Below are 57,671 nucleotides of genomic sequence, written 5' to 3'. Positions count from 1 at the left end.
CTACGACACCACATCTCGCGCATTTTATCCCACAAAACCAGCACCTGACGGTTGTCTGCTATTCGCTGAATGTCGCGGAGATTCTTTCACGCCGGAACGATGTTCGGTTGATTGTTCTCGGTGGCATCTACCATCCGGAAGCAGCGTCTTTTTCGAGTGATGAAGGCATTGAGGTGCTTAAGCGCTTGAATATAAACAAAGCATTTTTGTCCGCAGGCGGCGTTGATGAACAGCACGGCGTAACCTGTTCCCATTTTCATGAAGTGCCGGTCAAGCAGATGGCGATGCAACGCGCTTTACAGAAATATCTGGTTATTGATGAGAGTAAGCTTGGCAAAGTGCGTGCCGCACGCTTTGCTGGCGTGGCTGACTTTAACAAAATTATGCACAAATAGAGGCAGCTCTTGCTGGCAATCAATGTTGTTAGCGCAATGCATAGCTTCCACTCGAATTGGTATAAACGTCATAGAGCACCATTAGAATTGACGATAACGTTCGAGCGGTAGCCATTTGCTTTGGCGTAAACATTAGAACTTTGCAGCGCTGGCCGATTATCTTCTTTCCAAACTGCTGACTTGGCAGCAGCTAGCTCCTGCACAATCACCCTCTCGGGTGCACGCGAAACATATATATTATTGTATTATGTCGGCGCCGTTTAAAAAGAAGATCTTTATCGATTGAGTGATTGGTTGCGCGCTTAACTGTCGCCAAGTTCCAGTTGTGGCGTAAAAGATACTTTTTCGATCCAATATTTCTATGGGCATAGTTATCAGCATTCAGCCGAGATCTGTATGCAACTCGCAGGCAGGAAGGGGCACGTCTATTGCAAACTCGGAAAGGGTCGATAAGCACCGGTCTATGATCGACTGCAGCTTCGAAACGGCAAAGAATGACTTCGATCTCGAACATCCCGCAGCCCGTTCCGAGCTTGGGTGGCGTAGCCATGTCTTGATCATTATGCTCGCCTTCGCAATGATAGCAACGATCCGGCATCACACCAACGTCGAGCTACCCCCAAAAGCAGTGCGAAAAGCTCGGTACTCATCGGCTGGCCATTTGAGGAAGTGGGGCGGACTGCAAGTCGGTTCGCTAAGGGGCGATTTGCAAAAGTTATTCTATAGTCACTATGGCGAAGTGTCGATCAGGTCAGCTCAATTGTCTGATCTGCAAAAATGTCAACGTAACGATATTCACTCATGTACGACGAGCTGAAACCATGTATCAAGAAAGCGGCTGCGTTTCAACGCGTCGAGATAAACCAGAAGCTCCGGCCCAAGTTCGACAGCTTGCAGAGGCCTACCGCCAGATTGGCTGGCTTTTGCTACCAACCCCGTCTGTCGAGCTATGGTTTGTCCATCAGTCGACAAGAGAAACGTGATCGCTTGTTCGGCGATATTTGCGTGTTTGCTTTTGTTTGGGATGAGGGAAGTCCAAGGTAAAGCGACGACGTAATCTTGCAGTACGATCACTGAAAAATCCTCGACGTCATATTTCCATTTGCTGACTTCAGACAAAGGTACGTTATAGGCAAGATCGATATTGCGAGCCGATAAGGCCCCTAATAGCTCTTCACTTGTATCAAAGATACGTGCTTGTGAAGCACCGAAGGCGCGGACAATTCGCCAGAACAACGGCGACCGGATAGAGTCCTGCGCAGCTAGTGTATAGCTGACATTATCGATGCCAATATTAACAATGCCAACGCGCTTTTGAAAGCGCACGGCGTCCTGCTCAAGCAGTCGCGCAAGTTCAATGCGGGTTGTGGGTAAATTTTTATCAATGGCGTTACGTCTGACAACACTAACCGCTGGATCAAAACCGAAGCTGAATAATTCACTGCGCCAGTGTGCCTGTGGCGCAAGTCCAGCATTACGGGCAATCCGGCTTCTTTTCTGCGCACTCCCCTCATTCGCGATCAGGACTGCAAGATCTGGTGTTGAAAGGATAACAAGATCGGCAGCATTTGCCTCAGCTGCACCAGCGAGAAGTCGGGATGTCCATTCACCTGGCCGGATCTGCTGATATGTTATATCAACTCCGGATAAGTGTTCGGCTAGCCCCTTTTTGATAGGTGCTAACGTTTCAGCTGCAATATCGCCAACAATTCTGAACTGAGGTTTTGGAGGAGAGTTGTTCTGCGCTTGTGCATTATATGACGAAAATAACATGACAATCAGAACGGAAAAAAAATGAGAGAACAGATGTTTCATGGATTTTGATCCGGGGTTGCCGCCAGCAAAGCTACCAGAACACTCGTCCCGCCGCCTTGCCTATCTTTCAATTCAATATGCCCGCCGAGTGCTTCCGCAACCATTTTTGCAATCGATAAACCAAGCCCCGAACCTGGTCTGCTCTGGTCTGCGCGTACAAAGCGTTCGAAGGCTATATCTTTCATTTCAGGCGTAAGTCCCGCGCCTCGGTCGTGAATACCAAGCGTTATGATGCCATCTTTTTGATAGAGATTGATGGTAATCGGGCTGGGAGCGTGAATGAGCGCGTTTTCGATGATGTTTCGGATCATTTCGCGCAGGCTGATGGTTTCGCCATTCACATAAACCGGCTCATTGGCATTATCGAAACTGAGCGTTTGTAATAAGTCCTGATAGCTTCCCTCAGCACGCAATCGTCTGATGGCGTCTTGGGTCACCTGACGCAGATCAAGAATTTCGAGTTTTCGCGACTGGATGCTGTGTAGCGTTGTTGCTTCTGATAAAAGCTGATTTGCGAGCAAGCTTGCACTGATGGAATTCGCATGAATGCGGGAAAGTATTTCCTGTTTTCTGCGCGGGTCTGTTTCTTCGAGCGACAATTCCGTCAATGCACGTAAAGCAGTAAGCGGCGTGCGCATCTGATGCGCGGCGTCCGCCGTTACGAGCTTTAATCCGGCAAGAACATTATTCAGCCGATCCATGAAATCGTTAAGCGCTGCAACGAGTGCGCTGACTTCCTTAGGAATGGGGCCTGAAACAGGGTTAAGGTCGGATGATGATCGCCGGCGAAGATCAGATTCAACGGTACGCAATGGACGGAATGCAAACCGGATCGCCAACAAGATAAGAACCAAAGCCAGTATAGCAACTCCAAGTGCTGGCAATATTGTGTTGAGGCTTAGCTGTAACCTAAGTTGTTGTCGCGCCTCACGGGTTTCACCCACCAAAACATCAACCCAGCCACCGCCTTTCCCGTCGCTGTGATAACGGGCAACAGCAGCTACGCGGACTTTTTCACCGCGATAATACTGTCGCTCAGGCGAACATGATTGTTGCTGCCATGTGGAATTTCCAGCCCCAGAATAGGCGAGCCGGTCAACAGACTGCCATCAGGGGCGACAACACGATAGAAAATCCGGTTAAGCCGTGAGGTGCCAAGAATTGAAAATGCAGAGTGGGGAAGATCGACGCTGAGTGCTCCATCCTGCAAAGTTATTGTGTCAGCTATCGAGAGTGCGGCGGCACCTAAAACACGATCAAACGCCTCGTCGGCTGCCCGATGGGCATACCAGCGCCCAAGAAAAAACAATAGGATAGTCACTGCAAGCAGCGTTAATCCACTGCCCACCAGAATGCGGCGTTGGATCGAGTATTCTTTGTGTTCAGATGTGCGAACCATCACGGATGCTGTAATTTCGGGCGTAGCAAATAGCCAACGCCACGCTGCGTTACGATTTCCAAATTGCTGCTCTCCAGCTTTTTTCTGACGCGGGAAATCAGCAATTCTATCGCATTGGGGGTTCCGGTGTCATCATGACCAAAAAGCTTGAGAACAAGCATATCTTTGGGCACAGCGACATTGATACGGGTTGCCAGCATTTCAAGAACGTCGAATTCACGTCGCCCGAAATCCAACGGCTCATCACCCTGCATCACCGATCTTTGAGTAAGGTTGATCGATAAATCGCCGATGTGCAGGAGTGGCTGCGATACACCCATATGGCGCCGTGCAACGGCTCTAATGCGCGCCACAAGCTCTCGCAGGTCAAAAGGTTTCACCAGATAATCGTCTGCACCAAGTTCCAGCACATCGAGTTTGTCGGCAATCTGGTTGCGCGCTGTAATGACCAGCACAGGACAGGACAAGGACCGCTCGCGCATGCTGCGTAAAATTGCAAACCCATCGCGGCCGGGAAGATTTATATCAAGTACGACGACATCGAAAGAACCATTCACGGCCAAGTCTTCGCCCTGCACGCCATCATAAGCGGTTGTGACTGCATAGCCTTCCTTCTCAAGCTTCGATGCGATAGCGAACGCAATGTCGATAGTGTCTTCTACGAGAAGGATGCGCATGTTGTTTTCAATGTTTCGATTTAGCGTTTTGGCGATGACAGGATTCTGACAGCTAGAATTGATAGTCTTCAAAATAATAGAAGAGGCTGCAGCACTTGTATCATAGCAAGAGTGCAGGGGAGAGAAAATGTTTTGGCGCGAGTTGGTATGCCGCTTAGGCATAGCTTTGTTTGGGCTACTGTTGAGCATCGCTTGCGCGAATGCCGCTGGAGCTGCTTGCGCTTATCATGGTGCGCTGGATGAGCGCTATTGCGACGAGAACCGCGACCTTGTCGCTGACGCTCCCCTTGATCCATCGCAACTGCGCAACCCACAAACGCTTGTCTGGGCTTATACGCCTATAGAAGATCCGGCGGTTTATGCGCGGCTCTTCAAACCGTTCACCCAGCATCTTGAAGCCTGCCTCGGACGGCAGATCGTTTATTATCCGATCCAGTCCAGTGCCGATGAGGTTGAGGCAATGCGTTCAGGACGCCTGCATTTTGCGGGCTTCTCGACTGGGCCGACTATTAACGCGGTCAATCGCGCAGGTGCCGTTCCTTTTGCCGCCAAAGGCACTGGTGATCAGATGCGCGGTTATCGGCTGGTCGCTGTCGTGCGCGCGGACTCACCCTATGAAAAGCTGGATGATCTTAAAGGGCGTCGCATCGCCCATGCTTCACTATTCTCAAATTCTGGCAATGTCGCACCACGCGCGCTCTTTCCAAAAGAAGGTCTTACGCCGGGGCAGGAATATGTGCCCATCATGTCGGGCGGGCACGATAAATCGATCCTCGGTGTTGTTGCTGGTGATTACGATATGGCGGCTGTTGCCTCCGATGTGCTTGAACGCATGATCGAGCGAGGGCTTGTGAAGCGTGATGGTGTTCGTCTGATCTATCAGAGCGATTTGTTTCCAACTTCCTCATTTGCCTATGCTCATAATCTCGCGCCGTCCCTCGTGGCGGAGATGAAGCGCTGCTTCTTCAATTTCTCATTCACGCCTGAAATGAGGGCCGAGTTTCAGGGTGACGATCACTTCATTCCCATAGATTACGCAGCCGCGTGGTCCGTGGTGCGCGAGGTAAGCGAGAAGGCTGGCGCGCCGCCTCCATAATTCGCTTCACATCAGCGGATAATTCGCACGGTATTTTCGGATGCCAGATCCCGCAGCAAGCCAGCTCATAGTCAACTGCAATCCATATGGGTTTCAGTAAGGATCACTTCGGCTCAAAGTGGATAAAATAATGAGTTTTTACAAGCAACTATCCTATAAATATAAGGTCTATAATGCAGACCCCACGACACTGATCGGGGTTATGCTGGCAATCGTCTTTGCCTATCTGATTGCGGCGCCAATCGTGCTGCTCTTGTCAGATGCAGTGATTGTCCAATTTGCTGATCGGGCACGCTCGGGCCAGCAGATTGGTGAATTGACCTTTTATTATCTTAACCGTGCGTTCTTCTCGGCGATTTCGACCGATGTGTTCTGGCGTCCACTTTGGAACACAGCAATTATCGCACTTGGTTCGATTGCCTTTGCGCTTGTCACGGGCATTCCACTGGCATGGCTTTTGAGCCGCACAAATTTACCGGGCAAGAAGTGGTTCTCGACAGCATTGATCGTTCCTTACATGCTGCCTTCGTGGACCTTCGCACTGGCTTGGCTGACCCTGTTTAAAAACCGCACCACAGGTGGTCAGCCAAGCTGGATGGAAGCCTTGGGCTTCTCGCCACCTGATTGGCTTGCGTATGGCATGTTGCCAATTACGCTCATTCTGGCCATGCACTATACGCCGTTTGTGATCCTACTTTTCGGCAATGCGTTGCGGCAGTTTGATTCAACGCTTGAAGATTCAGCCCGTGTGATGGGCGCTGGCAAATTGCTAATCGCGCGTCGCATAATCTTGCCACTAATGCTGCCCTCGCTTGTGTCGGCTTCGACGCTGATTTTCGCCAAATGTCTCGGTGACTTCGGTGTCGCCTATATTCTTGGTGTGCCGGTTGGTTTTGATGTTCTCGCGACGTCTCTGTTTCGTGCAATCTCGACGAGTCAGGCTGGCATGAGCGCAGTCCTCGCGGCAACCATTGTCGTGCTTGGGAGCATTTCAATCTTTCTCGATATGTATCTGCTCAAAGAAGCACGCCGCTTTGTGACCATTGGCAACAAGGGTTCGATGAACCGCGAGACTGACCTCGGACGTTTCCGTGTGCCTGCATTCAGCTTTGCTGCACTCATGTTTGTTGTCAGCGCGTTTATTCCGCTGATGGCCCTTCTGCTGACAACTGTTATGCGTGTGCCGGGCGTTTTCGCGCTGGATAATTTTACCCTGGATTTCTGGATCGGGACTAATCTCAACACCACCGCGATGAGCAATGGGATTCTGCTGACAGGCGAATTTTGGAAAGCGACCTGGAATACGCTCTGGATCGTCGGCTCGGCTGCATTGGGTGCCGGTATTCTTGGTCTGCTGGTCGGTTATGTTGTGGCGCGCACGCCGGTGGCAATTGTTGGAACATTCCTGCGTCAGGTGACATTTCTGCCATATCTGGTTCCCGGCATTGCCTTTGCTGCCGCCTATCTCACAATGTTTGCCGTGCAACGCGGACCACTTCCGGCTCTTTACGGAACCCCGATCTTGTTGGTTCTTGCCATCCTTGCTGATCAGATGCCTTTTGCATCACGTGCAGGTATTTCGGCGATGATGCAGCTTGGCAAAGCGCCGGAGGAAGCTGCTCAGGTTGTGGGTGCTGGTTTCTGGCGTCGGCTCGTTTTGATTGTCGCCCCCATTCAGAAAGGCTCGCTGGTTTCAGGAATTCTGCTGCCATTTATCTCTGGCATCAAAGGTCTGAGCCTTGTCGTCGTGCTGGCTGTTCCCGGCACAGACGTTCTCACCACCTATGCATTGCGCCTTGTTGATTACAGCTACAGTCAGGCCGCAAATGCAGTCGTTTTGATGATCTGCGTTATCGCCTTCGGCGGCACGGTCATCGTTCAAAAACTCACCAACAGCAAATTGTCTGACGGATTGGGAGGCAAATAATGTCGAGCATTACTATTCGCGATGTCAGAAAGAGCTACGGCAAAGCCACCCGTGCTGCCGTTGAAAAACTCTCACTTGAAATCCCAAAGTCGGAATTTCTCTGCCTGCTCGGGCCATCAGGTTGCGGCAAGACCACCACGCTGCGCATGATTGCTGGCCTTGAATATCCAACCGAAGGCCAGATACTCGTTGATGGCAAGAAGATCGTCTCGGTCGATGACGGTATCTACGTGCCGCCAGAAAAGCGTGGCATGGGTCTGGTTTTTCAGAACTATGCACTCTGGCCGCATATGACAGTTGAGCAGAATGTCGAGTTCGGTTTGAAGTTGCACAAGGTGGCAAAAGTCGAACGTGACCAGATCATTGATGATGTGCTGCAAAAGCTTGGAATCGAGCGCTACCGTGATCGCTTACCCGCACAAATGTCGGGTGGACAGCAGCAGCGTGTAGCACTGGCGCGTATGTTGGCGCTTAAGCCCGATATTATTCTGCTCGACGAACCGCTTTCCAATCTCGATGCGAAACTGCGTTTGGAAATGCGTGCGGAACTCAAGCGTATTCATCAGGAAATAGGTTCGACGGTTGTCTTCGTGACCCATGATCAGTGGGAGGCCATGACATTGGCAACTACGATTGCGGTGATGAGCGAAGGTGAGTTGCAGCAGCTTGGCACGCCTGACGATATTTATGAGCGTCCCGCTAATCGCTTTGTGGCGGAGTTCATTGGCAATCTGCCAATCAACATCACCGAGCTTAACGACAATAATAACGGCGCGCTGGCCACATGGGCACGCGATTATCTGAAAGTAAAAGACTTCACCACAAACGGTGTTGGCTCTGTCGGTATCCGGCCGGAATCGGTGCGTCTCAGCGATACGCCTGTCGAGCAGGGGTGTGTGGCCAAAGTGATCGACATCGTGCCCACTGGCGGTAGCTGGATTGTAGAACTGTCAGTTCATGGCGAGCAGTTTTTTGCGATCGCTGCAGATGCTCCAGTCCGTAAGGCCGGTGATGAAATCTGGTTTCATGTCGAACGCAGCCACGTCCATGTGTTCGACAAAGAAGGCATGCGCATCAGTGGCTAATCGCTGAGCAACATATTCTCAAAAATATCAACTAGGAGGAAACGATGACTGTATATTTGCGCACCTGTGCGGCTCTTTCATTGAGCGCCGCACTTCTGGCAAGCACGGCTGCCTTCGGAGAGCCTGTGGCTGAAATCGGCATCAAGGATGCGGATTACTCGCTCGAAGCTCTTATTGAAGCCGCAAAAAAAGAGCCGGGCATTACCGTTGTGGACGCCACTGGCAAGATCGTGACAATGGCCGAAGCCTTCACCGCAAAATACGGTGTGAAGGCTACGGGCGTGAAGATGAACGGCCAAAATCAGGAACAGGTCATTCTGCGTGAAGCTACTGCGAACAATGTTCGCACGGACGTCTTCAACATGAGCAATTTGCCATCGGTTACGTCGGAAATCATCGTTCAGGGCGCAGGTCTCAGCTGGCTTCCTGTCGATCTCAAAGATCAGGTGCCCGCGGAATATCAGAGCCCAGCTATCACGAGCCTTAACCCATGGGTCTGGGCATATAACTCGGATGTCCATGGCGATAAGTGCCCAATCGACAATATTTGGGCATTGACCACGGAAGAATGGAAGGGCCGCATTGCTATTCCAGATCCGCTTCTGCGCAACGAAACCATGTTCTGGTTCAATCAGATTGCCGAGCATGATGATGAAGCCATGCGCAAGGCATATGAAGAGTTCTTCGGTGAGCCATTGAAAACCGATGAAGCAAGCGCGACCGCGGAATGGGTCAAGCGTTTCGCTAAGAACCGTCCAAGCGTTACCCGCAGTGATACCGAAGTTGGTCCGATCATTGGTGCAAAAGGACAAGAAAAGCCCTTTATGGGCTTCCTCAGCACTTCGATCTTCCGCGATGCCAAGAAAAATGGCTATACGATGGGTATCTGTGCGGGCATGAAGCCTTGGGCAGGGCAGCTTACGCCACGCGTTGCCGTCATCGCATCCGGCACAAAAAGCCCGAATGCCTCAAAACTTTTCGTGCATTATATGATGACCGGAGAAGGCATGGCACCACAATTGGCTGATGGTAAAATCTCGTCGAATAAGGGCGCGAAAATTCCTGAAGGTGAAGTGTCCGGAATCGTCAATGTCATTGACCAGCTTTACGTCCCGCATTCCGAAACAGCCGAAAGCGATTACTCAAAGCTTCAGGATTGGCAGGATTTCTGGACGATCAACTCCCGTTAACTATTTCGCAGGTCACGAATGGAGGGCGGAAAGCCGCCCTCTCCTACAATCTTTGTTATTCCACGGCACAAAAACTGGGTCAACAACACTGGTACACATTGGATCAGACATGAAAATCTTATGACGCAACCTTGAAAGGGTGACGTTTTGGATTGGATTTTCGAAAGGCGCTTGATTAAAATTATCAATCAATCAATGTTTAGCACGTGATAATAAGAGCCGGTAAGGCTCGCCGGCATGCTGAGGAGAACCTGAAGTGTCAAAACTTTTGACTGAAGTTGGAGGGATTTTAACGCGACTTGCTGAATCTTCGCCACGCGATATTCAGCTTGTTGCTGAGCGCCTTCATGATCATGCTGTAGAAGAGCGTATGTCTGCGACCGATCTAGGCGTGGTGCTGAATGAGCTTGGGTACAGCGATATATCGAATTTTTGTGAGGCCGCCGATATTCCTGTGCATGTCGCCAAACGCTGGGAGCGCTTCGGCGTTTCTGCAGAAATGCGTGCCGTCTTGTTGATGATGCAAGCTCAGAAACGACATTTTGAGCAAGTCACCAATGAGTTCGAGGCAATTACACATGTAGGCCTGTTAGATTTCTTGCGCAGCCGTAAAGCCTGACATTTGAATTAAGAGCTACAGAATTTCCCCTCGAGGACCGTCAGTCATCAAGGAGGGCTATTGCCGTTTGACTATCGGTAATGAGGACGCTTGCCGGAACAATTTTAAGTGCGGCGCGGATTGCCGTAACTTTAGAGGTGCCGCCGGCTGCTAATACGACGCGGCTGATTGCTGCTACCGTGTGCAGGTCGATCGACATCACACGTTGATTGATCTCGTGATCAACCAGTTTTCCGTGCTTGTCGACGAAATAGCAGAGTATGTTGGCGACCGCTCCGCAATCATGTAACGGCTTTATGAGATCAGACGAAACGATCCCATGCCGAAAGATCGTGGCGTCTTCCGAAACTGCACCTACTGTCAGTAATGCAATATCTGCCTGAGCTGCACGTTGCTGGAGATTACGTAGTTCCGATTGGCGCCATAAAGTCTCACGTAACCCTTGTTCATCGAGAACGACCGGCGCTGTAATCTGATAGCTGTCCACTTCGTAGACCTCCGCTACTCGCGCAGCAACGACAGAAGGGTTGATCCAGCGTGAGTGTGGAAGGCTTCCTACAAGGGCGACAACGGATGCATCTTGAAGCTTACGATGCTCCAAGAACTGGACGCTGGCATAGAGTGTTGCACCTCCTCCGATCGCAAGCGTCATTCCATCTTGCATTTCCTGATCCAGATATGCGGCAATGGCATTACCGAGCGCTTTCTCAAGGTTCTCGCTGTTTTCGGGAGTAGGGACGACAATTGCAGATGCCAGCCCCCATTTTTCTTCAAGACGGCGCTCAAGCTCGATCTGGGCGGTCGTGGCTGCATTAATACGTGTAACGACAATTCCTTCGGCAGTTGCGGCGGCGAGTGTACGCATTATCTTGACGCGACTGACACCCAGCTGTTCGGCGATCTGCTCCTGCGTCATGCCCTCTACATAGTACAGCCAGACTGTCTTCACCTTGAGGTCTGATGATCTCAACGGCCAGCTTTTGCTCGTCATCTTTGTCTCGCTCCCCCACAAATTTCTAAACCTGCATAAGTTATAGCAAAAAAAGTGCCCCTTGCGTCAACTGTTCAAATGTATTTGACAAAGAACAAATGAACATTATTATACCATTTAAGGGCATCAAACTGTCCGACTACTGGGAGGAACAGGAACAGCCCGCGATGGCGTTCCTATGGGAGGAATAAATGAAGGATTTAACCCGGAGGATAGGTGTCCTCACGGCCTGCTTCGCGAGCATTATGTTTGCCGGGACAGCTCTGGCTGGAACACTTACGCTTTACACTTCGCAGCCCGACGCTGATGCGGCCAAGACCGTTGAAGAGTTCCGCAAACTCAATCCGGACGTCGACGTTCAGGTATACCGTTCGGGCACGAGCGATATCATGAGCAAACTAGCGGCAGAATTTTCAGCTGGCGCACCACAGGCTGATGTGCTGCTCATTGCTGATGCTGTCAGCATGGAGAGCTTAAAAGCCGATAACCGACTGATGCAGTATTCTGGCGCAAACGTCGACGGTTTTGAGGCCGGAACAATTGATCCGGAAAAATACTATTTTGGCAGCAAGCTGATTACGACTGGTATCGCTTACAATTCTGCGGCTGAACAAAAGCCACAGCACTGGTCGGACCTTGAAAAATCAGACTATAAAGGCATGATTGTTATGCCTAGTCCCCTTTATTCGGGTGCCGCAGCATATCTCCTGAGTGGATTTGTGGCTAATGATAGTCTCGGCTGGAAGTTTTTTGAGGCTCTCAAAGAAAATGAGGTCGTAAGCGTCAGAGGCAATGGTGCGGTTCTTAAGTCTATTGCCAGCGGCGAGAAACCCTATGGTGTCCTTGTCGACTTTATGGCGCTAAACGCTAAAGCAAAAGGCTCACCTGTAGAGTTCGTCTTTCCTGAAGAAGGCGTACCAGCTGTGACTGAGCCGGTCGCTATCATGTCAACGACCAAAAACGCTGATGACGCGAAGAAGTTCATTGACTTCATCATTTCGGATGAAGGCCAAAATCTTGCTCTGAAGCAGGGCTATCTGCCCGCCAAGTCATCTGTAGGGAAGCCTGCTTGGATGCCTGAGGGGCTGTCCGTTAAAATTATGCCGATAGATACGCAAAAGGTTCTGGAAAAAACTGACGAAGACAAGTCGCGTTTCACAGAAATGTTTGGCGGTTAGGGCCTAGAAACCTATGCAAAAAATATCCGAGACAAACAATCAGAGCCGGGATAAGGCTCTGATTGCAGGGACGATTATTATCGTTTCTCTGCTGTCGCTTCTCCCAATGGGACGGCTTCTCCTTGAAGTCGCCATGCCCGCTAAAGGTACGGCGGTTGAGGCAATTGGGCGCGTCTTTTCCTCTTCAGCGACTTGGACCGCGACTTGGCATTCACTGTATGTCGGGGTTTTCGGGACAATTTTCGCTGTTGTTCTGGGAACAGGTGTGGCCTTGCTGGTTAGCCTCACGGATATTCGCGGGCGGTCCGTTTTTATATTTCTCTACGTAACACCATTGCTGATTGCGCCGCAGGTTACAGCGCTCGCATGGCTACAGTTGTTTGGCCCTGCGAGCCCGTTCCTCAAGATGATCGGAATGGCGCCGCCATTGGGATCGCGTAACCCGCTTTATTCAAGCACAGGGATTATTCTGCTGCTTGGAGTGCAATACGGGCCACTTGTGTTTCTCATTGTGCGTGCGGGACTGCGCAAGTTGCCACGCGAACTCATAGAGGCCGCGTTGAGCAGCGGAGCGAAAAAAATGACAGTTTTGCGCACCATCATCGTTCCCCTGATGGCGCCCTCAATAATTGGAGCGACCGCACTCACATTTGTCTCTTGTGTTGGTAATTTCGGTATCCCAGCCTTCCTGGGGATCCCGGCCAACTATCTTGTTTTACCGACATTGATTTACCAGCGTCTGAGCGGTGGCGGGCCAGCTGTTCTTACAGATGTGGCAACCTTGTCTACTTTGATCGGCGTGATAGCAATCGTTGGTATAGTCGCTCAAGAATATGTCTCACGCTGGCGCGATTATAGAATTGCCTCAACGTCGCTCCCCGCAAGCCCGTTTGAGCTCAGACGTTGGCGTATTTGGATCGAAGCCGTCATGTTGCTCATTGTTGTTGCAGTATTGGGGCTACCTGTTCTGGGTCTTGCTTTGACGTCTTTGGTTAGCGCCTATGGCACGCCACTGACATGGGAAACTGCGACGCTTGCCAATTACAGTTTCATTCTCTTTGAACACGCAGCCACCGAACGCGCATTCCTGAACAGCTTTGGGTTGTCGCTGGCGGCCTCCTTCTTCGCTGTCGTGATTGCTGTGCCTTTGGCTTATATCACAACATGGCGTAAACGTTGGTGGACGAGGCTGTTCAATGTCACTGCCGAACTCCCTTACGCCCTGCCGGGTGTGGTCATGGCCATTGCCTCTTTGCTGCTATTTCTAAAGCCGATGCCGATATTTGGCTTTCACATCTACAATACGATTTGGATTATCTTGTATGCCTATCTGGCTCGGTTCTTTGTTCTCGCTTTACGGCCGACCGTTAGTGGACTTCACCAGATTGATCGCTCGCTTGAAGAAGCTGCACAGGTGGCTGGTGCCAGCCTGTTCATGCGCTTGCGAACTATAATATTTCCATTGGTCGCGCCAGCGACACTTGCTGGCGGAGTTCTGATCTTCCTGACGGCATTTAGCGAGCTGACCGTCTCGGCTCTTCTTTGGGCGTCAGGATCTGAAACCATTGGTGTCGTTATTTTCTCCTTCGAGCAGGGAGGGGATTCCACATATGCCGCTGCTACATCGATTGTAACGATATTGGTAACGATTTTTCTCATGCTGTCGACGAACCTTTTCGCGCGGCGTCTGCCTGATGGAGTGCTCCCATGGCGGGATTAAACATTAAAAATGTCACTAAAAACTTCGGCAATTTCGACGCCCTTTCTGATGTCACGCTTGATATCAAGAATGGAGAGTTTGTAGCTGTCCTTGGGCCATCAGGCTGCGGAAAAACAACTCTGCTTCGGGCAATTGCTGGCTTTGAGAAAATCACCAACGGCACAATTTGTGTTGGTGATAAGGTAATGTCAGCTATCGATAGTCACGTCGAACCTGAAAACCGCCGTGTTGGTATTGTCTTTCAGAACTATGCGCTTTGGCCCCATATGACTGTTGCTGAAAACGTCGGTTACAGTCTTCGTGTGGCGAAGGTCGCAAAACCTGAACTGGAGCGACGGGTAAAAGAGGCACTTGCGCTTGTTGATCTCACCGGACTTGGAGACCGCAGACCCGCTAATTTATCGGGCGGTCAGCGTCAGCGTGTGGCGCTTGCACGATGTCTGGTTGCTACGCCATCACTGGTTTTGTTTGATGAACCTCTTGCCAATCTGGACGTGCACTTGCGCGCTTCGATGGAGGATGAGTTTGCCTCTTTTCATAAACGTACGGGCACCACGATTGTCTATATTACGCATGATCAGGCGGAAGCGATGGCTCTGGCTGATCGCATAGCGGTGATGGATAAAGGAAAGCTGATCCAGTTTGCCACTCCGCGGGAGCTCTATGAGCGACCTCAGAGCGAGATGGTGGCGTCGTTTATCGCCAATGGAATGGTTCTGCCTGCACGCGTCTTGAGCGCTGAAAATAACGGGCACTGTGAAGTTGAAGTGTTCGGGCAAAAAGCAGCGTTGCGCTGCGCTCCGGGGCAGAGGTCAAATGCTGATGCAAAGATATGCATACGATCTCAGAACATAGAGTTGCGGGACAGTGATGGCATAGCACTCACAGTCAAGCGTCGCATCTATCGTGGCGGTGGGGCTCGTATTGAAGCGCACCCGGTAAATCATCCTTCCGTCGAACTTACTTTTGATTTGCCGGATATGGCCGGTGGACAGGAAGGCGATACGATTAACATAGCCATTAACTCCGGTTGGGTCATTCCAGAAGGAGCAGTAGAGAAATGTTGATTGATCTCTACGGTGGCTTTGGAGAAAAAGGGCGAACCAGTGTTGGCATAAGCACTGATAGCAAACTCTTATTCGATGCGGGCATTAAAGTAGGTGCGAAAGGACGCGAATATTATCCAGCCATTGCGGAACAGGATGTCTCAGCACTTGATGCTGCCTTTATTTCCCACGCACATGAAGACCACATTGGTGCGCTGTATTGGCTGAATTCCAATGGGTTCAGGGGCACATTTTATATGACGCAGGAAACCCTTGACGATGCAGGGGCAATGCTTAGTCAATATGCTGACCCATTGCATAAGCAAACCAATTCGTTGGCCGACATTTCAATCAAAGTGTTCGCCCCGGGCGAAACCATTCGTGTCGGTCAGACAGAGGTTGCGTCAGGGCGATCAGGGCATGTCGCTGGAGGTGTTTGGTTTTCGGTAACACAACAGTCGAAACGCGTTGTTTATTGTGCGGATGTCGTCCCTAAAAGCGATGTTTTTCTGATGGACCCGCTACCGCATTGTGATCTTGTCATCCTTGATGCCTCGTATGGTGGTGATCCGGTTTCTGCGAAGGACCGTGTTCGCCAGATCGAGAGCTTTATCGACGACCATAATGGTAAACTCGTGATCCCAGTGCCTGTTTCCGGGAAGCCACTTGAATTGATGGCAATTTTGCCAGACCATTTTGCGATCCATCATGCGATGCGTCGTTCACTGGAAGCACAGCTTGATGTTCCAGATGCGTTTTCTTCGCAAGTTGCCCGATCATTGCGATCAAAACTCAAAGGGGCGATTGATTGGCGCGAGGACACTAATTTGCCTGATTGTCCATTATTGACTTTTGACGGCATGGGTAGTGCGGGACCTTCAATACAAGCATTGCAACAAGCGGCAGAGCAAAATGTGCCTGTGCTGTTGACAGGGCACGTTCCTGAAAACACACCAGCGCAATTTCTATTGGAACAAGGTCGGGCGAATTGGATACGACTTCCTACCCATCCCACCCGGTCGGAGAATTTAGAACTCTGGCAAGATGCGGGAAAGCCCGCCGCACTTGGTCATTCCTGCGCACTCGATAAGCTTGAAGAACTCAAACCTTATCTGACAACTCTCAATACAACAGCCTTAACTGGTTTGCAGTTTTCAATCTGAATGGAGATGAAATGAGAATACTCGTAGCAAACGATGATGGCATTGATGCCCCTGGACTTGCGCGGCTAACGCAAGTTGCGGAAAGGCTTAGCGATGATGTGTGGGTTGTTGCACCTGATGGCAAGCGCACAGCTGCGAGTGGCTCCATCACGATTGCCCGATCGCTTACTTTGGTGGAAAAGGGACGCCGTCGCTATTCATGTTCAGGGACGCCAGCGGATTGCGTGGTCACTGCGATGACATGGCTTTTCGAGGGTCAGAAGAAGCCAGACCTTGTGTTGTCGGGTATCAATGATGGTCGTAATGTCGCTGAAGACCTTGCGTACTCTGGCACACTAGGAATTGCTAGAGAGGCAACGTTTTGGGATGTTCCGGCGATTGGATTTTCGCGCGTTAAGCAAGCCGCAGAAGCTGACAGCGATATTGACTGGCTTGTAAACTTCGTCAGACAGATACTCAACAAGCGCGATACCATATTTCTGGAAGGGCATTGGCTCAGTGTCAATTTGCCTGAGCGTCTGCCAGCAGCGATTGCGCAACCACGGATCGGTCGTGACAAAATTGGCATTCGGGCTGAAATATTGTCATCTGACGGGCAAAACACGGAGATTATAATCCCTCGTGGCCGTGCACATAGCGCTTCCGATGGAGATGATAATGATCTGCTGGATCGTGGCAATGTTTGTGTCAGCCGGTTGAATTGGTTCGGCCAGACGCCTTTAGACGATGAAAGCCTCTTCGCCTTGAAGTTTGAATAGAGGCGTATCGCCCCGGAGGTTCCAGCTCCGTCTGATGAAATAAGTACCAATTGTATGCAGATAAAACCATCGGAGCCTTATGATGGAATCCACAATCGTCATAATCAATTTGTGCGGTGCCGTGGCTCTGCTGTTATTTGGGCTTGCGCAGGTTAATGATGGCGTTCAGCGAGCATTTGGCCCCAGCCTTCGATCGGGGCTTGCCCGTGGCACAAGCAATGGCCCCCGTTCCTTCATTTCTGGTTTTGTGGCTACAATTGGTCTCCAAAGTTCGACAGCAACCGCCTTGATGGTAGCTTCATTTGTTGAACGTGATTTCATTCAACAGCGTATGGCTCAAATTGTGCTTTTGGGCGCAAATGTTGGTACCGCAGTTACCGCTTGGATTGTTGCCACCGGAATAGAGTGGTTGTCGCCACTATTGATATTGTCTGGCATAGTTTTTTTGAAAAAAGGAACCGGCAATCGTCGTGGTATTGGGACCATGCTGGTAGGTATAGGGCTTATGCTGCTCTCGCTGCACCTCCTTGGGATCGCCACCGAGCCGATCCGCCACTCACCCGCAATAGCAAGTTTTGTGAGCATGCTGAATAATGCCTGGCCCGTCGCATTGCTTTTCTCGGCTGGGATTGCCTTCATTTCATCGTCAAGTTTGGCAGCGGTTGTGCTGATCCTCTCCCTTTCCGCCACCGGTGTATTACCTTCGGCACTCCTCATCGTCCTTGTCCTTGGCGCGAACCTTGGCGGAGCAATTCCACCGGTGATCGCTTCTGTGGGAGGAGAGGTTGCGGCAAAACGAGTTACATTGGGCAATCTAATTGTTCGGGGAATTGGATGTTTGATTGCACTTCCATTCGCTCAATACGGGGCCGATTTAGCGGCGGCATTATCACTTCCAGCGAGTAAACTGCCCGTGGATGCACATCTTGCGTTCAATTTAATATTGGCGGTCGTGGCATGGCCATTCTCGCGCTTGTTATCCGATTTGATGATCCGGTTACTTCCTGATCCGCAGAAGTCAGATATGGGCCCGAAGTTTCTCGATGTTCAGCAACTTTCGACGCCAGTGATGGCATTGGCTGGAGCAACGCGCGAAGTTTTGAGTATAGGCGATCTCGTGGAGCGCATGCTGATGCGGATGTCCTCAGCTTTTCAGAAAAACGATCCTTCTGCCTCAACTGATATTTCTTTACTTGAAAAGCGTGTCGACTTTCTCCAGCAGGAAGTGAAAGTTTATTTGTCCAATCTCGGTCGCCAAAGTTTGACTGAAGAAAATGACCGTCGATCACTGGAAATCATCGACTATGCCGTCAATCTTGAACATATAGGCGACATAGTCGAGAAGGGGTTGGTGCCTTCATTAGCGAAGAAAGCGGCACTTGGCCTGCATTTTTCTGACGATGGCTTTGGCGAACTCGAGCGATTATTTGATCTGACCGTCGAAAATATACGTACTGCTCAGACTATTTTTGCGACGAGAGACTTTCATCTCGCTAAGCGACTTATGGAGATTAAAATCGAAGTTCGCCGTATGGAAAAATTATCCTCCGAACAGCATCTTGCGAGACTTCGTGACGGAAGGATCGAAAGCCTTCGCACAAGCTCTATCCATCTCGATATGCTACGCGATCTAAAGCGTATTAATGCTCATATTGTTTCGGTCGCGCATCCAATACTCGAAGAGGCGGGACTATTGAGTGATAGCCGGTTGGTATCTGCGTAAATCGAAGTGGCAGTGTTTCAATTTTGCGATTTACGTCTCACACCAGATGCTTGGTGATTGAATTTCATAGAAAATGCTTAAAATAGGTATTCTTGCCAACCATAAACGTTAAACGTCCTCAGCGCCCGAGCGGCTGATATGGCGTCTGACGCGAATTCGAAATCTTTGTTCTCGATGGCTTCGAGAATGCCTAAGTGGTCTTTACAGGCCTCGCGTGTTGATTGCCGCTGAGAAACGACCCAGTGGGGGTGTGGACGAAGACTAGTAAAAACTCAACATGGTTGGCTTATGCCATGACAGCAACACCCCCTGACATCCCAGCCAATCGGTGCTCAAATAAAAAGACCTTCTCCCGAAGACAGACGGAAACATCATGCGGTTTTGCACGTTAAGGGTTCAGCTGAAACAGGATCCTTAAGAATGAAATATAGCCAGCAGCGTATCTTACCAGAAAGTGTGGGTTCTGATCGTGGTCGGGATGCCAAATCGCCTGGAGATATACCGCCAAGGGGCCTTAGGGACGTCTTTTGGCGCGTCATTGAGGCTGTCATGGTCGATCGCGTAACGCTTATCGCGGCAGGTGTGACCTACTATCTGTTGCTCTCACTATTTCCGGCGCTGGCTGCACTTGTTGCTCTTTACGGATTCGTCGCCGACCCCTCAACAATTATGGGACACATTGGCTTCCTGGCAAGTGTTTTTCCACCTGGATCGTTCGACGTCATACTTAATCAGTTGACTGCTCTCACACAGCAAAAGACATCTACGCTGAGCTTTGCGTTCCTTACTGGTCTTGTTGTAGCGATCTGGAGTGCCAACAGTGGCATGAAGGCGATATTCGATGCTATGAACGTTGCATATCAAGAAAAGGAGAAACGGAGCTTTGTACGCCTGAACTTCCTATCTCTGACATTTACATTCGGTGGGCTTATTATCGCCATCGTTCTTATCGTGGCCATCGGAGTGCTTCCAGCCGCTTTGTCTTATCTTTGGCTGGATCGATGGCAGGAGCTCTTGGCGCGGTTCGCGCGCTGGCCTCTCGTTCTTGTCCTGGTCGGCTGTGGTATCGCCGTAATCTACCGCTTTGGTCCCAGCCGCGAACAGGCAAAATTCAGGTGGTTAAACTGGGGCGTGGTGTTTAGCACACTGCTCTGGATGTCTGCATCAATCCTGTTCTCATTTTACATTGAAAACTTCGCGAATTACAACGCGACCTACGGCGCGCTCGGCGCACTTATAGGCATGATGGTGTGGATCTGGATCTCAGTGATTATATTGATTGTCGGTGCTGAACTTAACGCAGAGCTGGAGCACCAAACCGCTTGCGACTCTACCACGGGGGCGCCGCAGCCTATGGGAGACCGCGGAGCGTTCGTGGCCGACACCTTGGGGAAGACCGTCGATTAAGGTTTTCATAATTATGATATCTCCGGCCTTTTCGCGTGGCGTTGAAATGCCACCCGAACTGATAGCACGCAGTCTTGGACCGCACGTCCTCACTTGGCGAAATGAACTAAAATTTCCGGTCTTTTGTGTTATTATTGTCGTGACCGATCATGAACTTGATCTGGTTGGGAACCACTTTGTGAACCATGTACCAAATCCCAGAAATCAGAACCAGCACAGTTCCCATATTTACAGACAGATCTGAGCCGAAACCAACAATTGCTTTGACACCTGCCATTACGAGAAATATAAGTGCCCACACTCCAGTCATAACGTAATTTTTGCGTTGGAATTTTGGTGACCCCCAATACTTAGCGTCAATCTGATCATGGGCAAATTGCATCGTGAATGGCTGTCTTAAAGCCATTGAAGCTACTGCTATGACAAAGAGGTGCCTTAGTCTCATATCAATATCGTAAACGTTTCAATCACTTCGCGGATTGGAACTCTTGCCGTATGTTCGGACTGCCCTCTGGCCCAGCATTCCTGTCAATCTGGCGCGCGGCGCGCAAGCCGGATTCAATTGCGCCCTCAACCCAGCCCATCTTCAGTGTGGTGAAATCGCCTGCAAAGTGAATGCGACCTTCAGGCTTGGCACATTCCCCAATCATCCAGCCGCCGCCAATGGGCGGGCCGCCGAATGAGGCTTTAATCCACGGCTGTTCGCTCCATGCAAAGGAATCCATCGACAGGGCCTCGTCGATGAGATCGGGCATGTCTGCTTGGAACTGGTCGAATACCCAGCGTGCGCGCTCTGATTTAGGTTGCTTCAGAGCGGCCTCTGCATTCGGGCCATTAAGATAGAAGAAAACGCTGCCATGGCCGCCAGGCTCATTGCCGGTGATGTCAATGACGCGTTCCCAAGGACGGTCTCCGCCAGCCATGGGCCAGCCATAAACACCCTTTGAGAGCCACGACGGCGTACGTGTTTTGACGATGACCTTTACCGTTTTGTCCCATTCCATCTCCCGAAAGAGCCTTGTCTTACCCGCTGACCAACCCGGCGTCACTTTGACGTCGCCGATCACACTGAACGGGATTGTTGAAATCACCGCATCGCCATGGAAATCTTTGCCCTTATGCGTTGTCACGCGCACACTCGAGCCGGTCTGGTCGATCTCGGCGACGGCTGAACCAAGTTTAATGCGTTCGAGGCCGATCGCTATTGCCATCGCCATTGGCAGGCGGTTATTGCCGCCCTGAATGCGGAAGAGGTTTTTGTCGCCAAAATGGTAGGCGACACGCGGTATCATGGCGAGTGCGTGCGAGCCGGTCGTAAAAGGCCCGGCATGCGCATTCAGCAGCTTGCAGTAACCATCGGACGCGCCGACGCCACGAATGAGATCGGACAGCGTCATGGTGTCAATTTGTGACATGACGTCCGGATCCGGCCAGCGGGCATCAAGAGCGGTGTCGGTGTCAAAACCGGCGCGTTCGAGATAACGGTTGAGCGTACTTGATACGCTGACATTGCGCTCTTCGGGATCAAGTTTCCATGGCCAGGCGTCGAGATGCGCGGCGTCGCCGGTCTGACCATCAACGAGATAGCGCGGTAGTCCATCATTGAGCGCGAGAAGCGGCAGGTCAAACTGCCTTATGTAGTTGAGCACATAAGGCATGTTGGAGCGGAAATGACCACCGCCCGCCTCGGTGAACATGCCATCGCCAAGAGGAAGTGAAAGAAGCCGACCACCGATGCGGTCCTGTGCTTCGATGACGGTAACGTCGTGTCCACGTCGCAGCAGTGACAGCGCGGCAGTCAGCCCAGCCATACCAGCACCCAGCACCAGTATTCTGCGCGCACCCTCATTTGTCAGTGCTCTTAGTGGGCGTGGCAGCGCTAAACTGGCGAGCGACGTGGCGCCGCCCAGCAGAATGTTGCGCCGAGAGATAACGGTGTTAAAAGTCGATGTCAGATTCATGCGCGCCTCAGTTAGGTACGATGCAACTTAATCTATAGTTTGGTGAATAGGAACTGGAGCGTGTCTCGCTCGCTTTATCTCATTCCACAGGGGAGAAAATCATCAGGATACACGACTGGCCGGACCAGATATAATCTTGTTGTGCCACACACATGTGACGCATTGCTCTCAAAATACATCATCAAGCCATCAAAACTTTGTCGCAGAAGCTTTGTTATTTACTTTTCACATCAAGTTAATCTGTCGATTATAAGCTTATCGTAATTGATTATTGACGCGGCCGCAATCGATTTATACAAGTTCACAAAATAACGATATTCGTCTGGACGCTCGTAAGATGGAAGTAAGCTGCGGTTTAAATTACGTCTGGCGGGTACGCTGCGTCAGATCAGTATAAACTGTATTGAGTGCCATCTACAATCATTGTGCTTACTTTGTTTGGATTAGATAGATGGTCTACATCAAGCTTGCTGCGCCTTTGCTCCGTTGCTCCCGTGAGAATTTGCTTTCGGGCATCAGCCGGACAGCGCTGGCCATTCCGCTCGCTTTTATGACAGCACAGGCCACCGCCAGTACGGCCTCAACAGCGCTTCCATCCACTGTGGAGAGCGTCTTTTTCCGTGAGTTCTATGGTGCGCAGGGTAGTGACGCAACAGCGCGTACCTTCAGTGCCAACACGCCTGCTACACCGGGTTTGACCGGCGGCATCATTATGCTTCTCAACGACTATACGACCCGCGTTGAACACGGTGTTGCGGTCCAGCTCGGCTCCATGGGTGGTGTCGGCGGCGTAGGCGCGTCAGCACCATTTGCATGGGAACCGGGAGCGCGTGGCGGTGATGGTGGGCGCGTCAGCGTGGTGCAACGTGGCGCTCTGGCCGGCTATGGCGATCAGCCGACCCGCGCTGCGGAGCCGCTTTTCGAACTGACGCGTGGCAGCAAGTGGTATTCCGATACACGCTCGGGTGCCATGGGTCCCTGGTGGAACGGCGGCGGCGCTATGATGCTTATCTACTCTCAAGGTGGGCGCGGTGGAGGGGCGACCAGTCAGGCCGGTCGAGGCGGTGATGGTGGTGAGGTGGATGTCTGGCTACAGTCCTCCATCAAGACGGAAGGCAGGCAGTATTCAGGCATCTGGGCACGTTCGCTTGGTGGTGACGCGGCGTTTGGCGGCATACGCTATGGCGGTTTGCCCAGCGTCTTAGCGGGTGGCAATGGTGGTGTCACGAGTGTTATTATTGATAAGTCGGGATCGATTGGCACTAAGGGCGCAAGTGCGCCGGGCATCATCGCCGAGTCGATTGGCGGCGAGGGTAGCAGCGCCACGCTTTATTACGGTGACTACAATGCCACGAATGGCGGGGCCGGTGGCGCTGTCTGGTTCGATAACAGTGGCACCATCAGCACAGTGGGCGATCGTTCGCTTGGTGTGATCTTGCAAAGCGCTGGCGGTAATGGCGGTAGTCAGCGCCGTGACGAGGGCGGCAATGGTGGCAGCGGCGGCGTCGGTGGCTGGGTGCTCGGCATTAACCAGGGCTTGATTTCCACCAATGGCAAATACAGCACTGGCCTGATGGCGCAGTCTATCGGTGGCACGGGCGGCCGCGGCGGTGACGGCTTGTTTCATGGCAATCCGGGCGGTGCGGCTGGTGCTGGCGGCGACGTGAATATCGGCAATTTCGGCAAGATTACCACCAAGGGTGAAGGTGCGACCGGTATCGCCGCGCAAAGCGTCGGCGGCGGCAACGCTATTGCTGCCTTTCAGGCCGGGGCCATCGTGCCCGGCAGCGGCGGCTCGGGCGCCGGCGGCGCTGGTGGTGCAGGCGATGCCTGGTTTTTCGGTCGTGGTGGAGAAGGCGGCAGTGGCGGTGCGGGCGGAAATATTCATGTGACCCAACTCGGGACTATCGAGACTGATGGCCTCAAAGCCTACGGGCTGGTGGCACAGAGCATCGGCGGTGGTGGTGGCATCGGTGGCATGTCCAGCGTCTCCTCGCCCTTTGTCGGCATTGGACTTGGTGGTGATGGTGGCGGTGGCGGTGCGGGTGGCAACGTTCTCGTTGATGGCTTCAGCAATGCCTATCGCACGTCATGGGACAAGGAAGCTGCACTTGGTGACGCATTGCGGCTGGCGGTACCAGCAAGTGGGCCGAGCGTTGCGCCATCCATAACGACAATTGGCGCGGGTTCCACCGGCCTTATTGCGATGAGCGTGGGCGGCGGCGGCGGCTTGGGCGGCAGTGCGACGGCCAAAGCGGCCGGTGTGGTCGCAGCCCTCACGGTTGCCGTGGGCGGTAAGGGCGGCGGTGGCGGCAACGGCGGCAACGTCGAAGTCAACAACGAATCCGCCATCACGACCTTTGGCATCCAGTCTGCGGGCATTATTGCAAACAGCGTCGGCGGCGGCGGCGGCATCGCCGGGGATGCAACAAGCTATGCACTTGCCGTTGCGCCACCCGAATGGCCAGCGTTCAGCCTTTCCTTCGCGGTGGGCGGTGCCGGGGGCACAGGCGGCACTGGCGGCAGTGTGACGGTGCGCAATTATGGCAACATCATCACAACCGGGTCGAGTTCCGACGGCATTGATGCGCTAAGCGTTGGCGGTGGCGGCGGCAATGGTGGCGTCGCAAAATCAGCAGCCGATGTCGTCGGATTTTTCGAGAACGTCACACTCGTCGCTGCTGTGGGCGGCAAAGGCGGGGGGGGCGGTAATGGCTATACCGACCCCGCCAAGGGCGTGCGGGTTGAGAACTATGCTGCGATCGAAACATCGGGCGCATTCTCGCGCGGCATCTCCGCCATGAGCATCGGCGGCGGCGGCGGTCATGGCGGCTCTGGTGATGCAAAGGCTTCGTCCGGCATCTCGTGGAACGACCATCTCAACAACCTTGTGTCTGCGCTGCCCACAGCCGGCGCGATGACCACAAACTTTGCCATTGGCGGCGCTGGCGGAGAGGGCGGCCATGGCGGTCGGGTCGACGTCGACAATAGCGGCACTATCCTGACGCAGGGCCACAACGCCAAGGGTATCCACGCCCAGAGCGTGGGCGGCGGCGGTGGTGATGCCGGCGGCTACATGGCAACCGGTAAAGGCAAGTTTAACATTACTTTAGAGGCAGGAGGTGATGCCGGTCATATTGATCCGGCGCACCCGTCAAAGAACCGAAGCGGTGGCAATGGCGGTGCCGTTACCGTAACAAACCAGTCTGGCGGGGTCATCCGGACCATCGGAGCAGGCTCCGTTGGCATATTTGCTCAAAGTGTTGGTGGCGGCGGTGGTGAAGGCGGTGGCTTTGCTGGTACCGTGAAGGCGGCACCGACGCTGACAGAAGATACTGGTGCCTTCATCCTTCAGCTCGTTGATGAAGTCGTGAAGGTGAACGATCTTCGGACATATGTGACAAAGATGGCCACGTCGAAGCCCGATCCTGCCGACAAGAAAGCCGATGTCGCGAAGGCGAGCGGGGATAAAGTAAGTGAAGAGGACAAGAAGAACGCGCTGGCGGCCATCGCTAATGCCAATGGCAAAAACGACAAGCCGGGCGATGCTAAAGGTCCGGACCGGATCAAACAGGCGAAGTCATTATTCAAGATCGCCAAGTCGTTCTACGCCAACGGCAAGAAGCTTTGGAAGGTGGACAAGGACGGAAACCTCATCTTCCCTGAATCCGGCGAGGCGTTTAACGCAGTTTCCTTGATTAGCGAAACGATTTTGGTCGAGGCCTATAAGGACAAGATTAAAAAGGCCTATGAGAAGGTTTATGGCGAGGCCGAGAAGCCGACGGAGCTTGACCTCACGGTCGCATTGGGCGGCAAGGGTGGCGCTGGTGGCGCGGGTGATGCAGTTGAGGTAACGAATTCGGGTCTGGTGTTCACCGAGGAAGCTAACAGCATTGGGATTCTCGCTCAATCTATCGGTGGCGGCGGTGGGCGTGCCGGTGCCAGCCTTGCGAACGGCACCAACAAGCTGAACGCCAATATTTCTGTCGGCGGCAGCGGGGGCGACGGCGGCAAGGGTGGTAATGTGACGGTCGCAAACACCAACGGAATCCAAACCGCTGGCGCTGGTTCGTTTGGCCTGTTCGCGCAGAGTGTCGGCGGCGGGGGCGGCTATGGCGGTGTGGCTGCCAGCGCCAATTCCATTTCGTTGACCGGTGAGCTCAAGGTCGGCGGCAGCGGTGGCAAAAGCTCCAACGGTGGCTCGGTAAAGGTCGATAATTCCGGTACGATCTTGACCTCTGGCAAGGAAGCGCACGCGCTGATCGCCCAGAGTGTTGGCGGCGGCGGTGGCACGGTGTTTGTCAGCCGCGTCGATCCCGACGATCCGGCCGTCGTTTCCGATTCCGCTGATATGAAAGAGGCGATGCAGCTGGCCGAGGAGATGCTGAAAGCTGCCACCACCAGTGTGCTGACCTCCAGGACTACCACCGAGAAGGAAAAGAGCGACGCTCAGAAACTGGCAGACCTGCTGGCTTATAATTCCAGTGGGGCTAAGGCTGGCGGAACGGGTGACGTATCGTCGACGATTTTGCCCACCCCGTCTATCGGTGCCTCGTTCGGTGGTACTGGCGGTGAGGGCGGCAGCGGCGGCAAGGTTTTCGTGAACCATTCAGGCAGCATCGTCACGGAAGGCATCGGCTCTTTTGGCATCTTTGCTCAAAGTGTGGGCGGCGGCGGCGGGTTTGGTGCTGATGCGGGCAATGATGGTCTGCTGGCAATCAAAGCGCGCCTGGGCGGCACGGGCGGCGTCGGCGGAAATGGCGACGAGGTGAAGGTCACTTTCGACAAAAATGCGTCTGTTGCCACCTCAGGCAATGGTGCGACTGCGGTCACGCTGCAATCCATCGGCGGCGGCGGCGGTTATACCGGCGCAGGTAATGTGAACATGAATTTCGCCGATCCCCTACCGGTTGAAAAGACGGAGCAGGTTTGGGTGCCGCCAACGATCATCCCAACTCCCGATGGCGGTGTTTCGGTACCGGGTTATTGGATAACTCGCACATCGACCCAGGTTCTGGGCAGCAGCGGCAATGGTGGCGCAATCATCGTCGGGATGGCAGACACGAAATCGCGTCTTTCCATCACAACCACCGGTAATGCCGCTCACGGTATTTATGCGCAGACTATTGGCGGCGGCGGCGGTGCTGCTTTTCAGACAACGGCCATCGCCGTACAAAAGGATGAGGGGAAACGCCGCGAGGGAATGACCGGTCATGGCGGTTCGGTCTCCATTATTACGCATGGCGACATCGTCACAACCGGCGAGGGTTCGCATGGGTTCTTCATCCAGAACGGTCGACAGACGGCCAGCGGAAGCTTCGAGGATTTCCAGCGTCAGTCTGGTGCCAATATCATCGACCATACCGGTATCCTAACAGGTGGCACCGGTAGCGGTACAGCGATCCGGGTCGAGGGTGGTGGCACGACCACCATCAATCTGCGGGCCGGTGCTATGGTGAGCGCGGGGTCGGGTAACGCGATCCAGACCTCCGTCGGCAGTGACAGCCTGACGAATGCTGGCGTGCTGATGGGCAATGTTGACCTTGCCAGCAGTGGAACGCTGGAGAAAAATACCTTCAGGAACGAGAGTTCTGCGGCCTATATCAGTGCGCCGGGCAATGGCATCGTAAATCTTGGTCGCGGAGGCTCGTTCGAAAATTTTGGTGTGATTGATGTCGGCGGCTTAGGCAAACTCGGCACGCTGAATATCAATGGCGGTGATGCCTGGCTTGCCGGTGTGGCGCGCGTGGATATCGACAGTTCCGGCCCGGGCGTTCAGAAGAACGACTGGATAGAGGCGAACGGCGTCGCCACGATTGATGGCTTGGCCTTCCAGCCTAACTTCATCGGCGTGCTGCCGACACCTTATACACTCATGTCAGGAGAACTTGTTCAGCACAATCCGGCGGAGTTCAGTTATAGCGCGGCGTCGCCAATCTCTTGGCAGACACGCTCGTCAACCAGCAACATCACTGTCACGCCATCGGCTGATTTCGCAGCCGCAGCCTCCGGGATTGAGCTAACACCGACGGAACGCAGCTTCATGAATTCGCTGCAGGACGTTTGGAACGCTGGTACCGGTTCCACTTATGCTTCACGGGTGTTCGGTGGCATGGCTTCCGTATCCTCGCTACAGGAATATGAAGCGGCTCTTGCCTCTGGCTCGCCGGAAGGCCAGCAGCAGGCGGCTATCGTCCAGAGCACTACGGGCAGCCGTGCTTCTCTGAGGGGCGCCCTTAGCTGCCCAGCCTTCATCGACGATGGCGTTATGATCAATGAGAGCGAATGTGCCTGGGCCAGGATCTCCAGCGCACATTGGAACCAGTCGGAATCGACAAGCACCTTTGGCTATTCACAGAACAGTTTCAGCTATCGTATGGGCGCGCAGTGGGAGTTTAAGCCGAATTGGTTTGTGGGTGCCAGCGGTGCCTATACCTCAAGCAAGGGGCATTCCGATGATGGCTTTACGGAGACGGAGTCTGACAGCGGCGACATCGCAATCTCGCTGAAGCATCAGATGGGTGCCTGGTACTTTGCCGGTGCCGCCCATCTCGGCTACGGCCGCATCACCACTGACCGCATTTTCAGTATGGGTAATGATCTCTGGTTTGCCGAAGTCGACAGCGACGTGTGGACTGCGGCAGTGCGCGGACGCGTGGCCTATGAATTTGCATTCGATCAATCATATGTTCGGCCTTACCTCGATGTGGATATCATCCACACCTATATGCCGGGCTATGAGCTGAACGGCGATGGAGCTCGTCTGGCGGCGGACGCGTTTAATGACTGGACGTTCGCTCTCTCACCTGCGGTCGAGTTGGGCACGCGCATTGATGTCGCCAAAGGCTGGCTGCGCCCCTATGGAACCGTTGGGTTTACCTATCTGCATGATGAACAGATGAGCCAGAATTTCTTGTTTGGCGGTGAGAATGGCGATGGCTTCGCGTTCGTTTCGACATCCGCGGCGCCGGAATTTCTGGTTGATGTCGGCTTAGGCCTTCAGCTTTACGTCGACGAACGCTACGAATTGCGCGGAGAGTACAATGCGCAGATCGGCGACAACTTCCTCGGACAGGAAGGGAGCGTAAGGTTTGCTGTTAAGTTTTAATTTATGTCTTCGGGGCCGCTGTTTATGGGAGCCCAGCTGAGTTAGTAACCCAAAAGCGAAGCACTCTGTTCGAGAACTTGATCATAATGCCCATATTATAGAGGTGAGATTGAAAAGGAAATCTTTTGTGCGATGATATTCAGCGACATTATACAGTACAAAGGGGAATCGATTTTGAACTCTCTTATGGGCGACTCTTAGAGACATATAGGTTCTGGTTAGGATCGCGCCTAGAAATCTTGACTGGCAATCAAATATTCCAAACTATGCGGATCAGTACGATTGGAAAACTCGGGCATTGAATTCTGCATTGGTTGAATGCGTCCATTTCGGCTTGAAAGACTATCTCTTTTGCGCTATATAGCAAATATGCGATGAATAGTTGAAACGCTTGACGACACTGTGGATGCTGAAATCGAGGAGCTTCCCGCTGGATTGCAGGCACGACTCATCCGTTTAATGGAAATGGTCGAGAATGTTGGTTTAGAACAACTGCATGAAACTCATGTTAAGCACCTTGAGGGAAAGCTCTGGGAGCTTCGCGCTAAAGCAATGGAAGGAATTGCGCGGGGTTTTTACGTTACTGTTACCGGACGCCGCGTTGTCATTCTTCATGTTTTTGTCAAGAAAACGCAGAAAACACCTAAGAGCGCCTTAGATTTAGCGAGGCAGCGAATGAAGCAGGTAAAGCCATGACCAGGATAGCAGACCTTAAAAAGCGCCTTATGAGCGATCCGGAATTTCAGAAGGAATATGAAAAAGCGGATGCAGATTTTGCTCTTGTCGAAGCTCTTGTGAGGGCGCGAACCGACGCAAAGATGTCGCAAGCCGATGTAGCGAAACGTATTGGCACGACCCAATCGGCCATTGCTAGACTTGAAGGTGGTAAAGTTTCTCCGTCCATTTCGACATTGCGTCGGTACGCAGCGGCCACAGGGTCGAAACTGCAAATTAATCTGATCCATCATTGATAAGGCAGTGATTTCTCGAGGGAATGCTTTGGGAGATTGGCTGTAATATTTTTACGGTTATAGCACTCCAATCCAGAATTGTTCCTCCGTGTACCAAAGTGACGTCGCTGCGTTAGTTTCTAGACTTGGAATTTAAATCTTCCCAGCTCCCCATAAATCTTAAGCGGATCTGATTTGGGGGCGGTACTATTTTATAATAAGCACTGTGCTGGGTCAGTCACACTCATATTGCACAAGGTGATCCTGATAGTTGATGCTAATGAATAAGCAAGTCCCGATGTGCAAAGATAGTTTCTTTCAAACCTCCGTCGGCAAAAAGCGTAAAAATGATGGTCATGCCACTCAATTGATCAGAACGCATAATTGTTTCATGTGATTGCTCAAGCCGCCAGAACGCTAAAGCAGCAAAGCTGCGTACTGGTTCGTCATTTGAAACGGGCAGACGATAAGTTATCGCTAAACTCGATCATTCACCATTTGATGCACCGAACATAATAGTGATGCAGAAGCGACAGTTTCATAATACAGTCGTTCTTCAATCCAGTTTTATATTCACGTTTTTCGTTTGCGTGAGAGCATTGGGCCATATTCGAGAACATAGAGACCGAAGGCTAGCATCCATAGCAGTGCTGAGCCTGCGAGGAATGTATGGAAGAAGTTCGGCATCATTTCTGCAAATGGGCGAGTAAGTGCCGCGAGAATAATGCAGAGATAGGCAATTTGTGTTGTTAGAGTTGCCGTCAATGGTCTTCCTGTATGTCCGCGTGTGGCTCGCGTCATGACGGCTAACATCATGCAACCGATAACACCCACCGTCATGATGTGAAGTGCAGAAAATGGATTGAGATGGCCAAGCGCTGAGCAAGCGATCGCAATGTAACCAAGAGGTACAAAGGCATAGGCAATGTGCAAGACAAGCAAAAGCTTTTCGCGCGCCACACTCCAGCCCCGCCAACGATAGAGCCGGATTGTATGAAGAACGGCAGTGATGATAGCGAGAATGGCAGTGACTAAAGATTCTGGTGCCGCCACCCAGGCAATGCAGGTCGCTGCTCCCACAATAATGCACAAGCCGTCATATCGGTTAAACGAGGTTGGAAACTGCGTTAATCCGGCTTTGTTGAGCCAGTTGCGGGTGAAGCTTGGAATGATGCGACCACCAATCAGCATGATCAGAAGCACATAGGCACTGACCCCAATACGGTTTGCCATCGCAACGTCACCACCACTGAGTGCCAGATAGTGAAAAGTGATATTGGCGAGCGTAACGACAGCTACAGCAATCAAAACTTTAAGGTTTTTCCATTGGCGGCCAGCAACGATTTCACGCGCGCAGATGAAAAGAAGTAAGGGCAGGAAAAGGCTCTCAATGGTAACCGCGACATAGATATTCGTTATGTCTGGATTGAGAAACACCAACCGACCGACAAACCATGCTCCGAATAGCAGAGCGAGTGGCATGCCGGAAACGGGTAATCTGCCGGTCCAGTTGGGCACTGCGGTCAGCAAAAAGCCAGCAAGAACTGCGGAAGAAAAACCGAACACCATTTCATGAGCATGCCAGTTGAGCGCGCCGTAGGCACCGCCGACAGAAAGGCCTATGGTGAGCGAGAATATCCAGAGCAGCATGGCCAGAACTGCCCAGATGGCTCCACCCAGAAAAAATGGGCGGAAGCCATAGCTGAAAATTGCGGGTCCGGTCTTTTTAAACCCTCGCGCAATTGCGCCGCGTCGTTCGGAGGGCATCGCTGCGGGGGTGGCCAGCAGGCCTTCCTGTCTTGTCATAATATCCTCGTCACCTGACCAGTATCTGCAATTTCCAACAGCCTGTTACTGTGCGCTGGCGATTGCTTTCTCGAGCCGTGCCTGCACTGGTTTTGGCTTCCTGGCTGCAACGATCTGTTCCAGGTTTGAAGGGTTGTCGCCGACAACCAGCAGAGCCACCATGCCCATGGCATAATGCGGTGTGCATTTAACGAAATAAGCGCCGGGTTGTGTGACGTTCAGTGTGTAATTTTCATTGATCTTACTTTTGAAAGCTTCAGCGCCTTCGGGGATCATTCCCTTGATCGACTCGACATTGTGGCCCTTGTCAGTGGGAATAAACGTGATCGTGTCGCCGGGATTGGCCTTAATGTAAGAAGGCTCGAAAACCATGGCGCCGTCTGCGCCTTTGTTGAGCATATGGACTTCGATATTTTCAGCCATAACGGGGGCCACCATCATCAGGCTAAGGGCCGCTGCGGCGAAGGAAATAGCACATTTACGCATTTTGTTAATCTCCAAAGCTGGCCTGGACAGTTCCATAAAGATGCCATTCACCAGTGCGAAGAAAATTTAGAATGCGTTTCGGTCGCGCTCTTTGATTGGGATCAAACAGATTTCAATAGTGGAGAGAAAAGATCAGAAATCGCTGGTCGCTATGTGTTTCAGTCGCTTGAGTTCGCGCACAATAAGCGATTTTCTACCGCCTTCAACCAAACCTTTGCTTTGCCACTGGCTAATAATGCGCGAGACTGTGTGCAAAGTGGTGCCTGTCAGCTCCGCAATATCTTGCCGTGAGACAGGAAAATCAATGCGGATACCGCTATCTTCTTTCACACCCGCTTCATCCGCAAGCCGGATGATCGCATGAGCCACACGTTGTTCGACTTCCTGCGTAGAAATTTCGCGAATACGCGAATGAGCCGCATCCAGACGACTGCCGATCATTTGCATTGTTTTGACGGCCAGCGTTGGATGGCGTGCCATGAACTCGCTCATCAGATCCATTGGCCATGCAAGAACGCTGCTATCGACCAAAGCAAACGGAGTTCCGGGGTAGTCCTTGCGACCCAGAGCAAGCGCAAATCCAAACAGATCGCCGGGGTTGACCACGCGCACAATCAGCTGTTGTCCGTCAGCTGTCACCTGCGTCACTTTCAGACGTCCATGAACCAGGATGTAAAAAAGTTTGGCCTCTTCGCCCTGCTGAAAAACAGTATGACCTTGTGAAACTGTTCTATGGGTCGATTGATCGAGTAGCTTTTCAAAAGCGGGCGCATCCATGCCTGAAAAGACGGGCATTTCGCGCACCAGTATTTTCAAGGGTGTGTCGGTGGCCATTTCCTACTCCGGTCACCCGCGAATAATTGCGAATAGCAAACATTGGGGCAGGGAACTGGCTATCAGACACAACGCATGAATGAAATAGCGTTATGCCCCCTTTTGCATATTCAATGCAGATAAGGGGGCATTGGATGACTTAATATTTGGCTTTTAGGCCAACAAAAAACCCGCGTCCGTCACCGGGAAGGAACGCTGCCTGATCGGCCCTTGCCTGATCAACAATGAGAGTTGAGCTTGCGTATTTTTCGTCAAAGACATTGGTGACTTCGCCGAAGAACAGTAGATTTTCACTGATTTTCAACTCCGTGCGCAGATCAACCACGGCATAGGGATCAGAATAAAGCGTATTCATGTTATCGACAGGCGTTTTCTCTGGCACCCATTGAACAGCCCCCTGCAAAGTCCAGCGTTCGTTCACTTCATAATTGAGCACGGTGTTGATGATCTGGCGCGGCGCACCGGCAAGCTGGTTGTCACCGCGAAGTGGATCATCATGGAAGCGGAAGTCCTGATAGGTATAGGCAATGCGTCCCGATATTTGGTCTGTAATCTGCGCGGCCAGTCCAAGCTCGATACCAAAATGCCGTGTATCGTCGGCATTAATCGCGCCAAGTGACGCGCCGGTAACATCGCGTAAGCTCAGTAGTTCATTATTAACCCATGAATAATACGTGGTCACATCCCAAGCAAACTGACCCATTTCGGAGCGCCAGCCCGCTTCAATGGTTGTTGCGCTCTGTGCATCAAGGTCGGGTGTGCGGAAAGCATCGGCAACTGTGAAAGGCGCTCCGGGGGTTGGTCGTCCGGCACTGCTGTTAGGCGTGCCATTGATGGTTGCCAGAAGATCGTCATGTGTGGGCGGTTCAAAGCTGCGGCTGACGGCTGCAAAGAACGTGTTGATATCATCCGGCTTGTAGCTCACGCCGAGGTTTGGGCTCCAGCCCTGATAATTGCGGTCGTAGCTGTTATTGTTCGTTGGCACTGCGCCGTTAGGCAAACGCACCGTAGGATTAGCCGGGTTGTAGGCAATGGTTGGTCGCGTCGAAAGGCTGTAAGTGTCGTCGTTCTTGCGCGTTGCATAGGCGTAGGAAAGCGCAGGCGAGACAGTGATTGTGTCGTTAACGGGCACGTTAAACCCTGCATGAAGCGAAAGTGTGCTGGCATCGAGATCGTTTTCACCGAACTGCACGCCCTGTGTACCGGACTGATTGAGGTAATAATTACGGTCTGCCGAACCGATGGAATATTGTGCTGTCGTCTCAAAGAGGGGCAAGGGTGCTGCATCGTCGGGGGTATAGGCATAACGCACGACGCCGGTGAAATCGCCACCTTTGGTTTCACGGATCCCTGCGGAAATCGGGAAGCGGAATGTGTCATCCGTATAGGTGTAACCCATGGCGACATCAAAGAGATGAGAGCCAAATTCCGCAGTGGTGCGTGAACCGATCAGGAGTTGTTTTGCATCGCGTCGTGGCCTGTCACGCAGAACATTGGGGCCGGGATTGATCGCGCCGCCAGGGGTAACTGTCGGGCCGGTGTGAACCTGACGGGGATCGGATTCGAGCTCGCGTTTGGTGAGTGGCCCCGACACATCAAAGCCAAGGTCAGTATAACCCCAGAAGAAGCGGGTTTTGATGTTATCCGTGACCTCGAAGCCCACATTGCCGCCTACGCTCACGCGTTCAGATTCATTATAATCGCGGAAGCCGTCGCGGCGGGTGTAGTCTGCCTGAAACAGCCCATCCGTCGTGCCGGTCTGGAAGCCTACTTTGCCAGAAACGCCAACCTGTCCGAATGAACCGCCGCTGACTGTTCCCTGTACTCCCTGATATTGCACGCCTGTCGGTGATACAAAATTAAGCGCTCCACCCAGTACGGAAGCGCCGAGCCGATTGGCCATATAGCCGCGATAGACTTCTATCGTTTCTGCAAGGCTGGGATTTGCAAATCCGACCGCGTAAGAGCCGTCTGCGCGATTGAGCGGTAATCCGTCCTGAAGCATCAGAATGCCACGCTCGACCGGATTTTGTTGCAGGCCGGAACCTCGGATCTGAATTCGTGGCTGGTCGTTGCCGCCAAAGAAGTTCTGTACAACCACGCCCGGAACGGAACGCAGCGCGCGTGAGACAGTTTCGTTTGCGGTAACCGCCCGGTCTTTTTGTTCGACAAGTGCTACGCCGCCCGGCATGGCGTCGAAGCGTTTTTTTAGCGCTGCATTGTCATCAGCCCCTATGATGATTGGATCGAGCACAATCGATGATCCGGGTGATGCGGATTGTGCCAGAGCAAAGCCACATGCACTGATGAGTAATAATCCGGTCGATGTCAGAAGTTGCAGCATTCGCTTTTGATGGAAGGCGTCTGGCTTTGGCGCGCTCTGGTCGATCAGCATGAATATTCCCCTGCAATTGCGAGCGCCCCGCGCTCAGAGTGATAGGTGGTAATAAACATGAGAGAAATTCTCTTCTTTGACACAGCGCAAAGAGGGGCGTCAACCACAGTTATAATGATGGGAAAATCTTAGACGCGTTGGAGTGGAAAATGAGTGACAAGCTAAACGCCATCATGGCCGCGCTTTTGAACAGACGCGCTATGCTTACCAGCCTTGCTGCCATTCCGACAGGCATGCTGGCATCGCAGATCATGGGTGGTTTAGGCTCAGCCAACGCTGACACGCTGGAAGAGCTGGTAATCTATGGCCCGCCCGCTGGACCGTCGATCATTCTGGCTGAAGCGCTGGCCTCCGGCGACCTCAATGGACTTGCGAGCAAAACCAGTTTCAAAGTCTGGCGCAGCCCCGATGAAATGCGTGCCGGTCTCACTTCTGGAACAATGTCGGCGGTGGTTCTGCCGGTTCAGGTGGCGGCCAATCTCTATAATCGTGGCATGAAGCTCAAGCTGCTCAATACGATGACCGATGGTCTGATCTACATTGTTTCAGATGATGCAACGCTTAACTCAATTCCAGCGCTTAGGGGCAAACGGCTGGCTGTACCATTCAGGAATGACATGCCTGACCTTGTTTTCAAGCGCTTGCTTACTCATTATGGTTTGTCGCCTGAGACAGATATTTCTCTTGAGAACACCTCGTCGCCGATTGAGGCAATGCAGATGCTTCTGACAGGCAAGGTCGACGCGGTTCTTGCACCTGAGCCTGCCGTTTCTGCGGCCATAATGCTTGGCAAAGCCGCAGGCAAAAATATCAGCCGCACCATTGACGTGCAAAAGCTCTGGGAAGAGGTGACGGGGAAAGCACCCATTCTGCCGCAAGCTGAATTGGTGCTAACGGACAAGCTCCTGATAGAGCAACCCGACTTAGCCGATCATTTGCAGAGCGCTTTGGAAGCCGCATCGCAACGCGTGAATGCTGATCCTGCAAAGGCTGCGAGTATCGCAGCACAATCACTTGATTTTCCCGAGCCGGTTCTTGCTGCGTCTATTGCGACATCGCGACTTATGGCAACGCGTGCCAGTAAAGCACGACCTGCAATTGAAACGATGCTTGAAACGCTAGCATCGAATGATCCTGCCATTATCGCCGGAAAATTGCCGGATGACGGGTTCTATCTTTAATTGGAAACACAATGACAAGCTGGGCTGAAAGGGCAGGGAGAACAGGACGCTTTCTCTGGTCCGCATGGTCGGGCCTTGCAGCGTTAATGTTGCTGGCGGCGCTCTGGCAGTTTGGCCATGAGACTTACGGCGAGTTTATCCTGCCATCGCCCTTAGCAACGTTTCACGCTGCAATTGGATTGCTGGGTGATCAGCACGCATGGGAACTCACGTTTATGACGACGCGTCGCGCGCTGAAAGGCTTTGCCATTGCAGCGGCTTGCGGTGCTGGTCTTGGTCTCATGGCGGGCTATTTTCCGGCAGTTCTGCGTTTGGCAAGACCGCTTGTCACAGTATTGCTTGGGGTTCCGCCCATCGCATGGATCGTGCTTGCAATGATCTGGTTTGGTTCAACAGATGGTACTGTTGCTATGACCATTCTCGTATCGTCATCGCCACTGATTTTCGTATCTGTGGCCGAAGGCATCATGACCCGTGATCGTAAGCTTGATGATATGGCGCGCGCCTTTGGTGCAAGTGGCTTAAAGCGTCTGACGACACTTAGTCTGCGCCATGTTTCGGCCTATCTGTTTCCTGCGCTCGCGGTATCGCTCGGCTCGGCCTTCAAAGTGGCGGTCATGGCAGAACTACTCGCCAATGTCGGCGGCATTGGCGGTGAACTGGCGCGCAGTCGTGCCAATCTCGATATTGCCGGTTCGCTTGCCTGGGTGCTGATCGCGGTAACCGCGCTGATCGTGATCGAATACGGGCTGATCCATCCAGTGCGTGCAGAATTCGAACGCTGGCGTGTTGCAGCCCAACCATGGGGCGTTAAGCGTTGAGGTGGTTGTCATGACAGTGCTGGAACTTGATCGTATCGGACATGCTTATTTCGGGCGCACGGTGCTCGATCATATCAGTCTCGATGTAGAAGCGGCTGAAATAGTCGCGCTGGTGGGGCCGTCAGGCTGCGGTAAAAGCACACTGATCCATATCGCCGCTGGCATTGTCGATCAGCGCCGTGGGCGCATCAGGCGCAATTACAGCCAGCATGGCATGATTTTCCAGGAGCCGCGTTTGCTGCCCTGGGCAACTGCCAATGAAAATATTGCCTATCCGCTGCGCATTGCAGGCATGAAGCGTCGGGACCGTGATGAGGCTGTGAAACGTGCAGCAAATCGTGTTGCTTTCGAGTTAGCTGATCTTGATAAATATCCGTCTGAACTTTCGGGCGGAATGCAGCAGCGTGTCGCCATTGCGCGTGCGCTGGTCATTGAACCGGACTTCCTGTTCTGCGACGAACCCTTTACCGCGCTCGATGTCGCTCTCAAACGCCGGATGCAAGACATCATCATTGATGCCGGGCGAACAACGCGCTTCGGTTCAATATTCGTCACTCATGATCTCATGGAAGCGGCCCGTATCGCGCATCGCATTGTCGTGCTCAATAGCGATGGTAACGGAATTGCAGGGGAGCGCAAACTTCCGCATTTGCCGGGCGAACGCTCTGATCAAGACGTATTTGCGACTGTACAGGATTTTCTCAAACACGATCCGATCTTCCGTCATATTGATGATGTCGATGAGCGGAGACGACCATGACTGCCATCACGCAGCGGCCCGCACAGCCATTATTGGCCATATTGACGGATGAAGGCTTTCGGCTTTTCTTCCCGCTCGCAGCACTTTATGCAGCTATCTGGCCTTTTCAGTGGGTGCTGGTTTTTGGTCCCGATCTACCGCTTGTGCGCTCCACGCCGCCTGCGCTTTGGCATGCGCATGAAATGATTTTCGGTGCCTTTGGTGCGGCACTTCTCGGCTTTATCACCACGGCAGTGCCTGAATGGACCGACACGAAGCGCCTTCAGGGCAGACCGCTTTTGGTACTCGCAACACTATGGTTGACCGGACGCCTGGTCGGTTTTCTGGGTGCCGACAGCCTTGGACTTATTGGCGCATTAGCCGACCTTGCATGGCTTGGCTTTCTTATTGCCTACATGCTCAAACTCACGATTGTGCGACGGACAGACCGGCTACTGGCATTCGTCGGCTGGATTGTGGCGCTGACACTTTGCGAGGCGCTGGTGCGATATGGTTTCTTTGTTGAGAATATTGAGCTTGCAAGCCAGATGCTGCGCATCGCGGGACTGGTGTTTCTCGGGCTTCTTGGCATTGCACTGGCGCGTATTACGGTGCCGATTACCAATCTGGTGCTGGACCCAACACGAAGCACGGCGCCTTTTCGTCCGCATCCCGGCAGACTCAATCTGGCGCCGGGGCTGATCGTTATTGCAGTTGTGGTCGATATGTTTGGCTTCTCGCCTGAGACATGTGGCTATGTGTTGATTGCGGCGGGTGCCGCTTTTATGGACCGCGTGGGCGAAGCCTATATCGGCAAAGAGGCTTTGCGCGCTGAAATCATAGCGCTTGCTGGTTCTTCAGCCTTGGCGGGTATCGGATTATTATTAAGCGGTGCGGCCAAACTCGGCGCACCTATTCCCGAGCTTGCAGGTCTGCACGTGGCGCTGATGGGTGGTCTGGGACTTGGTGTTCTTGCAGTCTTCTGTATCGCGGGTCTGCTGCACACGCATCAGACGCTTGGTCTACCGCGCGTCGCAAAGTTTGCGATTTTCCTTCTTGTTGCAGCCGTTATTTGCCGTGTTTTGCCGGATACGGATTATATGCCGGAGCTACCGGGCTCGCCTTATGCGCTGGTGGCAGTTTTATGGGCAGCGGCATTTTTGCTGTGGCTCAAAAGCTATTGGCCCGCGATACGGGTGTTGCAGAGTGGTGATAATCAGTTTGGCTGAGAGGATGTGGCGACTATAGTTTTGCATCTCGGTGCTGTGACATGGTTTGAAGTAGGCCCGTATCGAGCCCACTAAGTTTTTGACAGGACCAGAAGGCGGGCTCTCCATGATTACTCATCATTTGTTGAATATTTGAAAATATGCGGTCCAGTGTTGTCGTGTTTGATTAATGTCAAAGACGGCGAACCAATTCGGTATTCAAACTTGACGCATGAGAAATGCTTCTGTTTTGCCGCCGAATTATGTCTGCTTGCAAAGCTTCATGCGTGAGCTGGAAAAGCGCGGCGATCTGGTTCGTATCACGCGTCCGGTTTCGTTGGTTCACGAGATAACGGAAATCCATAAACGCGTGCTGCACGCAGACGGCCCGGCGCTGCTTTTCGAAAAACCGGTCGATGCTAATGGCCACGTTCAAGCGATCCCACTGCTGGCCAATCTGTTTGGCGCAGAGCGGCGGATTGCCTGGGGGCTTGGCCGGGAGGTCGAAGAACTGCCAGCGCTGGCTATGATGCTTTCGGAATTGCGTGCGCCAAAGCCACCGCGTTCGGCAAAAGAAATTTGGAGTAAAATTCCGCTTGCCCGTGCAGCGCTCGCGATGCGTCCACGCCGGATAAGCCATGCACCGGTTCATGAAACGGTTCTTCTGGACGATGAAATTGATCTTGGTAAACTGCCGATCCAATGGTGCTGGCCGGGTGAGCCTGCGCCGCTTGTGACATGGCCGCTGGTAATCACATGTGCGCCCGACGATCCGTCGGACGTGAATGTCGGAATTTACCGGATGCAGAAATTAGGACCAGACCGCATGATTATGCGTTGGCTCGCGCATCGCGGTGGAGCGCGTCACCATCGCATGTGGCAGCAGCGTGGGCTTGATATGCCTGTCGCTGTGGCCATCGGTGTTGACCCTGCGAGCATATTAGCGGCCGTCATGCCGTTGCCCGAAGGTATGAGCGAACTCGCGTTCTCAGGCCTCCTGTCACGCCGCAGACCTGTTATCACCGACGCATGCACGGTTCCGCTGAGTGTGCCTGCTCATGCAGAAATTATTCTCGAAGGCCATGTGTCAGCATCACATACGGCACCTGAAGGGCCGTATGGCGATCATACCGGCTATTATAACAGTGTCGAAGAATTCCCCGTAATGCAGCTCAGCGCGATCACTATGCGTAAAAAGCCTGTCTATTTATCGACCTATACGGGACGACCGCCAGATGAACCGTCGAAGCTTGGCGAAGTAATGAACCAGCTTTTTGTGCCGGTTGTGCATGCGCAGTTTCCGGAAATCGTTGACCTTTGGTTGCCTCCCGCTGCTTGCTCTTATCGTGCTATGGTGGTTTCGATCGACAAACGGTATCCGGGGCAGGCGCGGCGCGTGATGATGGGGCTATGGTCGATGCTGCCACAGTTCAGCTATACCAAACTTATCATCGCAGTTGATCCCGACATTAATGTGCGCAACTGGGATGATGTGCTGTGGGCTTTGTCTACAAGGTTCGATGCAAGCCGCGATCTCGTCACGCTTGATAATACGCCAGTCGATTATCTCGATTTTGCATCGCCGCGCTCTGGTCTCGGGGGCAAATTGGGGCTCGATGCCACTAATAAGATCGGGCCGGAAACCGATCGGGAATGGGGCGAGGTGCTGACCATGAACGACAGCACAATCGCGCGGGTCGATGCTATATGGGATGAACTTGGTCTAAGCGGAGTGCCACGCACATGAAGCGGATTGTTATCGGTGTGTCCGGTGCGTCGGGTTCCATCATTCCTATAAAAATTCTTGAGCGCTTAGCGCGACTTGAAGATATTGAATCGCATCTCGTTGTCTCGGAGGCTGCCGAGCGCACATTGTGCTACGAGCTTGGCCCCAATGGTTATTCGCTGTTGCAACGCCTGGCAGATAAAACCTATTGCGTTGAAGATGTAGGTGCGAGGATTGCCAGTGGCTCGGTGCAAACTGCGGGCATGATTGTGGCACCGTGTTCGATGCGCACACTTGCATCTATTGCACATGGCTTCAGCGACAGCTTGTTAACGCGCGCTGCTGATGTGCATCTCAAAGAACGGCGCAGACTGGTTTTGCTGACACGCGAAACCCCGCTGCATCTGGTTCATTTGCGCAACATGTGCACGGTCATAGAAATGGGCGCAATTGTAATGCCGCCAGTTCCGGCTTTTTATCTGCATCCTCAAAGTGTGGAAGAAATTGCAGACCAGATTGCAGCACGTGCCATTGATCTTGTTGGCGCAGGCGTTCCACAGTCGCAAAGCTGGAATCCAGATAATTTTGCAGACATACAGGCAGGTTGTGATTGAATGGAGGAATTGCTTCCCCCAGCACCACGCTCGTCCACAGGATGGGTAAAAACAGCAGAGTGTCTTTACAGGCTGGAAAACGCCCTCCCGCAAACAGCATTGTTGCGTAAATGTGTCCAGAATTAAGCCGTTCTTAGTTCAAAATAAATGATAGCAATTGAACCAAGATATTTTCTACTTGCTCTGAAACAAAGAACACAACGCACGGATCACTATTCATCGACATCAACGGGTGCCTTACCCCTACAGGCGGCCAGCTAGGTTGAAGTGAATATGTTGATTACGGGCTTTATAGCTTTCAATTATGCGATCCGACAAACTCAGTGCGTTGTGCATTGGGCCCATAGAACGCTTTTCAAGCGCTTTTTAAATATCCTGTGTTCAGTTTTTATTTCCCTGATTGCGCTAAGTATTTTTACGTCTCCTTCAAATTCTGCCGACCTGCAAAAATATATTCCCACTTTGGACGTCACGCACGTCTTTCCCGGCGCAGACAATGTTGGCCAACCTGTTGGTGAACCACCGATTGCGCCTGTGACGAAGGGCGGGGAACTGCTCGGCTATGTATATCTCAATTCCGATTTCACCAGTTCGATCGGATATTCCGGTAAGCCGATCCGCATCCTTGTTGGAATAGATACCAAAGGTGTCATTCGCGGCATCAAACTGGTGGATCACAAAGAGCCCATCGTCCTGATCGGCATCCCCGAAGCCAAGGTTGTTGCAGCACTTAATTCTCTCGTGAACAGCGATCTGGCTGCGGTCTCAGCAGGCAAGGCGAAGCCGCCACAGGTCGAGATCGTCAGTGGTGCAACGGTCACGGTTCTTGTGATGGGTGATAGTATTGTGCGCTCGGCCGTTGGTCTTATTCGCAGCGGTCGGTTGGGAAATACACCTGTGTTTGCCGCAAGCGTTGATGCGCCGCGCGCGATTAATATGGAACTGCGCGAGCCGCAGGATTGGCAGACGCTTATCGGTGATGGATCGGTTCGCAGTCTTAAACTCAATGTTGGCGAGGTCAGCGAAGCCTTTCGCGACGCTCAGCATGAACAGGCCGCAAACAACGCAGAGACTTCCAACCCTGAAGATAACTTTATCGAACTTTATGCCGCTCCTGTTTCCGTGCCCGGCATTGGGATTAGTCTGCTTGGTAAAGACGGTTATGAACGGCTGGAAAAACAGCTTAAACCCGGTGAACAGGCAATTCTGGTTGCCGGTGACGGCGCTTATTCCTTTAAGGGATCAGGCTATGTTCGCGGCGGGATTTTTGATCGCATCGAGCTTTTGCAGGACGGACAGGGCGTTCGCTTTCGCGATAAAAATCATACGCGCCTCGGTGACATTGAAGCCGATGGCGCGCCGCAATTGCGCGAAATTGCGCTCTTCCGCGTGCCAGCTGGTTTCGCCTTCGATGTAACAAAGCCATGGGATTTGCAGCTTCTCGTGCAGCGTGGATTTGGTGCGCGTGACAAGGCTAATCTGAGCTATGATTTGGGCTATAGCCTGCCAGAACGCCATCTGCTCGCAAAGCAGGTTCCTTCACCCGTGCAGCCTGCATCTGCTTCCGAGGCACCACGTCAACCGCAGCCGGTGGGAGAAGCAACGGCATCCGACATTTTCGGCGACAATAACCCGCTTTGGGTAAAAATGTGGGAGATGAACCGCGTCAATGTAGTGATTGCGGGGCTCGCAATCTTCATTCTCGTCGGCATTTTCTTTTTCCAGAATTCTCTCGTCGCGCGTCCGCGCATCTTTGTCTGGGTCAGACGCAGCTATCTGCTTTTTATTCTGCTCTGGCTTGGATTTTACAACAATGCGCAATTGTCGGTGGTCAATGTTCTGACCTTTACCAATTCGCTGATTACCGGCTTTAACTGGGAATTTTTTCTCACGTCACCGTTGATATTCATTCTGTGGGCATCAGTGGCTGCGGGACTGTTATTCTGGGGTCGTGGACCATTTTGTGGCTGGCTCTGCCCGTTCGGTGCCTTGCAGGAACTCAGCAACAATGTCGCGCAATGGCTAAAAATACCACAGGTCAAACTGCCATGGGGTCTGCATGAGCGCCTATGGCCCGTCAAATACATCATATTTCTGGGGCTGTTTGGACTGTCACTTTACTCGGTGGCACTGGCAGAGGTCTTCGCTGAAGTCGAGCCGTTCAAAACCTCAATCATTCTCAAGTTCTCACGCGAATGGCCATTTGTGATCTATGCACTAACGCTGCTTTCAGCTGGTCTTTTCATTGAGCGTTTCTACTGCCGCTACATGTGTCCACTTGGAGCTGCCCTTGCGATCCCCGGACGCATCCGCATGTTTGAATGGCTCAAACGCTGGCCCGAATGCGGCTCACCCTGCCAGCGCTGTGCCAAGGAATGCCCGGTCGAAGCCATTCATCCCGAAGGCAAAATCAATGTGAATGAGTGCATCTACTGCATGCATTGTCAGGAGCTTTATCAGGACGACCAGCGCTGCCCACATATGATTCAGGTGCGCGTGAAACGGGAAAAATTTGCAGCACGCAATGCACCGCTGTCTGCAGCTTCTGAACGCGGCGGCGGTCCTGCCAAGCCCGTGATTTCCATCAAAGGTCAACCGTTGGATGCCCAAATGGGCTCCGGTTCGCCAACGTAATTTCTTAAGGAGAGAAATATGACTGAAGAAATCTCAAAATCCCGTTTCAACAGGCGGCAATTGCTGGGTACATCAGCATTCGTAGCAGCCGCAGGCGCGAGTGGCATCGGTGGTGCTCTTCTTGCCGGAACAAGCACACCAGCACTTGCAGCTGGCAGCGGACACGCAGCCCGCGTTGAGGTCAAGCCCGGTGAGCTTGACGAATATTACGTCTTCTTCTCCAGCGGCCAGACGGGCGAAGTACGCATTGTCGGATTGCCTTCGATGCGCGAACTGATGCGTATCCCGGTCTTTAATCGCGACAGTGCGACGGGCTGGGGACAGACCAATGAAAGCTTGAAGATCATCCGTGACGGTATGTTGCCGGAAGACCGCGAATTCATGAAAGACCGCGGCGGCGTGTTCCAGAATGGTGATTTGCATCACCCCCATCTGTCATTCACCGATGGCACATATGATGGCCGCTATCTCTATGCCAATGACAAAGCCAACACGCGCGTCTGTCGCATTCGTCTGGATGTGATGAAATGCGATAAGATTATCCAGTTGCCAAACCAGCATACGGTTCATGGCTTGCGTGTGCAAAAATACCCGCGCACAGGTTATGTGTTCTGTAACGGTGAAGACCGTGTGCCCATTCCAAACAACGGGACCAATCTCACAGATACCAAACAATATCATGCGATTTTCACCGCCGTTGATGGTGATACGATGAAGGTTGCGTGGCAGGTGATGGTTGACGGCAATCTTGACAATGTCGATTGCGATTATCAGGGCAAATATGCTTTCGCGACCTGCTACAACTCAGAAGAGGGCGTAACGCTTGCCGAGATGATGAGCAGCGAGCAGGATTGGCTTGTTGTCTTTGACTTGAAGCGCATTGAAGACGCCGTCGCAAAGGGCGAATTCAAGGAAATGAATGGCGTGCCCGTTGTGGACGGCCGGCATGGCTCCCGCTTCACCCGTTACATCCCGGTACCAAACAGCCCGCATGGTATCAATACGGCTCCTGACGGCATTCATATTGTCGCCAATGGCAAATTGTCGCCAACCGTTACAGTGTTCGACGTCAGAAAGTTCGATGATCTCTTCAACGACAAAATCGAGCCTCGCGCTGCGGTTGTCGCAGAACCTGAACTTGGCCTTGGGCCGTTGCATACCGCATATGATGGCAAGGGCAATGCCTATACAACGCTGTTCATCGACAGCCAGATCTGCAAATGGAACATCGAAGATGCAAAGCGCGCCTTTGCAGGCGAGAAGGTCGATCCGATCCGTCAGAAGCTTGATGTTCATTATCAGCCCGGCCACAACCACACATCAATGGGACAGACGAAGGATGCCGATGGCCAATGGCTGATTTCGCTCAATAAATTCTCGAAAGATCGCTATCTCAATGTCGGCCCACTCAAACCCGAAAACGATCAGCTGATCGATATTTCCGGTGAAACCATGGAGATTGTCCATGATGGTCCAAGCTTCGCAGAACCGCATGACGCAACGATTGTTCATCGCTCCAAGATCAACCCAGTTAACCTCTGGAGCCGAGAGGATCCATTTTTTGCCGATGCGGTTAAACAGGCGGAGGCCGACGGCGTCGATCTGATGATCGATTCCGAAGTCATCCGTGATGGCAACAAGGTTCGTGTTTACATGACCTCTGCCGCTCCTGCTTTCGGGCTGGAGGAATTCACCGTCCAGCAGGGCGATGAAGTCACCGTCTACATCACCAATATCGATGAAATCGACGATCTGACACACGGCTTTTCCATCATCAATTACGGCATCAACATGGAAGTGGCACCACAGGCCACCGCGTCGGTTACCTTCGTGGCCAATAAGCCGGGTGTCTGGTGGTACTACTGCTCGTGGTTCTGCCATGCCATGCACATGGAAATGAAGGGCCGTATGCTCGTCGAACCGAAGAAGAGCTAAACACCATGACGATCCCCCGTTTGCCGCTTTCTTTATGTATGACAACCATCCTGTCACTTGGGTTTTGTTCTACCGTCATGGCGGCAAAAATCGATGTGGCCGCAGGAGAAAGTGTGCAGGCGGCCATCAATAAGGCTGAGCCGGGCGATGTCGTCCGGCTTGGCAAAGGCATCCACAAAGGGGCTGTCGTAATCGATCAGCATATCGAGCTGATCGGCGAGCCGGGTGCGGTCATAGACGGACAAGGCACAGGCAATGCGATCCTTGTGAATGCGCCGGATGTTGTTGTGCACGGCATTGAGGTGCGCGGTTCGGGCCGCAATATGTCAGAGCTGAATTCCGGCATTTTCGTTGCCCGTACTGCAACGGGCGCGCGTGTTGAAAACAATCGTCTGATCGACAATCTTTACGGCATATATCTGCATGGAGCCGCCAACTCCATCGCTCAGGATAATGAAGTCATCGGGCAACGCGGCGTGCGCATGAGCCAGACCGGAAGCGGTATTTCCATCTGGAATGCACCGGGCGCAAAGGTTATCGGCAATACAATCCGTTATGGCCGCGACGGTATTTACACAAATGCCAGCAAGAACAATGTCTTCCAGAATAACCTCATGGAAGACGTGCGCTTTGCCGTGCATTACATGTATACCGACCGCAGCGAAGTCATCGGCAACATCTCGCGCAATAATTCGGTTGGTTTTGCCATCATGTACACCAATCGCCTCAAGGTGATGAACAACATCTCTGACGGTGATCGTGATCATGGGTTGCTGCTCAACTATGCCAATAGTTCGGTGGTTTCCGGCAATCAGGTGATTGGGAGGATGCAGGCTATTGATCGCTGGCTTGATGCCGGCGTGCAGAAAGCCGAGCACGGTCTTCCTAACGAAGACCAGCAAGTGGCGCGAGCAGGCGAAACCATGCGCCTTGGACCGGAAAAATGCGTGTTCATCTATAACGCAAACAAAAACAAATTCACCGATAACAGTTTTGAAAATTGCAGCATCGGCATTCACTTCACTGCCGGTTCTGAAGGCAATACCATGACTGGCAATGCTTTCATCAACAATCGCAATCAGGTCAAATATGTCGGCACACGCAATCTCGACTGGTCACATGAAGGGCGTGGCAATTATTGGAGCGACAATCCCGCATTTGATCTCAATGGCGATGGCATTGCCGATAATCCCTATCGCCCGAATGATCTGATCGACCAGGTATTATGGACCTCACCACAGGCCAAGATTCTGATCAACAGCCCTGCCGTACAGACGATCCGCTGGGCGCAAACACAGTTTCCTGCGCTCCTGCCGGGCGGTGTTGTGGATAACCATCCCCTTATGAAGCCACCCTTTATCGAAGCCAATAGTGACGGAAGGAAACCACAATGACTGAGACCGTCATTCTTGATCGTGTCACGAAAACCTATGGCAATTTCGACGCCATAAGAAATGCGAGTTTCCAGCTCAATGCGGGCGAGACTATCGCCCTCGTTGGTCATAACGGCGCTGGCAAAACCACAATGATCAAACTGATGCTTGGTCTTATTCGCCCGACAAAAGGCAACATCCGGGTTTTGGGTGACGATCCCGCAGCCGGAGCTTTTGCCGCTCGCCTGAAGCTTGGCTATCTCCCAGAACATGTCAACTTCAATATGGCGCTGACGGGCGCCGAGACACTCAAATTTTATGCAAGGCTCAAAAATGTATCAGGAAGCCAGATTTCCGGATTGCTTGATCGCGTAGGTCTGGCGGATGCATCCAAACGACGGGTAGGGACTTACTCCAAGGGGATGCGTCAGCGACTGGGACTGGCTCAAGCGCTTTTAGGCCAGCCATCGGTGCTGCTGCTTGATGAACCAACAACCGGACTAGACCCCGCATTGCGCCAGAGTTTTTACGACATTCTCGAACATTTGCGGCAGAAAGGCACAACGATCCTAATGTCATCGCATGCGCTGACAGAACTCGAAAGCAAAGTTGGGCGTGTAATCATTGCCAACAAGGGCAATATCATCGCCGACGGATCAATCGAAGCATTGCGCCGGATCTCGCAATTGCCTCTGCGTATCCGGGTGCAGGCAGAGAATACACCGCAGCTTCCCGACAGATGCAGACAAATTGAACTCAAGTGGCATCAACTCAATACAGGGCTTTTTGAAACCGAAGCGCCTGCAGACGGCAAGATGGAGCTTGTCCGACATATTATCGCAAACAATAACGATCTGACGGAACTCGATGTGGTCCTGCCCACACTTGATGAGCTTTATGCGCATTTTCTGAATGCAGGTGATGCGTCGGCAAAGGAGGCGGCAGAATGAACAACATCGCCATCATCGCATTCAAGGAAATACAGGAAGGGCTTCGCAATCGCTGGGTATTGGCGACCACGCTTCTTTTGGCAGCTTTGGCACTCAGCATGACATTTCTGGGCAGCGCACCAACAGGCGGCTCCGTCGGTGCGAGCCAGATGGATGTGGTTATTGTCAGCCTATCCAGTCTGACGATCTTTCTCATTCCGCTTATTGCATTGCTCATTTCACATGATGCGATTGTCGGTGAGATGGAGCGGGGAACGATGCTGCTTTTGCTAAGTTATCCCTTGAGCCGTGCGCAGGTGGTTCTGGGCAAGTTCTGCGGGCAACTCGCCATTCTCGCCTTCGCGACTTTCTTTGGTTATGGCATTGCTGCACTTGCTTTGTTGGCTGGCGGCTCGGCAACCAATGCCGAAAGCTGGCTAGCTTTTGCAACCTTCATCGGATCATCAATACTGCTCGGTGCCGTTTTCATCGCTATTGGTTTTCTGGCAAGTACACTTGTACGCGAGCGCAGCACCGCAGCCGGTATTGCCATTGGCGTCTGGCTTTTCTTTGTGCTGATCTACGATGCAGCTTTGCTCGCACTTCTGGTTTTCGATCAGGGAAAGATGATTGGAACGGGCATCCTCAACACGCTTCTCGTTATTAATCCGGCCGACTCTTATCGTCTGCTGAATTTTGGCTCAGGTCAGGCCGGTGCACTAACAGGCATGGGCGGTGTGGCCGGCAATGCAACGCTTGGACCGCTCATTATGACGTTGACACTCGGATTGTGGACCGTGCTGCCACTCGTATTTTCAATGCTGATTTTCTCAAGGAAAGAGCTATGAAAAAGTCTCTGCTTCTGATCCCCGCCGCATTTTTCATGGTCCTTGCGGGTTGCTCACAAGAGGAAACGACGCAGATAATTCCTCCATTTGCGCTCACGGATCAAGCGATGGGCCGCTATTGTGGCATGAATGTTCTTGAGCATCCCGGGCCAAAAGGTCAGATCATTCTTTCACCAGCCAACGAGCCAGTGTGGTTTTCGTCTGCGCGTGACACAATTGCCTTCACCATGCTGCCGGAAGAACCCAAAAGCATCGGCGCGATTTATGTTTCCGACATGGCCAAAGCTCCAAACTGGGAAGAACCCGGCGCGGAAAACTGGGTGAATGCGCGTGAAGCTTTCTATGTCATTGAAAGTAAAGCGGTGGGCGGCATGGGCGCACATGAAGCGGTTCCATTTTCGACACAGGAGGCTGCGGATAAATTCGTCGCACAACAAGGTGGTCGGATCGTCCGCTTCGCTGAAATGCCTCAAGCCTATGTGCTGGGCGATCAGACGGCTCTCAATAAAGACGCTGATACAACTCATGCGCATTGAAGGGAGGTGTCTATGACTATTACGCGTCGTCATCTGCTCATTGGCGGGGTTGCCTTCACAGCGCTTAGTGCTCTTCCGCGTTTGGCCGTCGCTTCGACGTTGATAGATCCTGTGACATGGCAGGGGCAGGCATTGGGTGCACCTGCAAAAATCATGGCCTATCATCCAGACCGCAATACGGCAGAGCGGTTGGTTCGCGCCAGCGCTTACGAGGCTGCGCGCCTTGAGGATATTTTCAGTCTCTATCGGCCAGACAGCGAGCTTTCACGTCTTAATCGCGCTGGTGCGCTGGCATCGCCTTCGCCAGAACTTATCGAACTTCTCAAAATTTGCCGTGAGTGTTGGCAACAAAGTGGCGGGCTTTTTGATCCGACAGTACAACCGCTTTGGAACTGCCTGAAGAAACATTTCTCGCAACCTGATCCCGAACCCGGCGGGCCATCGCGTGGAGATTGGGATGATGCACTGACGAAAGTTGGTTTTGATCATGTCCGGTTCGACGACAACCGGATCGCCTTTACAAAATCATCGATGGCATTAACGCTCAACGGAATTGCGCAGGGCTATATCACCGACCGTATTACAACTTTGCTCAAGGCAGGTGGTGTCGAACATGCTCTTGTGGATATGGGAGAATATCGCGTCATTGGTCATCAACCTGACGGAAAGCCCTGGCAAATTGGTATTTCGCAGCTCGAAGCGGGATCAAAAATAGAAGCCTCTATCGATATTGCCGATCAGGGGCTTGCGACGTCGAGCTTTTCGGGTTTCCAGTTTGACGATACTGGAAAGTTCAACCATCTTCTCAATCCAAAAACAGGCTATTCAGCCTCGCTCTATCAATATTTAACAGTTGTGAACAATGACGCGGCGCGAGCGGATGCCTGGGCGACAGCATTCAACCTCATGAACGAGCAGGACATCAAGACCACGCTTTTTAATCAACCTGATATGTGGGTTTTCGCCCGACGACAAGATGGCGAATATTTTACATTGAATGCACCAAATATTTCTTCGGTAACATTTCTATAATTCGTCAGTTAAACATCTGTCTTTCTTGACCAACCAGCTTAAGCCCGCCAGAGCGTTCTCAGCGTAGATTAAATCGCTGGAGATGCTCTGGTTTGCCGTCTTACGCACATCTTGCTCCAAAAGCCTATGCTACATTCGCGGATTTGAAACAAACACGGTTATTCAAAGACATTCTAAAACTTCACGCGTGCGCTTATGTCGATGCTGCGGCCCACTCCGGGGAGCTCGCCAAATGTCGGGCGGTATTCCTTGTTGAAAATATTGTTGACATTCACAGCGAAGGTAAGTTGCTCGTTTTCACCAAAGCTGCCGCCGAAAGCAAAATTCAATGTCGCCCATGATGGAAGATTTTCAGTCACGAGTCCGCTCGTATCCAGATAAGTCTGCTTGTTAGACGTAGCGCCACGCATATAAAGATCAGTCCAGAACGGATGCTTCTGCACTTCTCCCTCATAACGTACGCCTAAGCGACCGGAGAGCGGTGGGGTGTCGCTGTTGTAAGTCGAAAACGTTGCGTATTCCAGTTCACGTCGCATCCAGCTTCCGCCGAAATAAGGCGTAAATCCAGTCGCTGCCAGTTCGTATGATGCAAGAAACTCAAGACCATATGACGAAGCCCGGTCAGCATTGATGTAGACAGACGATGTTCCGGTGTTCAGGCAATAATCTGTAACGGTGAGGCAGGGCGTCGTGGTGATGTAATCCTTCGACTTTGTATAGAAAGCCCCCAAATCAAATGTCAGACCGCGGTCTTCGTAACGCGCCCCGATCTCGAAATTACGCGCGGTCTCCGATTCAAGTTCAGGATTGCCAAAGATTGTACCCTGACCGCCAGCCGTCGTTGAGCTGAATAATTGCAGCAATGTAGGCGTAATGTAACCTTCAGAATAGCTGGCGCGCACCGTGACGGGGTCTAGTCCGGCCCAGGTCACACCGAAGGACGACAACAATCGCGTGTCATTCTGGGGCTTAAATTCCGCCCGTATCATATCTGAGCTGTCATCAAGTGCAGTACGGATATGACTGAGACGTAATCCCGAAATAAACTTCAGATCTTCTGTCACATCCCATGTGTCTTGTGCATGGGCAGAGAACGTATCGATATGCGCCTTATCCCGGGACGCTGAATTCGTTCTGATAGGAAATGGTCCAAATCCGGTCATGACAGTGGCGGAGGTCTTATCCGTCACTAGATTGTCTGAAAGATACTGCAAACCAAAAATAGTCTGATGATCTGTCCAGAGATCAAGATCGATTTGGGCATGACCAAAGACACGATCTGGGCTTTTGTCTCTGACGCGCCACGCCAAGGGGCGGATATTTTATCGCGCGCTTTTCCGACGCGTCTTTCCTATCTGGCTGAATTGCTGGTTCCATTGTGGGATACGCTGAATATGGCAACGCTTGGTACTGCTGCGGGAACTCCGCTCGCTGTTCCAATTGCTTTTCTTAAGACCCGCTGCGCTGTTTTTGATTGTTGCATCACGTTCCATCAATTCATTGATCTGGGCACTGTTACTGGTCGCCATTCTTGGACCAGGATTGCTGGCCGGTATCTTTTCGATTGCACTGCGGTCGATTGGCTTTGTTGGTAAGCTTCTCTATGAGGCCATTGAAGAGGTGGATCAAAGTCAGGTCGAAGCGGTTTCGGCCACCGGCGCGAGCAGATTGCAAGTGATCGACTATGCAATTGTGCCTCAGGTGTTGCGGTCATTCCTGGGCATTACTGTGTTTCGTTGGGATATTAATATTCGGGAGTCCGCAATATTAGGTCTGGTTGGTGCCGGCGGGTTAGGGCTCAAACTTCAGTCGTCATTGAGCATGTTGGCATGGCCACAGGTCACGACAATTTTCCTTGTCATTCTTTTGACTGTTGTCATCTCAGAGTGGATTTCAGCGCATATCCGTAAAGCGATAACGTAAATAGGCGCATTCGCAGATTAGCCCTTATATCTGCGAATGCTTCAATACTTGCGATCAAATTCGAGGGCGCTTCCAAGTTTGGATCGCATGAATAAAACGCTTTAAAGTGGCGGACTAAAACCAACATAGTTAGAAAACTGTCAAAAAACTGTGACGAAAACGTTCTAGCACAACGGCTTCGTTCTTAGACATTTTCGAGGTCACATGCTGGATTTGAACGACCTGCGGCTTTTCGTAGGGATTGCTGATCAACAGGGCATTGTTAAAGCGGGACGTCTTTTTAACCTCCCCAAATCAACGATGAGCAGGCGACTTTCGGCTCTGGAAGATCATGTCAAAGGGCAGCTTGTTATTCGCAACAGCGAAGAGTTTCGCCTGACCGAACTTGGGAAAGAGCTCTATGCTATCGGCAAGTCGATGTTGGAGATCACTCAACTTGCAGAAAATGTTGTCGATGACAAAAAAGTGCAGATTGCAGGCAATGTTTCGCTCAGCGTTTCTCCACTTATCGGAGAACTTATTTTCCGATCCTGGTCTTATATAGAAGATCCATTTCAAAACCTATTACTGACAATAGACGTTTCTGATCGGGCAATGGAAGGCTCATCAAGCTTCAGTGATCTCCATATCGTCGCTCACTCCTGGCAATTGCGTGATAATGCGTTTGTTCAAAGGCGTATATGTCGCAATCCCCTTCTTATTGTAGGTTCTCCCAATCTGAGGATAGCTCCGCTCCATGTGGAAGGGGGCATTCTTAAACTGCGTCACCGCTTATTCAGTTACGGACGTGATCCCGAAGAAACAACATTCATATTCAAAGATGCATATGAAAAGAGCGTTGTACTGTCGCAAAAACCCAGTCTGGTGACAACCGACGCAACTTGCCTGACACAACTCGCCATCGCAGGGCACGGCCTGGCAATCTTGCCAGAATTCGCTGTACGGGAAAGCGTTCGCCGCGGCTTGTTAACTTCCGTTCTGCCGGGTTGGATTGGGCCTGACGTTACGTTCAGCCTCTTAACCCCATCCCGCCGTTTGATGAGCAAGACGCTGCGATATGTTGCCGATACTGTCGGGGAGATGATCAGGGATAGCGTGATCCGCGACAAACCGTTGTATTCGGTGGTTCCAAATTTGGAACCAGCAGTTCCAGCCGATACCAGATGTATTGTTACAGGACTGTCATATGCATCCTTTAGCAACACCCTGTCTGAACCGGACAGGCCGGCTTCAACAAATCCTGAAACTGAACCGGTGGAAAGCGACTTTACAATGCTCCCTTCCTTTAAAGCCCTGGGTATTGCCGCAATGGCGACAGCTGGCATTCCTCTCGTTGCCGTTGCTGATGATGCGCAGGGCTCTCTGGTCCTTTATACCAACGATTTTGAAGGCGTGATCACGGATCGCTTTGAGGCCGACAGTGGCCGTCAAATCGATGTCGTACAAATGAGCGGCGGTGAAATCCTCGCGCGTATCGCTGCAGAAGCGAATAACCCGCAATGGGACGTTTTGATCTATAACGGGTCTTACAGTTTCCATAGTCTGGATCAGCAAGGCTTATTGAAGCGCGATGTTTCGCCATCCAATATCAGCAATTTGAATGAGATCGGCGCTAAGCATATGCCGGAAAACCGCTCCTGGTTTCCAATCGGGATGGCCGCATCCTGCGTGATGGTCTATCGTCCGGATCTCGTCAAACAGCCACCAGTTAATTATGCTGACCTTGCGGATCCGCGTTTCAAGGGTATGTTCGGAATGGCAGACCCAGCCGTTGCGGCACCTGCCTATCCGTGTGTTGCTGAGTTCTTCCATTCAATGGGCAAGGAAAAGGCAGAAGGTCTTTTCACCAATTTCTTTGACAATGGCATGCGCGTTTTCCGCACCAATGGTCCGGTAGGTCGCGCGTTAACAGCAGGTGAAATCTCGGTTGCGATGATTACGTCGCAGGTTGCTTACACCCTGAAAGCATCCAGTGAAGCACCGGTTGAAATCGTGTGGCCGCAGGAAGGTGCACCTGGGGTTATCCGGGGAGTAGGCATTCAGGCAAAGACGCAGCGACCTGAAGCAGCACAGGACTTTGTCGAGTGGCTGTTAAAGCCTGAAACTCAGGGCTATCTGCAAGAGGCAGCTGATTCAGATGGTCTTTTCGAGCCTACAGTTAAAAATGCGCCGCGTCGCGCAGATGGTCCTGCAGAGGGACTGGTTTATCGCGTTGCACCTGATGACTATGCCGTTGAGCATGAAGCTGAGATCAAGACGTGGTTTGCTGACCGCGCAGTGAACTGATCGAGCGGAAACGGGACAAATCCTGCTGTTAATTAAGAGAACATTATGACCGACGTTTTTGTCTCAGGACAAAATGGCGAGCGGACGACTGTCCGCTCGCGTCTGATCCCGGAAGTTAAAGCCGAAGATGTGATGGGTATGCTCGTCGTGCTGGCGTTGTTCATTTTGGTGCTGGGACCACTTGGCACCGTGCTGATACAGGCATTTTTGCCCGGCTTATTTCATTCACAATCAACGCATTTCAGCTTGAGTGGTTTGGCTGAAGTGTTCAGTCGACCACTGTGGCGCACGGCGCTCCAGAATTCGCTGTTCCTTGCCTGTGCTTCGGCTTTTTTTGGCTGTCTGTTGGGCACGCTGCTTGGGATTTTACGCCAGTCACCGGCACTTCGATTTGGGTGGATGCTCGATATTGCAGCCTGGGCTGTTATTATCCTGCCCTCTTTCATTTTGGCGCAGGGATGGAGCCTATTCGGTAGTCGTGGAGGTATTGCCGTTTCTTGGTTGGGATTGGACTTCATACCAACTGCACTTTTCAGTCCGTGGGGGCTGGTCTTCATCATGAGTGTTAAGGCAAGTCCTTATGCGTATCTGACGGTGCTCGCAGCCCTGCAATGGAAGATGGATGATTTCACGCATGCGGCACGTCTTTGCGGTGCCTCTCCATTCCGTGTGCTCACAACGATCAGCATTCCAATGCTGTTGCCTGCTGTTTTATCAGGGGCCGTACTGATATTTATTGACGTTCTGGGCGATTTTGGTCTGCCAGCTGCCCTTGCCACCACATATCGTTTTCCAACGCTCACCTACGCAATTTATGTAGCAATCAATCAATCGCCGATCCGCTTTGATCTTGCGGGCATTCTTGCTTTCTACGTCACAGCCATTATGCTGGTGGCAGTTCTTGCTTATCTGCTCCTGGTGCGCCGTCGACGTTATGACTTCCTTGGTGGCAAGGCACAGCTTTTCCAGAATGACAAAACGACACCGAGCCTGTTTCTAAACGGAGCCGCATTGGCAGCGATATTTCTGCTGCTGATTATACCTATAGGTTCCAGTGTTCTTGTCTCGTTCACGCAGCGCGTGAGTGCTGGGTTCAATTTTGAAAACCTGACGCTTGATCATTATCGCTACGTCTTGAACACGAGCGGAGCTTTTCTGACAGCATTGCGCAACTCGCTGCAAATTGCTGCTATCGCGGCTATTGGAAGTGCCATTCTTGCTGCGGCCGCATCTTATGTGCTGATCTTTTCGGATTTCCGGTTCAACAAGTTGATCGACGTAACATGCACGTTAAGTCTCGCAGTACCCGGCGTTGTATTGGGCATTGGTTATATCTTCGTCTGGAATGCGCCAATTCTAAGCGACTTTAATATTTCACTCTACGGAAAGCCATCGATATTGGTGCTGGCGGGCATTGCAGGATCGGTCCCAATTGCTATTCGTGTTCTGTTGGGTGCTATGGCACAGGTTCCCGCATCGATGCTGTCAGCTGCGGCGTTGCAAGGTGCCGGCCTTGGCAGACGCATCGTTACGATTGTTCTTCCGCTGATCGCCGCAGCTCTTTTATCCGCGACCCTGACTGCTTTTGGCTCAGCCGTGTTCGATCTTGCTATCAACTCAATCTTGCGTCCACCACGCCTTGATGTTCTGCCTGTGCATGTCAACCGTGCGTTTGAACAGGGGCTTTTTGGTGCAGCGACGGCCGCTACGCTTATCGCGGGTTCGGCGACGATCATCATAATCTTTGTCGTGCGCACACTGACGCTTTCCACTTTGCGCAGGCTGATATCTGCTCCGAGGACATGACATGCTTGAGATAATGAATATCTCCCGTCATTACGGGAAAAACACGGTCCTTGACGATTTGTCTCTGACTATCCCGGAAGGCAAGGTCGCCTGCCTCGTTGGACCCTCTGGTTGCGGGAAGTCTTCGATCCTGCGGCTCGTCGCTGGGCTTGATCGTCCTGATGCAGGCGAAATACGCTTACGTGGGAAAGCAATATCAACGCCGGCAAAAGTACTTGAGCCGCAGCGGCGTGGACTCAATATGGTTTTTCAGGATTATGCGCTTTGGCCGCATATGAGCGTCGAACGCATCATCGGCTATGGGTTGAATCGGCATGCGAAGGAAGCGCGCGCAAAACGTGTTGATGACCT

Annotated in this window: 45 protein-coding genes and 1 pseudogene (2 of these 46 cut by a window edge); 33 read left to right on the top strand and 13 right to left on the bottom strand. The window is 52.3% G+C overall.

Features of this window, described 5'->3' with window-relative positions; genetic code table 11:
• Nucleotides 1–395: the 3' portion of a DeoR/GlpR family DNA-binding transcription regulator gene (locus ACOZHT_RS20710; protein ID WP_421566476.1), read on the top strand. It extends 316 nt beyond the left edge of the window; 395 of the gene's 711 nt are visible here — the last part of the coding sequence; the start codon falls outside the window, past its left edge; it ends in the stop codon at nt 393–395.
• A 68-nt stretch (nt 396–463) separates the two neighbouring features.
• Here ACOZHT_RS20710 and ACOZHT_RS20705 read toward each other — a convergent pair whose 3' ends face one another.
• The 5 genes from ACOZHT_RS20705 to ACOZHT_RS20685 form a co-directional block, all read right to left on the bottom strand.
• The gene (locus ACOZHT_RS20705; protein WP_421566475.1) at nt 464–598 is read right to left on the bottom strand and encodes a hypothetical protein; all 135 of its coding nucleotides are present in this window, start codon (nt 596–598) and stop codon (nt 464–466) included.
• A gap of 592 nt (nt 599–1,190) precedes the next feature.
• On the bottom strand, nt 1,191–2,210 hold the full coding sequence (locus tag ACOZHT_RS20700; RefSeq protein WP_421566474.1) for a substrate-binding domain-containing protein: 1,020 nt from the start codon (nt 2,208–2,210) through the stop codon (nt 1,191–1,193).
• Nucleotides 2,207–3,154, bottom strand: coding sequence for a sensor histidine kinase (locus ACOZHT_RS20695; RefSeq protein WP_421566473.1), 948 nt, complete (start codon nt 3,152–3,154; stop codon nt 2,207–2,209). Before ACOZHT_RS20695 ends, ACOZHT_RS20700 begins: the two co-directional genes overlap by 4 nt.
• Nucleotides 3,155–3,210: 56 nt before the next feature.
• The gene (locus ACOZHT_RS20690; protein ID WP_421566472.1) at nt 3,211–3,609 is read right to left on the bottom strand and encodes a sensor histidine kinase N-terminal domain-containing protein; all 399 of its coding nucleotides are present in this window, start codon (nt 3,607–3,609) and stop codon (nt 3,211–3,213) included.
• Nucleotides 3,609–4,286, bottom strand: a complete 678-nt coding sequence (locus ACOZHT_RS20685; RefSeq protein ID WP_421566471.1) for a response regulator transcription factor — start codon at nt 4,284–4,286, stop codon at nt 3,609–3,611. The genes ACOZHT_RS20690 and ACOZHT_RS20685 overlap by 1 nt, the downstream gene beginning before the upstream one ends.
• 127 nt (nt 4,287–4,413) lie before the next feature.
• On the opposite strand from ACOZHT_RS20685, the gene phnD reads away from it, so the two are divergent.
• The 5 genes from phnD (at nt 4,414) to ACOZHT_RS20660 (ending at nt 10,203) form a co-directional block, all read left to right on the top strand.
• Nucleotides 4,414–5,382 (top strand): phosphate/phosphite/phosphonate ABC transporter substrate-binding protein, encoded by a 969-nt coding sequence (gene phnD / locus ACOZHT_RS20680; protein ID WP_421566470.1) that lies wholly within the window; start codon nt 4,414–4,416, stop codon nt 5,380–5,382.
• A 130-nt stretch (nt 5,383–5,512) separates the two neighbouring features.
• A complete protein-coding gene (locus tag ACOZHT_RS20675; RefSeq protein WP_421566469.1) occupies nt 5,513–7,309 on the top strand; it encodes an ABC transporter permease in 1,797 nt (598 codons plus the stop codon).
• The gene (locus tag ACOZHT_RS20670) at nt 7,309–8,394 is read left to right on the top strand and encodes an ABC transporter ATP-binding protein (protein ID WP_421566468.1); all 1,086 of its coding nucleotides are present in this window, start codon (nt 7,309–7,311) and stop codon (nt 8,392–8,394) included. Before ACOZHT_RS20675 ends, ACOZHT_RS20670 begins: the two co-directional genes overlap by 1 nt.
• A gap of 44 nt (nt 8,395–8,438) precedes the next feature.
• On the top strand, nt 8,439–9,584 hold the full coding sequence (locus ACOZHT_RS20665) for an ABC transporter substrate-binding protein (protein ID WP_421566467.1): 1,146 nt from the start codon (nt 8,439–8,441) through the stop codon (nt 9,582–9,584).
• A gap of 256 nt (nt 9,585–9,840) precedes the next feature.
• Entirely contained in the window at nt 9,841–10,203 is a 363-nt protein-coding gene (locus tag ACOZHT_RS20660; protein ID WP_339510644.1) for a hypothetical protein, read from the top strand.
• A 40-nt stretch (nt 10,204–10,243) separates the two neighbouring features.
• Here ACOZHT_RS20660 and ACOZHT_RS20655 read toward each other — a convergent pair whose 3' ends face one another.
• Entirely contained in the window at nt 10,244–11,194 is a 951-nt protein-coding gene (locus ACOZHT_RS20655) for a sugar-binding transcriptional regulator (RefSeq protein WP_421566466.1), read from the bottom strand.
• Nucleotides 11,195–11,385: 191 nt separating this feature from the next.
• Here ACOZHT_RS20655 and ACOZHT_RS20650 point away from each other — a divergent pair, with 191 nt between their 5' ends.
• The 7 genes from ACOZHT_RS20650 (at nt 11,386) to ACOZHT_RS20620 (ending at nt 20,189) form a co-directional block, all read left to right on the top strand.
• The gene (locus tag ACOZHT_RS20650) at nt 11,386–12,372 is read left to right on the top strand and encodes an ABC transporter substrate-binding protein (protein WP_421566465.1); all 987 of its coding nucleotides are present in this window, start codon (nt 11,386–11,388) and stop codon (nt 12,370–12,372) included.
• A 13-nt stretch (nt 12,373–12,385) separates the two neighbouring features.
• Nucleotides 12,386–14,092: an ABC transporter permease gene (locus tag ACOZHT_RS20645; RefSeq protein WP_421566464.1), complete on the top strand. Its 1,707-nt coding sequence runs from the start codon at nt 12,386–12,388 to the stop codon at nt 14,090–14,092.
• Nucleotides 14,080–15,159 (top strand): ABC transporter ATP-binding protein, encoded by a 1,080-nt coding sequence (locus ACOZHT_RS20640; RefSeq protein ID WP_421566463.1) that lies wholly within the window; start codon nt 14,080–14,082, stop codon nt 15,157–15,159. The genes ACOZHT_RS20645 and ACOZHT_RS20640 overlap by 13 nt, the downstream gene beginning before the upstream one ends.
• A complete protein-coding gene (locus tag ACOZHT_RS20635; RefSeq protein WP_421566462.1) occupies nt 15,153–16,301 on the top strand; it encodes an MBL fold metallo-hydrolase in 1,149 nt (382 codons plus the stop codon). Before ACOZHT_RS20640 ends, ACOZHT_RS20635 begins: the two co-directional genes overlap by 7 nt.
• Nucleotides 16,302–16,312: 11 nt before the next feature.
• Nucleotides 16,313–17,059: a 5'/3'-nucleotidase SurE gene (gene surE, locus ACOZHT_RS20630; RefSeq protein ID WP_421566461.1), complete on the top strand. Its 747-nt coding sequence runs from the start codon at nt 16,313–16,315 to the stop codon at nt 17,057–17,059.
• A gap of 82 nt (nt 17,060–17,141) precedes the next feature.
• Complete coding sequence (locus tag ACOZHT_RS20625; RefSeq protein WP_421566460.1) at nt 17,142–18,782, top strand: Na/Pi cotransporter family protein; 1,641 nt, start codon at nt 17,142–17,144, stop codon at nt 18,780–18,782.
• Nucleotides 18,783–19,202: 420 nt separating this feature from the next.
• Nucleotides 19,203–20,189 carry a YihY/virulence factor BrkB family protein gene (locus tag ACOZHT_RS20620; RefSeq protein WP_421566459.1) on the top strand — a complete coding sequence of 329 codons (987 nt, stop codon included), beginning with the start codon at nt 19,203–19,205 and terminating at the stop codon, nt 20,187–20,189.
• Nucleotides 20,190–20,295: 106 nt separating this feature from the next.
• Here the strand turns inward: ACOZHT_RS20620 and ACOZHT_RS20615 are convergent, their stop codons facing one another.
• The gene (locus tag ACOZHT_RS20615; protein ID WP_421566458.1) at nt 20,296–20,595 is read right to left on the bottom strand and encodes a hypothetical protein; all 300 of its coding nucleotides are present in this window, start codon (nt 20,593–20,595) and stop codon (nt 20,296–20,298) included.
• A gap of 61 nt (nt 20,596–20,656) precedes the next feature.
• Entirely contained in the window at nt 20,657–22,150 is a 1,494-nt protein-coding gene (locus ACOZHT_RS20610; protein ID WP_421566457.1) for a flavin monoamine oxidase family protein, read from the bottom strand.
• A gap of 451 nt (nt 22,151–22,601) precedes the next feature.
• Between ACOZHT_RS20610 and ACOZHT_RS20605 the strand changes: the two genes are divergently transcribed.
• The 3 genes from ACOZHT_RS20605 to ACOZHT_RS20595 all read left to right on the top strand — a co-directional run bounded on the left by ACOZHT_RS20605 (nt 22,602) and on the right by ACOZHT_RS20595 (nt 30,229).
• Nucleotides 22,602–29,258 carry an autotransporter outer membrane beta-barrel domain-containing protein gene (locus tag ACOZHT_RS20605; RefSeq protein ID WP_421566456.1) on the top strand — a complete coding sequence of 2,219 codons (6,657 nt, stop codon included), beginning with the start codon at nt 22,602–22,604 and terminating at the stop codon, nt 29,256–29,258.
• A gap of 402 nt (nt 29,259–29,660) precedes the next feature.
• On the top strand, nt 29,661–29,954 hold the full coding sequence (locus tag ACOZHT_RS20600) for a type II toxin-antitoxin system RelE/ParE family toxin (protein WP_421566455.1): 294 nt from the start codon (nt 29,661–29,663) through the stop codon (nt 29,952–29,954).
• Entirely contained in the window at nt 29,951–30,229 is a 279-nt protein-coding gene (locus tag ACOZHT_RS20595; RefSeq protein ID WP_421566454.1) for a helix-turn-helix domain-containing protein, read from the top strand. The genes ACOZHT_RS20600 and ACOZHT_RS20595 overlap by 4 nt, the downstream gene beginning before the upstream one ends.
• A gap of 552 nt (nt 30,230–30,781) precedes the next feature.
• Here ACOZHT_RS20595 and ACOZHT_RS20590 read toward each other — a convergent pair.
• From ACOZHT_RS20590 to ACOZHT_RS20575, 4 genes are all read right to left on the bottom strand, one after another.
• Nucleotides 30,782–32,014: an NnrS family protein gene (locus ACOZHT_RS20590; RefSeq protein ID WP_421566453.1), complete on the bottom strand. Its 1,233-nt coding sequence runs from the start codon at nt 32,012–32,014 to the stop codon at nt 30,782–30,784.
• 45 nt (nt 32,015–32,059) lie between these two features.
• A complete protein-coding gene (locus ACOZHT_RS20585) occupies nt 32,060–32,500 on the bottom strand; it encodes a pseudoazurin (RefSeq protein ID WP_339510367.1) in 441 nt (146 codons plus the stop codon).
• Between the two features lie 132 nt (nt 32,501–32,632).
• Complete coding sequence (locus ACOZHT_RS20580; protein ID WP_421566452.1) at nt 32,633–33,334, bottom strand: Crp/Fnr family transcriptional regulator; 702 nt, start codon at nt 33,332–33,334, stop codon at nt 32,633–32,635.
• 139 nt (nt 33,335–33,473) lie between these two features.
• Nucleotides 33,474–35,729, bottom strand: coding sequence for a TonB-dependent receptor family protein (locus tag ACOZHT_RS20575; protein ID WP_421566451.1), 2,256 nt, complete (start codon nt 35,727–35,729; stop codon nt 33,474–33,476).
• Nucleotides 35,730–35,878: 149 nt separating this feature from the next.
• Between ACOZHT_RS20575 and ACOZHT_RS20570 the strand changes: the two genes are divergently transcribed.
• The 13 genes from ACOZHT_RS20570 to ACOZHT_RS20510 all read left to right on the top strand — a co-directional run bounded on the left by ACOZHT_RS20570 (nt 35,879) and on the right by ACOZHT_RS20510 (nt 51,305).
• On the top strand, nt 35,879–36,910 hold the full coding sequence (locus ACOZHT_RS20570; RefSeq protein WP_421566450.1) for an ABC transporter substrate-binding protein: 1,032 nt from the start codon (nt 35,879–35,881) through the stop codon (nt 36,908–36,910).
• 11 nt (nt 36,911–36,921) lie between these two features.
• Nucleotides 36,922–37,731, top strand: a complete 810-nt coding sequence (locus ACOZHT_RS20565; protein ID WP_421566449.1) for an ABC transporter permease — start codon at nt 36,922–36,924, stop codon at nt 37,729–37,731.
• A gap of 10 nt (nt 37,732–37,741) precedes the next feature.
• Nucleotides 37,742–38,491, top strand: a complete 750-nt coding sequence (locus ACOZHT_RS20560) for an ABC transporter ATP-binding protein (protein WP_421566448.1) — start codon at nt 37,742–37,744, stop codon at nt 38,489–38,491.
• Nucleotides 38,488–39,699: an NnrS family protein gene (locus ACOZHT_RS20555; RefSeq protein ID WP_421566447.1), complete on the top strand. Its 1,212-nt coding sequence runs from the start codon at nt 38,488–38,490 to the stop codon at nt 39,697–39,699. Before ACOZHT_RS20560 ends, ACOZHT_RS20555 begins: the two co-directional genes overlap by 4 nt.
• A 211-nt stretch (nt 39,700–39,910) precedes the next feature.
• Complete coding sequence (locus ACOZHT_RS20550) at nt 39,911–41,425, top strand: UbiD family decarboxylase (protein ID WP_421566446.1); 1,515 nt, start codon at nt 39,911–39,913, stop codon at nt 41,423–41,425.
• Nucleotides 41,422–42,018 (top strand): UbiX family flavin prenyltransferase, encoded by a 597-nt coding sequence (locus ACOZHT_RS20545; RefSeq protein WP_421566445.1) that lies wholly within the window; start codon nt 41,422–41,424, stop codon nt 42,016–42,018. Before ACOZHT_RS20550 ends, ACOZHT_RS20545 begins: the two co-directional genes overlap by 4 nt.
• Nucleotides 42,019–42,291: 273 nt before the next feature.
• Complete coding sequence (locus ACOZHT_RS20540; protein WP_421566444.1) at nt 42,292–44,652, top strand: 4Fe-4S binding protein; 2,361 nt, start codon at nt 42,292–42,294, stop codon at nt 44,650–44,652.
• An 18-nt stretch (nt 44,653–44,670) separates the two neighbouring features.
• Nucleotides 44,671–46,587 carry a TAT-dependent nitrous-oxide reductase gene (gene nosZ, locus ACOZHT_RS20535; protein WP_421566443.1) on the top strand — a complete coding sequence of 639 codons (1,917 nt, stop codon included), beginning with the start codon at nt 44,671–44,673 and terminating at the stop codon, nt 46,585–46,587.
• Nucleotides 46,588–46,592: 5 nt separating this feature from the next.
• The gene (locus ACOZHT_RS20530; protein WP_421566442.1) at nt 46,593–47,981 is read left to right on the top strand and encodes a nitrous oxide reductase family maturation protein NosD; all 1,389 of its coding nucleotides are present in this window, start codon (nt 46,593–46,595) and stop codon (nt 47,979–47,981) included.
• The gene (locus ACOZHT_RS20525; RefSeq protein ID WP_421566441.1) at nt 47,978–48,910 is read left to right on the top strand and encodes an ABC transporter ATP-binding protein; all 933 of its coding nucleotides are present in this window, start codon (nt 47,978–47,980) and stop codon (nt 48,908–48,910) included. Before ACOZHT_RS20530 ends, ACOZHT_RS20525 begins: the two co-directional genes overlap by 4 nt.
• The gene (locus ACOZHT_RS20520) at nt 48,907–49,737 is read left to right on the top strand and encodes an ABC transporter permease subunit (protein ID WP_421566440.1); all 831 of its coding nucleotides are present in this window, start codon (nt 48,907–48,909) and stop codon (nt 49,735–49,737) included. The genes ACOZHT_RS20525 and ACOZHT_RS20520 overlap by 4 nt, the downstream gene beginning before the upstream one ends.
• Nucleotides 49,734–50,273 (top strand): nitrous oxide reductase accessory protein NosL, encoded by a 540-nt coding sequence (locus ACOZHT_RS20515; protein ID WP_421566439.1) that lies wholly within the window; start codon nt 49,734–49,736, stop codon nt 50,271–50,273. The genes ACOZHT_RS20520 and ACOZHT_RS20515 overlap by 4 nt, the downstream gene beginning before the upstream one ends.
• A 12-nt stretch (nt 50,274–50,285) precedes the next feature.
• A complete protein-coding gene (locus ACOZHT_RS20510; RefSeq protein ID WP_421566438.1) occupies nt 50,286–51,305 on the top strand; it encodes an FAD:protein FMN transferase in 1,020 nt (339 codons plus the stop codon).
• 173 nt (nt 51,306–51,478) lie between these two features.
• Here the strand turns inward: ACOZHT_RS20510 and ACOZHT_RS20505 are convergent, their stop codons facing one another.
• On the bottom strand, nt 51,479–52,519 hold the full coding sequence (locus ACOZHT_RS20505) for a TonB-dependent receptor (RefSeq protein ID WP_421566437.1): 1,041 nt from the start codon (nt 52,517–52,519) through the stop codon (nt 51,479–51,481).
• A 15-nt stretch (nt 52,520–52,534) separates the two neighbouring features.
• On the opposite strand from ACOZHT_RS20505, the pseudogene phnE reads away from it, so the two are divergent.
• The 4 genes and pseudogenes from phnE to ACOZHT_RS20485 form a co-directional block, all read left to right on the top strand.
• Nucleotides 52,535–53,228 (top strand): annotated as a pseudogene (gene phnE / locus ACOZHT_RS20500) (phosphonate ABC transporter, permease protein PhnE).
• A gap of 204 nt (nt 53,229–53,432) precedes the next feature.
• The gene (locus tag ACOZHT_RS20495) at nt 53,433–55,514 is read left to right on the top strand and encodes an extracellular solute-binding protein (protein WP_421566436.1); all 2,082 of its coding nucleotides are present in this window, start codon (nt 53,433–53,435) and stop codon (nt 55,512–55,514) included.
• 45 nt (nt 55,515–55,559) lie between these two features.
• A complete protein-coding gene (locus tag ACOZHT_RS20490) occupies nt 55,560–57,320 on the top strand; it encodes an ABC transporter permease (protein ID WP_421566435.1) in 1,761 nt (586 codons plus the stop codon).
• Nucleotide 57,321: 1 nt separating this feature from the next.
• Nucleotides 57,322–57,671, top strand: partial view of an ABC transporter ATP-binding protein gene (locus ACOZHT_RS20485; RefSeq protein WP_421566434.1) — the 5' end (the start) only. It continues 721 nt past the right edge of the window; 350 of the gene's 1,071 nt are visible here — the first part of the coding sequence; the start codon lies at nt 57,322–57,324; its stop codon lies beyond the right edge, outside the window.

The sequence above is a fragment of the Ochrobactrum sp. EDr1-4 genome (genome assembly GCF_049199085.1).
In the GTDB taxonomy this organism is placed as follows: Bacteria; Pseudomonadota; Alphaproteobacteria; order Rhizobiales; family Rhizobiaceae; genus Brucella.
Note: the sequence above shows the minus strand (reverse complement) of the source record. Positions and strands in the feature narration are given on the sequence as shown.

Coding starts and splice junctions, on each gene's coding strand:
- ACOZHT_RS20550 (WP_421566446.1), top strand. CDS start 39,911: ATGAGAAATGCTTCTGTTTTGCCGCCGAATTATGTCTGCTTGCAAAGC.
- ACOZHT_RS20645 (WP_421566464.1), top strand. CDS start 12,386: ATGCAAAAAATATCCGAGACAAACAATCAGAGCCGGGATAAGGCTCTG.
- ACOZHT_RS20640 (WP_421566463.1), top strand. CDS start 14,080: ATGGCGGGATTAAACATTAAAAATGTCACTAAAAACTTCGGCAATTTC.
- ACOZHT_RS20670 (WP_421566468.1), top strand. CDS start 7,309: ATGTCGAGCATTACTATTCGCGATGTCAGAAAGAGCTACGGCAAAGCC.
- ACOZHT_RS20495 (WP_421566436.1), top strand. CDS start 53,433: ATGCTGGATTTGAACGACCTGCGGCTTTTCGTAGGGATTGCTGATCAA.
- ACOZHT_RS20615 (WP_421566458.1), bottom strand. CDS start 20,595: ATGGCTTTAAGACAGCCATTCACGATGCAATTTGCCCATGATCAGATT.
- ACOZHT_RS20570 (WP_421566450.1), top strand. CDS start 35,879: ATGAGTGACAAGCTAAACGCCATCATGGCCGCGCTTTTGAACAGACGC.
- surE (WP_421566461.1), top strand. CDS start 16,313: ATGAGAATACTCGTAGCAAACGATGATGGCATTGATGCCCCTGGACTT.
- ACOZHT_RS20655 (WP_421566466.1), bottom strand. CDS start 11,194: ATGACGAGCAAAAGCTGGCCGTTGAGATCATCAGACCTCAAGGTGAAG.
- ACOZHT_RS20520 (WP_421566440.1), top strand. CDS start 48,907: ATGAACAACATCGCCATCATCGCATTCAAGGAAATACAGGAAGGGCTT.
- ACOZHT_RS20665 (WP_421566467.1), top strand. CDS start 8,439: ATGACTGTATATTTGCGCACCTGTGCGGCTCTTTCATTGAGCGCCGCA.
- ACOZHT_RS20625 (WP_421566460.1), top strand. CDS start 17,142: ATGGAATCCACAATCGTCATAATCAATTTGTGCGGTGCCGTGGCTCTG.
- ACOZHT_RS20690 (WP_421566472.1), bottom strand. CDS start 3,609: ATGGTTCGCACATCTGAACACAAAGAATACTCGATCCAACGCCGCATT.
- ACOZHT_RS20650 (WP_421566465.1), top strand. CDS start 11,386: ATGAAGGATTTAACCCGGAGGATAGGTGTCCTCACGGCCTGCTTCGCG.
- ACOZHT_RS20620 (WP_421566459.1), top strand. CDS start 19,203: ATGAAATATAGCCAGCAGCGTATCTTACCAGAAAGTGTGGGTTCTGAT.
- nosZ (WP_421566443.1), top strand. CDS start 44,671: ATGACTGAAGAAATCTCAAAATCCCGTTTCAACAGGCGGCAATTGCTG.
- ACOZHT_RS20605 (WP_421566456.1), top strand. CDS start 22,602: ATGGTCTACATCAAGCTTGCTGCGCCTTTGCTCCGTTGCTCCCGTGAG.
- ACOZHT_RS20530 (WP_421566442.1), top strand. CDS start 46,593: ATGACGATCCCCCGTTTGCCGCTTTCTTTATGTATGACAACCATCCTG.
- ACOZHT_RS20515 (WP_421566439.1), top strand. CDS start 49,734: ATGAAAAAGTCTCTGCTTCTGATCCCCGCCGCATTTTTCATGGTCCTT.
- ACOZHT_RS20575 (WP_421566451.1), bottom strand. CDS start 35,729: ATGCTGATCGACCAGAGCGCGCCAAAGCCAGACGCCTTCCATCAAAAG.
- ACOZHT_RS20595 (WP_421566454.1), top strand. CDS start 29,951: ATGACCAGGATAGCAGACCTTAAAAAGCGCCTTATGAGCGATCCGGAA.
- ACOZHT_RS20685 (WP_421566471.1), bottom strand. CDS start 4,286: ATGCGCATCCTTCTCGTAGAAGACACTATCGACATTGCGTTCGCTATC.
- ACOZHT_RS20510 (WP_421566438.1), top strand. CDS start 50,286: ATGACTATTACGCGTCGTCATCTGCTCATTGGCGGGGTTGCCTTCACA.
- ACOZHT_RS20580 (WP_421566452.1), bottom strand. CDS start 33,334: ATGGCCACCGACACACCCTTGAAAATACTGGTGCGCGAAATGCCCGTC.
- ACOZHT_RS20610 (WP_421566457.1), bottom strand. CDS start 22,150: ATGAATCTGACATCGACTTTTAACACCGTTATCTCTCGGCGCAACATT.
- phnD (WP_421566470.1), top strand. CDS start 4,414: ATGTTTTGGCGCGAGTTGGTATGCCGCTTAGGCATAGCTTTGTTTGGG.
- ACOZHT_RS20545 (WP_421566445.1), top strand. CDS start 41,422: ATGAAGCGGATTGTTATCGGTGTGTCCGGTGCGTCGGGTTCCATCATT.
- ACOZHT_RS20555 (WP_421566447.1), top strand. CDS start 38,488: ATGACTGCCATCACGCAGCGGCCCGCACAGCCATTATTGGCCATATTG.
- ACOZHT_RS20565 (WP_421566449.1), top strand. CDS start 36,922: ATGACAAGCTGGGCTGAAAGGGCAGGGAGAACAGGACGCTTTCTCTGG.
- ACOZHT_RS20525 (WP_421566441.1), top strand. CDS start 47,978: ATGACTGAGACCGTCATTCTTGATCGTGTCACGAAAACCTATGGCAAT.
- ACOZHT_RS20490 (WP_421566435.1), top strand. CDS start 55,560: ATGACCGACGTTTTTGTCTCAGGACAAAATGGCGAGCGGACGACTGTC.
- ACOZHT_RS20585 (WP_339510367.1), bottom strand. CDS start 32,500: ATGCGTAAATGTGCTATTTCCTTCGCCGCAGCGGCCCTTAGCCTGATG.
- ACOZHT_RS20560 (WP_421566448.1), top strand. CDS start 37,742: ATGACAGTGCTGGAACTTGATCGTATCGGACATGCTTATTTCGGGCGC.
- ACOZHT_RS20635 (WP_421566462.1), top strand. CDS start 15,153: ATGTTGATTGATCTCTACGGTGGCTTTGGAGAAAAAGGGCGAACCAGT.
- ACOZHT_RS20540 (WP_421566444.1), top strand. CDS start 42,292: ATGTTGATTACGGGCTTTATAGCTTTCAATTATGCGATCCGACAAACT.
- ACOZHT_RS20590 (WP_421566453.1), bottom strand. CDS start 32,014: ATGACAAGACAGGAAGGCCTGCTGGCCACCCCCGCAGCGATGCCCTCC.
- ACOZHT_RS20700 (WP_421566474.1), bottom strand. CDS start 2,210: ATGAAACATCTGTTCTCTCATTTTTTTTCCGTTCTGATTGTCATGTTA.
- ACOZHT_RS20675 (WP_421566469.1), top strand. CDS start 5,513: ATGAGTTTTTACAAGCAACTATCCTATAAATATAAGGTCTATAATGCA.